The 57,671-nt window shown below is 41.9% G+C and carries 45 protein-coding genes and 2 pseudogenes (1 of these 47 running past the window's edge); 43 read left to right on the forward strand and 4 right to left on the reverse strand.

Annotated elements, in window-relative coordinates; genetic code table 11:
- The first annotated feature begins 546 nt into the window (after positions 1–546).
- The 18 genes and pseudogenes from AB5642_RS04370 (at position 547) to AB5642_RS04455 (ending at position 24,313) form a co-directional block, all read left to right on the forward strand.
- Positions 547–3,564 carry a leucine-rich repeat protein gene (locus AB5642_RS04370; protein ID WP_368371476.1) on the forward strand — a complete coding sequence of 1,006 codons (3,018 nt, stop codon included), beginning with the start codon at positions 547–549 and terminating at the stop codon, positions 3,562–3,564.
- 232 nt (positions 3,565–3,796) lie between these two features.
- Complete coding sequence (locus AB5642_RS04375; protein WP_173717809.1) at positions 3,797–4,390, forward strand: tyrosine-type recombinase/integrase; 594 nt, start codon at positions 3,797–3,799, stop codon at positions 4,388–4,390.
- A 473-nt stretch (positions 4,391–4,863) separates the two neighbouring features.
- Positions 4,864–5,814 (forward strand): PD-(D/E)XK nuclease family transposase, encoded by a 951-nt coding sequence (locus tag AB5642_RS04380; RefSeq protein WP_202017067.1) that lies wholly within the window; start codon positions 4,864–4,866, stop codon positions 5,812–5,814.
- 107 nt (positions 5,815–5,921) lie between these two features.
- Entirely contained in the window at positions 5,922–6,377 is a 456-nt protein-coding gene (locus tag AB5642_RS04385; RefSeq protein WP_118584190.1) for a hypothetical protein, read from the forward strand.
- 68 nt (positions 6,378–6,445) lie between these two features.
- Positions 6,446–6,631 carry a hypothetical protein gene (locus AB5642_RS04390; protein WP_173717810.1) on the forward strand — a complete coding sequence of 62 codons (186 nt, stop codon included), beginning with the start codon at positions 6,446–6,448 and terminating at the stop codon, positions 6,629–6,631.
- 289 nt (positions 6,632–6,920) lie between these two features.
- Positions 6,921–7,094, forward strand: coding sequence for a hypothetical protein (locus AB5642_RS04395; protein WP_173717811.1), 174 nt, complete (start codon positions 6,921–6,923; stop codon positions 7,092–7,094).
- 128 nt (positions 7,095–7,222) lie between these two features.
- Positions 7,223–7,429, forward strand: a complete 207-nt coding sequence (locus AB5642_RS04400; RefSeq protein WP_237925606.1) for a phosphatase PAP2 family protein — start codon at positions 7,223–7,225, stop codon at positions 7,427–7,429.
- Positions 7,430–7,717: 288 nt separating this feature from the next.
- Positions 7,718–16,096: an InlB B-repeat-containing protein gene (locus tag AB5642_RS04405; protein WP_195391649.1), complete on the forward strand. Its 8,379-nt coding sequence runs from the start codon at positions 7,718–7,720 to the stop codon at positions 16,094–16,096.
- Between the two features lie 50 nt (positions 16,097–16,146).
- On the forward strand, positions 16,147–16,941 hold the full coding sequence (locus tag AB5642_RS04410) for a S8 family serine peptidase (protein WP_195391650.1): 795 nt from the start codon (positions 16,147–16,149) through the stop codon (positions 16,939–16,941).
- 303 nt (positions 16,942–17,244) lie between these two features.
- Positions 17,245–17,895 (forward strand): TetR/AcrR family transcriptional regulator, encoded by a 651-nt coding sequence (locus AB5642_RS04415; RefSeq protein WP_118583846.1) that lies wholly within the window; start codon positions 17,245–17,247, stop codon positions 17,893–17,895.
- A 665-nt stretch (positions 17,896–18,560) separates the two neighbouring features.
- A pseudogene (locus tag AB5642_RS04420) lies at positions 18,561–18,809 on the forward strand (response regulator); the annotation flags it as partial.
- Positions 18,810–18,892: 83 nt separating this feature from the next.
- The gene (locus AB5642_RS04425; protein ID WP_173718905.1) at positions 18,893–20,716 is read left to right on the forward strand and encodes a hypothetical protein; all 1,824 of its coding nucleotides are present in this window, start codon (positions 18,893–18,895) and stop codon (positions 20,714–20,716) included.
- 108 nt (positions 20,717–20,824) lie between these two features.
- Entirely contained in the window at positions 20,825–21,004 is a 180-nt protein-coding gene (locus AB5642_RS04430; RefSeq protein WP_173718906.1) for a maltose acetyltransferase domain-containing protein, read from the forward strand.
- A 117-nt stretch (positions 21,005–21,121) separates the two neighbouring features.
- Positions 21,122–21,325, forward strand: coding sequence for a hypothetical protein (locus AB5642_RS04435; protein ID WP_173718907.1), 204 nt, complete (start codon positions 21,122–21,124; stop codon positions 21,323–21,325).
- Between the two features lie 44 nt (positions 21,326–21,369).
- Positions 21,370–22,302, forward strand: coding sequence for a DUF1848 domain-containing protein (locus AB5642_RS04440; protein WP_148462059.1), 933 nt, complete (start codon positions 21,370–21,372; stop codon positions 22,300–22,302).
- A gap of 62 nt (positions 22,303–22,364) precedes the next feature.
- Complete coding sequence (locus tag AB5642_RS04445) at positions 22,365–23,021, forward strand: thymidine kinase (RefSeq protein WP_173718908.1); 657 nt, start codon at positions 22,365–22,367, stop codon at positions 23,019–23,021.
- Positions 23,022–23,046: 25 nt separating this feature from the next.
- Complete coding sequence (locus AB5642_RS04450; protein ID WP_148462061.1) at positions 23,047–23,445, forward strand: arsenate reductase ArsC; 399 nt, start codon at positions 23,047–23,049, stop codon at positions 23,443–23,445.
- 304 nt (positions 23,446–23,749) lie between these two features.
- On the forward strand, positions 23,750–24,313 hold the full coding sequence (locus AB5642_RS04455) for a hypothetical protein (protein ID WP_306467748.1): 564 nt from the start codon (positions 23,750–23,752) through the stop codon (positions 24,311–24,313).
- Between the two features lie 157 nt (positions 24,314–24,470).
- On the opposite strand, the pseudogene AB5642_RS04460 reads toward AB5642_RS04455, so the two are convergent.
- Positions 24,471–25,360 (reverse strand): annotated as a pseudogene (locus AB5642_RS04460) (transposase).
- 691 nt (positions 25,361–26,051) lie between these two features.
- On the opposite strand from AB5642_RS04460, the gene AB5642_RS04465 reads away from it, so the two are divergent.
- Genes AB5642_RS04465 through AB5642_RS04495 form a run of 7 tightly spaced genes read left to right on the forward strand, consistent with a single transcriptional unit; the run spans position 26,052 to position 34,082 of the window.
- Positions 26,052–26,216, forward strand: coding sequence for a hypothetical protein (locus tag AB5642_RS04465; protein WP_173717341.1), 165 nt, complete (start codon positions 26,052–26,054; stop codon positions 26,214–26,216).
- A gap of 20 nt (positions 26,217–26,236) precedes the next feature.
- On the forward strand, positions 26,237–26,539 hold the full coding sequence (locus tag AB5642_RS04470) for an STAS domain-containing protein (protein WP_148462062.1): 303 nt from the start codon (positions 26,237–26,239) through the stop codon (positions 26,537–26,539).
- 27 nt (positions 26,540–26,566) lie between these two features.
- Positions 26,567–28,291 (forward strand): GH3 auxin-responsive promoter family protein, encoded by a 1,725-nt coding sequence (locus AB5642_RS04475; RefSeq protein ID WP_148462063.1) that lies wholly within the window; start codon positions 26,567–26,569, stop codon positions 28,289–28,291.
- 35 nt (positions 28,292–28,326) lie between these two features.
- Complete coding sequence (locus tag AB5642_RS04480; RefSeq protein WP_148462064.1) at positions 28,327–29,196, forward strand: RimK family alpha-L-glutamate ligase; 870 nt, start codon at positions 28,327–28,329, stop codon at positions 29,194–29,196.
- Positions 29,193–30,935, forward strand: coding sequence for an ABC transporter ATP-binding protein (locus AB5642_RS04485; protein WP_368371477.1), 1,743 nt, complete (start codon positions 29,193–29,195; stop codon positions 30,933–30,935). Before AB5642_RS04480 ends, AB5642_RS04485 begins: the two co-directional genes overlap by 4 nt.
- Complete coding sequence (locus tag AB5642_RS04490) at positions 30,932–32,716, forward strand: ABC transporter ATP-binding protein (RefSeq protein ID WP_195408944.1); 1,785 nt, start codon at positions 30,932–30,934, stop codon at positions 32,714–32,716. The genes AB5642_RS04485 and AB5642_RS04490 overlap by 4 nt, the downstream gene beginning before the upstream one ends.
- 22 nt (positions 32,717–32,738) lie before the next feature.
- Entirely contained in the window at positions 32,739–34,082 is a 1,344-nt protein-coding gene (locus AB5642_RS04495) for an ATP-grasp domain-containing protein (RefSeq protein ID WP_148462066.1), read from the forward strand.
- Between the two features lie 46 nt (positions 34,083–34,128).
- Here the strand turns inward: AB5642_RS04495 and AB5642_RS04500 are convergent, their stop codons facing one another.
- Both AB5642_RS04500 and AB5642_RS04505 read right to left on the reverse strand, forming a co-directional pair.
- On the reverse strand, positions 34,129–34,842 hold the full coding sequence (locus AB5642_RS04500; RefSeq protein ID WP_173718912.1) for a LytTR family DNA-binding domain-containing protein: 714 nt from the start codon (positions 34,840–34,842) through the stop codon (positions 34,129–34,131).
- A 15-nt stretch (positions 34,843–34,857) separates the two neighbouring features.
- A complete protein-coding gene (locus AB5642_RS04505) occupies positions 34,858–36,186 on the reverse strand; it encodes a GHKL domain-containing protein (protein WP_368371478.1) in 1,329 nt (442 codons plus the stop codon).
- Between the two features lie 279 nt (positions 36,187–36,465).
- On the opposite strand from AB5642_RS04505, the gene AB5642_RS04510 reads away from it, so the two are divergent.
- The 4 genes from AB5642_RS04510 (at position 36,466) to AB5642_RS04525 (ending at position 39,721) form a co-directional block, all read left to right on the forward strand.
- A complete protein-coding gene (locus tag AB5642_RS04510) occupies positions 36,466–37,404 on the forward strand; it encodes a hypothetical protein (protein ID WP_173718914.1) in 939 nt (312 codons plus the stop codon).
- Positions 37,394–37,897, forward strand: coding sequence for an RNA polymerase sigma factor (locus AB5642_RS04515; protein ID WP_237925603.1), 504 nt, complete (start codon positions 37,394–37,396; stop codon positions 37,895–37,897). Before AB5642_RS04510 ends, AB5642_RS04515 begins: the two co-directional genes overlap by 11 nt.
- A gap of 131 nt (positions 37,898–38,028) precedes the next feature.
- Positions 38,029–38,742 (forward strand): DUF975 family protein, encoded by a 714-nt coding sequence (locus AB5642_RS04520; RefSeq protein ID WP_117676027.1) that lies wholly within the window; start codon positions 38,029–38,031, stop codon positions 38,740–38,742.
- Positions 38,732–39,721: a phosphatase PAP2 family protein gene (locus AB5642_RS04525; RefSeq protein WP_173718916.1), complete on the forward strand. Its 990-nt coding sequence runs from the start codon at positions 38,732–38,734 to the stop codon at positions 39,719–39,721. Before AB5642_RS04520 ends, AB5642_RS04525 begins: the two co-directional genes overlap by 11 nt.
- 28 nt (positions 39,722–39,749) lie before the next feature.
- On the opposite strand, the gene AB5642_RS04530 is transcribed toward AB5642_RS04525, so the two are convergent.
- A complete protein-coding gene (locus tag AB5642_RS04530) occupies positions 39,750–39,935 on the reverse strand; it encodes a hypothetical protein (protein WP_148462071.1) in 186 nt (61 codons plus the stop codon).
- A gap of 289 nt (positions 39,936–40,224) precedes the next feature.
- On the opposite strand from AB5642_RS04530, the gene AB5642_RS04535 reads away from it, so the two are divergent.
- From AB5642_RS04535 to minD, 14 genes are all read left to right on the forward strand, one after another.
- Complete coding sequence (locus tag AB5642_RS04535) at positions 40,225–40,422, forward strand: helix-turn-helix domain-containing protein (protein WP_173718917.1); 198 nt, start codon at positions 40,225–40,227, stop codon at positions 40,420–40,422.
- A gap of 56 nt (positions 40,423–40,478) precedes the next feature.
- Positions 40,479–40,655 carry a tyrosine-type recombinase/integrase gene (locus AB5642_RS04540; RefSeq protein ID WP_148462081.1) on the forward strand — a complete coding sequence of 59 codons (177 nt, stop codon included), beginning with the start codon at positions 40,479–40,481 and terminating at the stop codon, positions 40,653–40,655.
- A gap of 101 nt (positions 40,656–40,756) precedes the next feature.
- Positions 40,757–43,381: a DNA mismatch repair protein MutS gene (gene mutS / locus AB5642_RS04545; RefSeq protein ID WP_334285830.1), complete on the forward strand. Its 2,625-nt coding sequence runs from the start codon at positions 40,757–40,759 to the stop codon at positions 43,379–43,381.
- Between the two features lie 98 nt (positions 43,382–43,479).
- Positions 43,480–45,693 (forward strand): DNA mismatch repair endonuclease MutL, encoded by a 2,214-nt coding sequence (gene mutL / locus AB5642_RS04550; RefSeq protein ID WP_173718918.1) that lies wholly within the window; start codon positions 43,480–43,482, stop codon positions 45,691–45,693.
- 117 nt (positions 45,694–45,810) lie between these two features.
- Positions 45,811–46,761: a tRNA (adenosine(37)-N6)-dimethylallyltransferase MiaA gene (gene miaA / locus AB5642_RS04555; RefSeq protein ID WP_173718919.1), complete on the forward strand. Its 951-nt coding sequence runs from the start codon at positions 45,811–45,813 to the stop codon at positions 46,759–46,761.
- 95 nt (positions 46,762–46,856) lie between these two features.
- A complete protein-coding gene (locus AB5642_RS04560) occupies positions 46,857–48,134 on the forward strand; it encodes a methionine gamma-lyase family protein (protein ID WP_173718920.1) in 1,278 nt (425 codons plus the stop codon).
- A 105-nt stretch (positions 48,135–48,239) separates the two neighbouring features.
- The gene (locus tag AB5642_RS04565) at positions 48,240–49,430 is read left to right on the forward strand and encodes an NAD(P)/FAD-dependent oxidoreductase (protein ID WP_173718921.1); all 1,191 of its coding nucleotides are present in this window, start codon (positions 48,240–48,242) and stop codon (positions 49,428–49,430) included.
- Positions 49,431–49,444: 14 nt separating this feature from the next.
- Positions 49,445–51,043, forward strand: a complete 1,599-nt coding sequence (locus AB5642_RS04570; protein WP_173718922.1) for an NAD(P)/FAD-dependent oxidoreductase — start codon at positions 49,445–49,447, stop codon at positions 51,041–51,043.
- Between the two features lie 220 nt (positions 51,044–51,263).
- Positions 51,264–51,977, forward strand: coding sequence for a DNA repair protein RadC (gene radC / locus AB5642_RS04575; RefSeq protein WP_330590270.1), 714 nt, complete (start codon positions 51,264–51,266; stop codon positions 51,975–51,977).
- Between the two features lie 84 nt (positions 51,978–52,061).
- A complete protein-coding gene (locus tag AB5642_RS04580; protein WP_148463010.1) occupies positions 52,062–53,075 on the forward strand; it encodes a rod shape-determining protein in 1,014 nt (337 codons plus the stop codon).
- A 55-nt stretch (positions 53,076–53,130) separates the two neighbouring features.
- Positions 53,131–54,129 (forward strand): rod shape-determining protein MreC, encoded by a 999-nt coding sequence (gene mreC / locus AB5642_RS04585; RefSeq protein WP_148463011.1) that lies wholly within the window; start codon positions 53,131–53,133, stop codon positions 54,127–54,129.
- Positions 54,119–54,646 carry a rod shape-determining protein MreD gene (gene mreD, locus AB5642_RS04590; protein WP_148463012.1) on the forward strand — a complete coding sequence of 176 codons (528 nt, stop codon included), beginning with the start codon at positions 54,119–54,121 and terminating at the stop codon, positions 54,644–54,646. The genes mreC and mreD overlap by 11 nt, the downstream gene beginning before the upstream one ends.
- 56 nt (positions 54,647–54,702) lie before the next feature.
- Complete coding sequence (locus AB5642_RS04595; RefSeq protein ID WP_308768469.1) at positions 54,703–57,528, forward strand: penicillin-binding transpeptidase domain-containing protein; 2,826 nt, start codon at positions 54,703–54,705, stop codon at positions 57,526–57,528.
- Positions 57,529–57,658: 130 nt separating this feature from the next.
- Positions 57,659–57,671, forward strand: the 5' end (the start) of a protein-coding gene (gene minD / locus AB5642_RS04600) for a septum site-determining protein MinD (protein ID WP_148463014.1). Its footprint extends 770 nt past the window's final position; the window shows 13 of its 783 coding nt (coding positions 1–13); its start codon is at positions 57,659–57,661; its stop codon lies beyond the right edge, outside the window.

The raw sequence follows: 57,671 nt of genomic DNA on the forward strand, positions 1-57,671 counted from the left end.
CTTTATAATCTTATTACACAGCCAAAGGTAAAACCAGTCTATCAGGAATTGGGAGAACGTATTCTCTCCAATACACCCATGCTGGTAATTTCTTCCCTCTGGAAAGGTGTCATAAAGCAAGAAGTATATGATGACCAGAAACTGGTATATGAAGCATTGCTGGCAGATTATCTGATGTATTCAGACTCCGTCGATTCCAAAGAATTCGATACTTCGCAATACGAACGGGCCAATTCCTATCTGATAGATATCTTTAAAGAAGTATCTTCCTATTATACCGAAAAGGGTATTTATAATTGGAAGCCGGAAGATATTATGGATCTGGATGTAAATGAAGCACAAGGACTGTTCAAATCTGTTGAATCAATGAGCGAAGCTGTTTCCATAGTAGGTGATACCTGTTCCAATACAAAAGAACTGATCAAACTGTTAATAAAAGTGAATGCCTTTAAAAATGCTTCTAATGAGAGAATCCTTCTAATCCGCAAAGCCCGGGAAGCCGGTTCTTCTAACACAAGCTTTACAAAGGCATGTGATGAAATTCTGGTGGAACTTGGTCAACAGACGATTGATCTGGATTATCTGATAAGCAAAGGTGCATCAATGGCCTGGAAGGAATCCACAAAGAAACTGATCGGTAAATTAAGTGAAAAGAATCCAATTCTGGAAGCTTTAAAATACGGCTCCGGTGCAATGGACATTTTATTTAATACTTCCGATATTAATTCAGATAATCTGAAATTGTCCCTGCTTTATACCATGGACTGTTATTTTAGAACAGCTCTATCTAATGCTTCGGCATCATATGCCACAGCAAAAGATTCAGAATGTGCAGTCACACTGGTTAGCTGCTTCCAGGGATATACCACATTTCAGATATATGCCAATAATGTTGCGAAATCATACATCTCCGGTGTTACCTCTGGTGGCGCTTTAAATAACCTTTATGCGGACATTTTTTACCGGGAAGGGGTACAAAACGCAAAAGAATGGCAGGCTCTCTGTGACCAGCAGAATAGAATGCGCCGGAGTGTGCTGGAGATGCTGGCTAAATTCTACCAGGTTTATCATAACCTTTTCATAAATGATGAATACGTGGACGCACTGGAAGATCAAGTTACAGTGACGCCAAGACCTACACCAGCGCCTCTGGTGCCGGAGAATTATAAGATTACGGTACCGGAGAGTAAAAATCCGGTGAAAGTTAACTACTTCAATGGAAATTCTTCTGTTTCTACAGCATTGTTTGAAGATGGAACTGTGGTGGCTTATGGGCAGGGTGTGTTATATAAAGATGGATCTGTAATTGAATATCATGGAACAGAAATTAAGAAACTTATAGTAAATGAAGGAGTTACAGGTATTGGTGGTTCACTTTGCTATAATCTGCCATATTTGAAGAGCGTATTCCTTCCCGAAAGTGTTACTAAAATCGGATACAGGTGTTTTAAGGAATGTACTTCATTGCAGGAAGTAACACTTCCATCTAATTTGCAAACAATTGAATCTTACACTTTTGAAAATTGCTATTCATTACAGAAAGTAACAATGCCATCTAATTTAAATCTAATTAGTGATGGCACTTTCGAAAATTGTAAGAATTTAAAAGAAATTCTTTTGCCAGATACATTAAGTTCTATTGGTGAGAATGCATTTAAAGGATGCAGCGTACTTAAAGCAATCAATATTCCTGGAAATGTAAAAGAAATTGGGGATTCAGCATTTGAGGAATGTGTCAGCTTAGATGAAATAACAATTCCCCATTCTATAGTCCTTGGGAAAGGTGTTTTTTGCAGTTGTACCGCTTTAAAAACAGTTATCTTTGAAGCTGATCCTGAATTAAGCAAAATTCCAAATTATGCATTTGAGAATTGTATCAGTCTGACATCAGTAACGTTTTCTGATAATACTTCAGATATTGGAAACAATGCATTTTCTGGATGTGTTAGTTTGTCAGAAATAACTTTACCCAAAGAGCTTATTGAGCTCGGAATGGAAGCATTTAAAGAATGCACAAGTTTAAAAAATGTTCACTTTACTAATACCCAACCCTGCAGAATAGGGGAAGCAGCATTCCAGTATTGTAGCAGCTTGGAAAGTATCAATATTGTAGGAGATATTGGAGCTGATGCATTTAATAGTTGCACAAATTTAAAAACTGCTCATATATCCGATGGATATATTTGGGGTAGAGCTTTTAAAGATTGTATTAACCTAACTGAGATAACTTTACCTGAGAATCTTGGTTGGATTGATGAAGAAGTGTTCAGTGGCTGCACCAGTCTAAAAAATATTAGCCTGGATGGTTATTTATTTGAAATACGAAAAAAAGCGTTTTATAACTGTTCGAGTTTGCGTGAAATTATACTTCCACACACCTTTTATGCATTGGAAAATGAAGCATTTGTCGGTTGTTCAAATCTGGAATCCATAACCTTTTTATATGATGAACAAAATGCAGCACGGGATGAATGGCCGTTTATTGATCCTTCCGCAGTTGAAGGATGTGTAAACTTAAAAACTATTTATGGTTACAATGGCTGGGGACTGGATTATGACGCAAAAAAAATAGGTGCTGAATTTATTGCACTTGACAAAACACCAGATGTTATCCCATCTTTTTCCATAGAACTAGGAAAATATTCTGAAACTGATGCTGTAAAAATTTTCTGGAAAAAATGCCCTGATGTATCTGGGTATGAGATGGAGATTAGTAGCTCATCATATTTTTCGCAGTGGGCAGGTACATCTGTATACCGAAAACTTGATAATACTCAAGATTTCACTTACTGGTTTGAGGCCGAACCAGACTGTACGTATTATGTACGCATGAGAGCATATAACCATTATGTAGAAACCAGCTACGGTGAATGGTCTCAGCCCCAATCATTTATCATTACACGCGACAAATTGACGCCGACCATTACGCCATCGCCCACAGCAACGCCAGCTCCAACTGATACACCAAAGCCAACTGCTGTGCCAAAACCGACCACTGCGCCAAAACCAACCACAATCCCAACGCCATCCAAGGCTCCATCACCACAAGCACCATCATCAAAGCCAACTATGAAGGTAAATATGTCCAGCCTTGTTTTAAAAACCAGACAACGTAGCAGTGCCCTGAAAGTAACTGGTTTGGCGCCTGGCGATTTCGTAAAATCCTGGAAATCGGGGAACACAAAAATCGTCACGGTAACCGGAAATCCAAATGGAACCTGTAAGTTAAAAGCAGGTACAAAAAGTGGAAAAACCACGCTCACAATTACACTAAACAGTGGCCTCACCAAAAAAATACCTGTCCGTGTCCAGAAAACGACCGTTCGGACGCAGAAAATTACAGGCATCCCGAAAAAGCTTGTTTTGAAGGTGAAAAAGAAAGCCACCTTAAAACCTGTGATTCTTCCGTTAACAAGTACCGAAAAAATCACCTACAAGAGCAGCAACAAAAAAGTAGCAACCGTATCCGCAAAGGGGGTAATTGCTGCAAAGAAGAAAGGAACTGCCACCATTACAGTGAAATCAGGAAAGAAATCCGTGAAGTGCAAGGTTACCGTGAAGTAACAGCTTTGAAACGTATTATTTAAAATTTATGGGAGGCAGTACAGTTTTGTACTGTCTCCCTACTATAATAGCAAACACAAAAAAATTGTACGCGCTATGAACAGCACTTTGCAAATCAAGTCTTACACATAGAAAAAAATTGAGCAGTGGCTGGAGGAACAGGAGACTTGAATATTTTTTTTGAACGTGTTAATATGCTGATGTACTTAAAATCTGGCCTGGAAAATATATTATGGGTTACAGCGATAAAGCAAAAAAATATAAAGTTTCGGAATGGTTTGATGAATGGATGAAACTTTATAAAATTGGACGCATTAAGACGAATACAGTCCGAGGATATGTAGACGGCTTTGAAAGAGCAACCGACTTTATTGGATCTGTAAGGCTGTGCATAGGAGAAATTTCAGCACTTTTGTGGTCTGATATTGATTTTGAAAAGCATCGTATTCGTGTCTGTAAAACTTTAAATGAGACGACGGTATTTTATGATGATAGTAAGAACCGCCTGGAGGAAACATACTCAAAGAAGCAGATTACTACGCCGAATCGGGAACCACATTTGTTTAGTGTACATCCACATAAGTTTCGGCATACTTTTGTCACGAGAATGAATCAATCTGGTATGTCACCATTTACCGTTCGCAAGATTGTAGGTCACGCACATGTTAACATGACGGAATATTATACACACTTGGAACAGGAGTATATTTCAGATGAATTTAATAAATTCTCCGAGAAATATGAAGAGGAAAAAGTTCCGGCTATACCAGAAAAAAATAACAAAGGAAAATTATGGAAAATAACACTGATAATAAAAAAATACTAAAAGGTGGTCAAAAAGTGGTCAAAACAGTTTGGAAGATGCCACAAACCCGCATAAAACAAGGGCTTCCGCAGATACTATTAAGATGTCACCCATATGGGAATGGTGATTTGTTTCGCTATTAAAATGTCCGTTAAATGCGATCTTTTAAGGCTTTTCGAAGGTGCTAGGAGATTTTTATGAGTAGCATTAAATGGCGGTTCATGGCATGGGATTATTGCAAAAACCGTGCAGTAAGCTGTGCAGTAAAACAACCAGAAAAAATTTTTTAATAGATCATATCTCAAGTACAATATGCTTTATTATAAAGTAAGACCGAACCAAGTATAATTGATTATGCAGGGTTCGGTCTGTTTCATTTGGGCTGTGATAATACAAGATCACGTATATAAATTAGCAGTTGTTACAAATGCCGAATTAGAGTATAATATAACTATATTCGGAAAAGGATTTTTGAATATACCCGAAAAGGAGTAATGCCAGTGAATACAGAAACGAAGAATGCAATTCTCATAACTGATAAAGATGCACAGTATGATGAGAGAGCGAAAAGACTGCTTGGTCAGAAAAGCATTCTGGCACATATACTGGTAAAAACAGTAGATGAATTCATGGGAATGAATCCAAAAGATGTAATATCTTACATTGAAGGAGAGCCATTTATTAATACTGTTCCGGTTGAACCTGGGCTTACGAATACTGTTGTTGAAAAAGATAGTCAGCGAGTCGTAGGTTTTAATTCTGAAAACCAGGAGATTCATGAAGGAACTATAAGGTTTGATATTATCTTTTATGTACGGATGAGAGATGGATTATCACAGATTATTGTGAACGTGGAAGCACAAAAGGATGAGCCTGAGAAATATGAGATTTTAAACCGAGCTATCTTTTATGTGAGTCGCATGATTTCTTCACAGAAAGAAAAAGATTTTTCAAATTCAAATTATAATGATATCAAACGTGTTTATTCCATCTGGGTGTGTATGAACATGCCGGAAAATAGTTTGGAGCATATTCATCTGGTAAAGGATAGTCTTGTCAATTCGCATGCCTGGAAGGGAAAGTTGGATCTGATTAATATTGTCATGATCGGACTGGCAGAAGAGCTTCCTGAACATGAAGAAAAATACGAGTTACATAGATTACTTGGAGCATTGTTATCCCAGAATCTGTCTGTAAATGAAAAATTGAATATCATCGGAAACGAATATGATATTCCAATGGAAGAAGACTTCAGAGAGGATGTGAGTGTTATGTGTAATTTAAGTCAGAAAATTAAAGAAACTGGAATTGAGATTGGTAAAAAAGAAATGATTGTAAAAATGCACAGCAAGGGTTATACAATCGCTCAGATCGCCGATGTAGCGGGAATGGAAGAAAAACGGATTGAAGAAATTATTAAAAATGAGGAATTGCTACCAGCATAATGTTGTGTGAAGGAAAAGTCATTCAAATGGATGTTCATTTGAATGGCTTTTTATCAATTCCCAGATAAAAGGAGAACAGCTTTTCCTTGAACAAAAGGAGATTATAAATGCGTGAATTAGTAGCGACTCTGGCAGGCGTAATTGTTGGCTGGATTTTCAATGAGATTACGATGTTTTTTCGTGAAAGACCAAAGCTTACTTTTAAAATGGTTTCTACACCAGAAACGGAACTGATAGATAAAGAATACCGTACTAAAACAAGTTTATCAGAACATGGAATTGAAATTTATAATACAGGTAAAAATCCATTTATACTAGAGAGCTTTGAATTGTGCTATAAAAACAAATTGCTTGTAGATTGTCACATAGTAGAAAATGCCAAGGTTCTTATGCCCTCTGAAAGTTTCACATATACACTTATGGAACAAGAGGCAGATGCTCTACAACACCATTGCAATCAAGAAAAATTTGAAACTTGTGATGTGACAGCCTATAGTGTGGAAGGTAAGAAAATAAAAACAAAATTATGGGTTCCATTGTTTTATATTAGGGCTGGCAGATAAAATGCAATATCATCGGAAACGAATATGATATTCCAATGGAATAAGACTTTAGAGAGGATGTGAGTGTTATGTGTAATTTAAGTCAGAAAATTAAAGAAACTGGAATTGAGACAGGAATTGAGATTGGTAAAAAAGAAATGATTGTAAAAATGCACAGCAAGGGTTATACAATCGCTCAGATCGCTGATGTAGCGGGAATGGAAGAAAAACAGATTGAAGAAATTATTAAAAATGCGGACTTGCTGCCAGCATAAATGAAGAAGTTGTCGCCATCTGGTTGGATAAATATCTGATCGGATGGCAATTTTATTATAGAAATTCAACTATTTCCCTATATCGATACAGAAATCATTTTATATCATCAAACCCTGCAAATCTAAAGTGGTAATCACATTTCAATTCCATTTCTTTTATAAATCGAGAAAATCTTAAAAAAATCGCAATTTATTTTCAAATTTTTACACTTTTCGTCGAAAATTTTTATTATTTATAAGTAGGAGAGTAAAGAACCACTCCATATTATGAAAACGGAGGGATAAAAGAATGTGGGTATTTTGGCTTGTGTTCTTCGTTCTGATGGCAGTGGTGATTACGCTTATGTATTGCTGCCTTATCAGAGCTAGTGTGGTGGACGACGAAATGGAGAAGGCGTTTCAACAAAAGATGAAATTACGAAAGGATGAGGCAGAAAAATGTCAAGAGGACGAGCAGGAGTAATATCGAAAGAATACAAAGGGGAAGAGAATACAGAATTTCATGACATCATAAAACTTTTTAAGATTTACCGAGTAGTAAACTGGCAAATGCAGATTAAGATCAATCAGGTAAGTGTCATGCTTTCGCTTATGTATCAGGCAAATCATAGGAGTTCGAATTACTGGTTACGAAAAGAAACTAATATTTTTTCTGTTCTTTTTTCCTTGTTTATGATATGTGGAAGATTATTATATGGTGTACACTGGTGTACAGATATCATCGGAGGTGTTCTATTGAGCTTCGGATTGTTTGGAATATATCGGGGAGCCACTTTACTTTGCTGTAGGAATCAGTGACAGATTGGAGAAAAAACGGGTAGAGAAACATATGCAATAGCAGTAGGGGTGCTGTTTCTGATAATAAAAAGAATCATCCTTTGTATCGTGTGAAAAACGAATAAAGTTTTATAAAAAGGGATTGTTCAGAGTGAACATTCCTTTTTCTATTGGAAATTTGCCATAAATTGTCAAATAACAGTTGCTTAAAGGTGCCAAATAATATATAATTGACTATAATCAATAGTTGAAATATCATTGTAATTACAAGAAAAGGCAAAAGCATTGCCAAAAGGGAGGAGGAAATGTATGAAGCATTTCAGAAAAACAATTGCACTCTTTCTGGTGGTAGTTATGCTGACAATCACAATGGGAAGTACTGTGCTTGCAGGAAATGAAAATCAGGGATTTTCGGATCAGGCAGAAACGACCGTGGATAGCAGGTTTCTGGATGGAATTGATACAGCTGGTTACGATTACGTGATCACATCCCAGGAACAGGCCGATGAACTAAGGGTGTCGGATGATTCCAAATCCATTTTGGTTGCATGTGGGTCGGTTTATCTTTCCGGCATCACAGCAGGAACCATCACAATCCGCAATACAACAAAGATCCAGCTATCTAATGTTACTGCGAAAGCACTGGACATCAGCCAGGGTACTGCGATCAGCTTCACTGGTGTGAAAGCAGACCAGCTGTTGATAGCCGGGGAAAAGACAGAAGAGTCTTCCCTGCAGATTGATTCTGAAACGAATATTTCCAAACTGGAATTAAACGGCGGCCAGGCAGTAACACTGGAAGGAAGCGGAACCATCGGAGGTGTGGAAGTAAAAGAACCGGTAAGTTCCCTGGCGGTTTACGCCACCTGTAAAGTAACAAACCAGTCCGGAAAAGCACTGGAACTGGAAAAACCAGACGGAAGCAGTGAAACCCTTCCAAGTGGTGCAGCAAGCTCTCTGAAACTGGAAACTTACACCGTTACATTTGTAGCTGATGGCAGCGAAGTGGCTGTCCGTCAGACAGTTCCCGGAACTCCGGTGGATGTTACCGGGATCACGCCGGAAAAAGAAGGATACATATTTACTACCTGGTATCAGGATGCAGCCTGCACAGAAGCATATTCCCAGTTTGACTGTGTGAACGGACCTCTGACCTTATATGCAGGATTTACAGATGCTGCTGAAGCTGTGACTGTTACCTTTGAAACGTTTGGTGGTACACCGGCAGCACCTCTTACCTTTGCAAAAGGGGAAACACTTCTTTCCAAACCAGTATCCAGAATTTCTACAAATAAGGAGGGCTATACCTTCGGCGGATGGTGCCGTGATGAAGCGTGTACCGAATTATTTGCATATACAGAGCCGATTCAGGAAGATATGACTCTGTATGCGCTTTTTACTTCCAATGAAGCCATAAGCCAGGAAAAGGATGGAAGCTGTGCGGAGTTAAATGATTTCGACTGGCAGGGAGAGATCCCGCTGATTACAGATACCAAAATGACAGAAGACGAGGTTCTGTCCGCTGTCTCCTTAGAGCCGGGAGCCGGTGATCTGGATCCGATCCTGTCTGTAAAAAAGACACCGAACGGTTTCTCCATTTTCGGTGAATATTACGAAAAAGATGGAAAAAAAGGATTTGAGCCGGGAGCCACATTTACAGTAAGGCTTCCTAAAGAAATTAATTTTGCAGATTATTCCAAAGATGTTCGCTCAGTTACAGTTTCTGTTTATAAAGAGAAGGTGGAGATTGTTGGTTTTTCAGAAGATATCGATTATATTCTCTGGGACCAGGTAATATCCTACACCCCTGCTGTTGAGAAAGAAAATTCAGAAGAAACAGCAGGACAAACAGAAAAAGAAACAACTGAACTCCTTCAGGAGGAAGAAAAGGAAATTCTTTCCCGGCAGGAAGCGGATGAGCCTTCCACAACAACAGAAGAAAATGAAGAACTTCCTTCCGAAGAAAAACCGGAAATTGAAACAGAAGAGGATGTACCGGAAACCGAAACTCCGGCATATGAGCCTGGGGAACTTCTTGTAAATGGGACGCTTAACTATGAGCCCGGGGAAATCGTAGCCTTTTATGACGGCGAAATCGGCCGGGATGAAAAGAGCATGGATTCCTATACCGAAGGCTCTTTTGACGGATATGTGCTTTTTGCTCAGGTTGTGGATGTCCAGAGCGAAGGGGATCAGACAAGGATCTGGTTCGGATATGCCAATCCACAGGATTACCTGGCAGATTTTGATGTAAACACTACAGATGATGTAGATCTGGAGAGCCAGCTGTCCGAAGAAGAACTCCAGGTAGTGGAATCCAAAATCGTCAGCCAGGTAGAGGAAAACGAGGAATTAAAAGCCCAGATGCTGATGGCGGTTATGACTTCTGAGGAAACCCAGAAGATGATCAATGAAAAATACGGGGAAGGAGTTTATTCCCTGGCAGGAATGAATGCCACCCTGAAGCCGGGCAAACCATCCGTAAAGATCTCTGCATCCGGCAGCAATGTAACTGCGACGATCAGCATCTCGGCAAGTGCAGCCATTAAGAACGGTTCGAAGACGATTCTTACCATTTCACCTAAGCTGTCCTTTACCCAGAGCCTGTCCGTACAGACTAATGTAAAAGGTGGAAAATTCTGGATCGATATGTCCGTAACTTTGCGTTCCACATCCAAGATTTCCCTTACGGTTACCGCATCCTCCGGCGGCTCTGTAAAGCTGTTCAATGATGCGAAGAAAACACTTTCCGAGATCGTAAAACCAGAAGGGTTAAAGGATTCCAACGACTACAGCCAGTATGACAAAAATGTTTCCGAACTAATGAAGACAGTTGGTTCCATTGTAAATTCCTCCCTGGTCTACAATGATATTTTCAACGTCGTTCTTTTGAAGCTGCGGTTCTCTTTCTACGGAATCATTACCTTGGGTGTGGATATTGACCTTGTGGGCCAGGTCGGTGTGCTGGCAACCTTTGGCGTGGAAATTGAGGTAAAAAGCGGAGAACGCATTGGATTTGAGTATAAGTTCCTGAAGTTTGAAGGAAGCTCCTATACACAGAAGCTGGAAAGCAGCGTGACCAGCAGTGTTTACCTGATTGGTAAAGTAGGGGCAAGGGTGGGAATCCGTGTTACGATTTCCATTACCTTCTGCGGCTTCATCTCCACCAGCATAGAAGGCAGCGTCTACGCTTACGCAGAATTGTCTGGCTTCTATTATAACACCGCGAATCTGGTAAGCGGTGCAAGCACAGAGCTGGGCGCATTGAAATTTGAGGTCGGTATTGATGTGGTTGTCAAGCTTCAGCTGAAAGTCAAGCTTATCTTTAAGACCAAGAAAAAGAGCTGGACCGTATACAGCGGCAGATGGCCGTTGTGGTCGAAAAGCTATTCCAGCGGTTTTTCCTATATGAACCAGACCACGTTGGCTGACATGTGGAAGGTTGTGTCCAAAAATGCAGACCAAAAAGATTCCTTCGGTTTTTCTTCCATTCCGATGAAAAACTGGGATATGGCGAAAGGCACATGCAAAGAAAGCTTCGTTCTGGCGACCCAGAAGGATGCAGGTATTTCCCTTCAGATCCAGAATCTGAAAGTTGATGGGAAAGCAGTATCGGACAAAGATCCCCTGGCAAAACTCTTTTATGTAGGAAACGGAAAGAACAACACCAGCCCCGGATTTATTTATCTGGATCAGGGCCTAGCGGCAAAATATAACTGTAAAAAGGCAGAACTGGACCTTGTTGTAACTTATACCAACAACAGCAAATCTGCTATCGTGAAAAAGCAGGTCAGCAGGTTCCATCTTAGTAAAAAAATTTATGTTGCAACCACAAACCACACGATAAAAGTCGTGCTCAGGGACTGGTGCGCAGACGAATGGGGACTGGATCCTGCCGGCTGGGACAATGCCCTGGTTTATCAGAACACTTTTACCAGTTATCTAAGTACAGGCCAGAAAACAGCAGAGTGGAAAACCGTCAGCCTGAATTTAAACCAGATCATCCAGAAAGCAAAAGATGCTTATCCGGAACTGGCAGGTATGGAATGTAAGTGGATAAATGGAAGCGGTTCCCTACAATCCGGAATTGGTTCCGTGAAGGACTGTTCACTGGATGCGCAAAATGGAACCTTAAGATATAAAGTTTTTGCGGATGACCAAAATTATGAAACAACTTATTATCTTTATGTGCACAGATTCCCGGGTGAAAGCAGCCAGGTAAATTATCACATAAGCCTGAACGGGAAAGAAGCAGATACCACTTATAAGCTGTGGGTAACTGCTGCGGACGGTACCGTGAAGGAATTTAAGAAGCAGAAGAACGGCAGCTATGACCTCACCATAAACAAACGGGATTTTAACGGGGAACAGCAGGCGGTGATGATGTCCGTAAATAACGAACCGGATCAGAAGACCAGCCTGTCCATAACCGGCAGGGAGAGCCAGAAAGACGTCTACCTGAAACTTGATCTCCGTCAGGTACAGCTTGTCATACAGGCTGGAGACGGAATCAGGACTTTTAAGGCATATCGGAAATCATTTTTTAGAAATGTGCTGATCCGTTCTGAGGAGATCCGTTCCGGAACGAAAGTGGAAATAAGGACTGTGCTGGACCCGGATTACAGTGACCTGGAAGTCGTCAGTACATATGATAACTTTAAATACAGCGTTACTGGTGAGAATAAAATCACCTTTACCATGCCACAGAGAAATATCACGCTGGTTCTTCGGGCCTATAAACGCCATAAGATCACATTTGATTATAATTTAGACGATTACGGGGTTTATAAGACCATTTACTCCACAGAAAAGCAGGATGTAACAGCACCAAAGGATCCGTCTGTGCCTGGTTACGTATTTAAAGGCTGGTATCTGACAGCAGATGGAAGCGGGGAACCGTATGAATTTGACCGTAAGTTAAAAGAAGACAGTACACTTTATGCACAGTGGGAACCATTAGTTTCACCGGAGCAGATACTGGAATCTATAACAGGAGTTTTATCCAATCATTATACGGACTCCCTGGAAAAGTATCTTCCACTGGAAAATACCCCCAAAAAGCTTCAGGCAGAAATCACTGGAAGACTGACAGAAATCCTGGAAAAGGAAAATGTGTATCAGCTGTATGGGAACCGGATTTCTTTCCATGTGGTGCTCTCTGACAAAGTAGAAGAGACAGAAAACCAGTATATCTATACTTACCGGGCAGATATCCTTTATAAAGGTCTGGCTGGAAAAGAATGGGAAGGTACTGCCAAGGGCAGTTTCGTACTGGAAAAAATGAAACCTGAGGTTTCGGTACTGCCACTGGCTGGAAACCTGAAATATCAGGAAAAACTGGCGCTCAGTCCGTTTACGGGAGGCGAAGTGACCTACAAAGAACACAAGGTGACCGGAAGCTTCCGCTGGAATGAACCGGAGCTTGTGCCTGCAGGAGAAGATAACGGAACCGCAAAATACAAAGCGACATTTATACCGGATGGTGACAGCGCAAAGCTTTATACCCCTGTAGAATTTGAATTACCAGTGAAAACACAGATCGGTGTCCGCGTAAGCTGTAAAGCTGACAGCCGAGATTATGAAAAAGGTAATGTTACCACCACCGGAACCTATGAACTGACACGTGCCGGTGACGGTATGAAACTAACGGATCTGGAACTGACAGACGGTATCTTTAAGTTTGAACAGGAAACACCTGGTGAAAACCTAAAAGTTACCTTCAGCGGTTATAAAATCCGGGACGACCAGAACACGGATAACCTGTATGTGCTTCTGGATGAAACAGCTGAGACAACAGCCTCTATTGGAATGGTCACTCCAAAAATCGAGGAAGTTCCGACGACAGCACTGCTGGGTTATGGCAAGACTTTAAGTGACTGTACAATTACAGGCGGAAAGGCAATCTGGAAGGGAGAAATAATAGAAGGTACGTTCAGCTGGAAAACTCCAGAAGCAAAACCAGCCGGAGAAGATAACGGAACTGAAAAGGCAAACTATACAGTTGTATTTACACCTTCTGAAGCCAACATTTATCTTCCGGTAGAATTTGACCTTCCAGTAAGAACACAGATTGGTGTCCGCGTAAGCTGTAAAGCAGACAGCCGTGATTATGAAAAAGGTAATGTTACCACCACCGGAACCTATGAACTGACACGTGCAGGCGATGGTATGAAACTGGAAAATCTGGAACTGACAGACGGTATCTTTAAGTTTGAACAGGAAACACCTGGTGAAAACCTTAAAGTTACCTTCAGCGGTTATAAGATCCGGGAAGACCAAAATGCAGATAACCTGTATGTGCTTCTGGATACTACAGCTGAAACAACAGCAAGTATCCGTGAGCCAGTTCCGGCTGATCAGATTTTGTCCCAGCTGATAGAAATAATTAACGGAGGTTATGAGGATTCCATTGAAAATTATCTGCCAATAGAAAAAATGGAAGAAAAGGTAGAAAACTCCACAGTTTCTGTTATTAACGAAGCATTGGGACAAAATGAATTCCTGAAAGAATACCAGAACCTGATCTCCATTACGGCAAAGATTCAGGAAAAAGGAGAACCTCTGGCGGATGCTTACACATATACCCTGGCCATTGAAGCAGTAGTTACAACCTCGACTGGGAATACCTATACAGAAACCGGAACCTATCAGGCTATAATAAGAAAGCTTACACCGGAGTTAGGAACGAAACCTGAAACAAACATTCTGGAATATCAGAAACCGTTATCTGACTGCGTCCTGAAAGGCGGAAAAGTAACATGGAATGGGCTGGAAGTAACAGGGGAATTCAGCTGGAAGACTCCGGAAGTAAAACCATCTGGAGAAAATAACGGAACCGATAATGCAAATTATACGGTTGTATTTACGCCTTCTGAAGCCAACATTTATCTTCCTGTAGAATTTGACCTTCCAGTAAGAACGCAGATTGGTGTCCGCGTAAGCTGTAAAGCCGACAGCCGTGATTACGAAAAAGGCAATGTTACCACCACCGGAACCTATGAACTGACACGTGCTGGTGACGGTACGAAACTGGAAAATCTGGAACTGACAGACGGTATATTTAAGTTTGAACAGGAAACACCTGGTGAAAACCTGAAAGTTACCTTCAGCGGTTATAAGATCCGGGACGACCAAAACGCAGATAATCTGTATGTGCTTCTGGATACTACAGCCGAAACAACAGCCTCTATCTACTGGATCACGCCAGTGATCGAAACTGTGCCAACCGTAGCACAGGAATTTGAAATCGGTACCAGATTAAAGGATATCCAAAATTCACCAGAAAAGGATCCGGTCTTAACCGATGGAAAAGCTACATACAATCAGAAAGAAATTCCAGGAACCTGGCAATGGCAAAATCCTGAGACAATACTTGACCAGGTGGGTGAAATCCGATACACAATGCTGTTTATTCCAGAAAATACAGCTGGATTTAAAACAATTCAGGCAGAAGTAACCGTATCCACAATAAAAGCAGTGGTGACGCCTCCTGAGATCCCGGAAATGGTCTATAATGGGCAGGAACAGGCTCCGGTTATTCCAGAAACGGAATTCTATAAAACAGTTCAAAATGAAAAGCATTTAGATGCTGGAGAGTACAATGTAACGATGGAACTTAAGAATCCTGCACTGTACAGATGGCCGGAAAGTGAAGAAAAAATTACGATCCTGCCCTATAAGATTCAAAAAGCCAAAGCAGACATTACAGGAACTCCGGACCCGGAAAAACTGACCCTGATTTATGGGCAGATGCTTTCAGATGGATTGACGTCAGAAACAGAACCGGACAGAGCGAAAAAGAAAACTCTGATTGCAAAAGATATGATATCCGGAATCAAGGTGAAGGTCGCAGAGATGGAAACAGCCGGAGAATGGCAGTGGAAGCTTGAAGAATCCGAGAAAAAGCAGCTGACAGTTACTGAAAACGCTTATAAGCTTCAAGCAGTTTTTCAACCTGCTGATGAAAGCGTGGCAAAAAATGTAGAACCGATTGAAGAGATATTTACCGTAAAAGTAAAGAAGGCGGTACCTGCATTGACGTGTAAAGATTTCAGCGGAAAACTATTTAATTCAATAGATAATGAAGGAAATGTGGTTGGAAGTTATCTTTCAAATGCAGAGATTAATGGCTGGGTTGAAGCGAAAAATCCAATTACTGGCGAAACTATTGTGGGAACCTGGAAGGCAACACCTGTTGAGGACAAAGTCATCACTAAAGAGGGTGAAGAATTTGCATATAAGCTTACCTTTACTCCGGAAGATACAGTAAACTATTCAGAAGCTGTTGTTGAAAACTTGATGATTTATATTCATGTCGACTATAAGCCTGTAGTTCCAACGGACGCCCCTGCTCCAACAGAAACTCCAGCTCCGACAGACGCACCTGCTCCAACAGAAGCTCCAGCTCCAACAGAAGCTCTAGCTCCAACAGAAGCTCCAGCTCCGACAGACGCACCAGCTCCAACGGACGCACCAGCTCCGACAGACGCACCAGCTCCGACGGAATCCACAGCTCCAACGGACGCACCAGCTCCGACAGACGCACCAGCTCCGACGGAAGCTCTGGCTCCAACGGACGCACCAGCTCCGACAGACGCACCAGCTCCGACAGACGCACCAGCTCCGACGGAAGCTCTGGCTTCAACGGACGCCCCGGCGCCAACAGAACCTCTGGCTCCGAAAGAATAAATTAGCCACAAAAAACTGACTGATCAATTGAATTTGACAAAAAAGATGCTATGAAACACAAACTAAAAATTTTTTCAAAACTTCCATTAATTGCTTTGTGCCTTATGTCTGCAATCGGAGCATATACTCCGGTTCTTGCAGACAGTGAATCCCAGGTAACTGTGTGTATTCTGGATTCAGGCTGCAACATGGAAAACATTACAGGGTGGAATTATCTGGAAGGCAGCGATAACCTTTCTGACAACAGCGGACATGGAACAGGCGTCTGTGAAATCCTGCTGGAAAAGGCACTGGATGCAAATCTGGTCATGCTAAAGTGTTTTGATGGGGAATCTGAAAATCAGACAGACGATAATACCATCATCCAGGCCATCTATGACAGCGTAGATAAATACCATGCAGATATCCTTAATATGAGTTGGACACTGAATAGAGATTCGAACCTCCTCCATGAAGCAATTCAGTATGCCAGCGAAAACGGAGTCCTGATACTGGCTGCAGCCGGAAACCTGAGCTTCCAGACACCTTCTGGAAGCCAGGTATATCCGGCTGCCTGGGAAGAAGTAATCGGCGTGGCAGGAGCTGATCTTGATGAAAACGGGAATCCCATAAGTTCGCTGTGGTATCTTGGCGGTGAAGCAGTATATGTAAGCGCAAACGGAAGTTATGAAGATCAGAAAGGATCCTCCTATGCGGTCCCCAGAGTAAGTGCAGCTGTAGCAGGGTACCTGCTGGAGAATCCAGGTGTAACGCAGGAAAAAGTACTGGACTATCTGAAAAATAAAGCTGTTGATGCCGGAGACAAGGGATATGACCTTCAGTTTGGGTGGGGGTATATCGAATGAAAATTGATAAGTAGTTAGAATAATGCGGAATGTAGATACAAAACAAAAGAATGCAGCTCATGTGTTGCATTCTTTTTGTTTTATAAAGCCTGCAAAAAAGAGCGATCATTTTTCATAGGTCTTTTTTCATAAATATAATGTGGAAATTTTGTACAAATTATCCAAATAATAGTTGCGAAAAACTTTAAAGCAATATATAATTGATTATAATCAAAAGTATATGCAAAATTATAATTACAAGGATGGATTGATGTAAAAATGCCAAAAGGATTACAACATAAAGGAATCGTCAGAAGAAACAAAATGATCTATGCAGCAGTAAAATTATTTCTGGAAAATGGATACGAGAAGACAACAACAGCCTCTATTGCAAAGGCTGCCGGGATGTCCCCCTCTTCCTTTTTTGCAGCATTTGATAATAAAGAAGCCTTGCTGCTTACCCTGGTCAAAACAATGTTTGGAAGCCAGTTTGATAAGGCGGAGAAATTATTAGGGGAAACTCCGGATCCGTTGCTTGTCTATGGAGTAGAAGTTTCGATACAGATGTACATAGCCGAATTGTCAGAACCGTTGAGGGAATTATATGTGGTAGGATATTCTCTTCCTACTACTTCAGAATATATTTATATGAGCACGGCGCAGAAGATTCAGCATATTTTTTCACAATATATAAAAGAAGCAGAATTGAAAGATTTTTATGAAATGGACATTGCCTCTGCCGGAATCACCAGAGGATTTATGGCAAAAAAATGCGACCTCTATTTTACCATGGAGAATAAATTAAGAAGATTACTGAAATGCTGCTTTACCTTATATAAAGTACCGGAAGCCAAACAAGAGGAAGTAATAGGTCAGATCTTAAAAATGGATCTGAAACCAATTGCAGAGAAAATCATAGAAGACACAGTAAGAAAAGCAGAAGAAGGATTTGAAGCAGTTTTGGCAGAAAAGTAAATATTTTGAAAATTATATAAGTATAAAAGGACTGACAAAAACCTGTCAGAAGTAGCAGCGACCTGCACAGAAGATGGATTAACGGAAGTAAGATACTGTGAAATCTGCGGTGCAGTATTTGCAGCACAGAAAGCAGTGAAGGCAACAGGCCATAAAGAAGTAATAGACAAAGAAATAAATGCCACGTATTTTACTCTTTAAGGATCCTGAACCTGAGGAAATTAATGGATTTAAAGACATTACAGAAGCTGTAAACTTTTTAGATATAATTATCCAGTGTGACGGACAATCAATAAATAATAAAGAGCATTTCTGCTTCACTCATAGAACAATTGAACCACATGAGGAGCGAAGTATTGAATATAGCGATGGAAGAACCGAAATGGGATGCTTTAAGTGCGAGGCATGCGCCTGGAGAAGAACTATTCGGTATATAAATGAACCACCGTGGTATGCAGATTAAAGATATCCGGGGCACAAATTGTCATGTTGTTCATATCTGTAAGGAAATTTACAGGAAGTAAGGGGCTGGAAACAGTCCCTTTTCAAATATTTTTGGAAAGTTACAGAGAAAACATATGGATAAAGTTTTGAAAAAATAAAACAGACCCTGTTTTATGGCGAGTTAGAAAAAGAACAGTATCAGATGATCTCAGCAAGTATCGAGGAAGCAATATGATCTGATATTAATGGATATCCAGATGCCAAATATGGATGGATACGAAGCCACAAGAAAGATCCGCTCCTTAAAGAATCCTAAAAAGGCAAAGGTTCCCATCCTTGCCATGACTGCAAATGCGTTTGAGGAATACAAAAAGAAGGCGATTGCTGCAGGAATGAACGGTCACATTTCAAAGCCTGTAGAGGTTTCGGTGCTTCTGGAGACAATAAAAAAAGTATTAAAAGAATTATAATTATTCATGTTGGCATAGGAAGATGATTATTTCGACAGTATTTCTGACTCTCAAATTTTATAGGTAAGAAAGAGGAATGCGGTATGAATGATAAACAGAACGACAGTGGAAGTATAAAAAGATCGGACTTTAAACTACGTCTGGAATATTACGGTCTTAAGACCCACATCTATTTATTAAAAACTGGACAATATGCGATACAGCTTTTAAACTATCCTGAACTTTATGATGAAATAAAAGAAAATTTTGAGCATACGATTCGCCAGGTTGGAGACGATGTGGAACTGATAATTGAGAAACCTGATAATATAAGAGAAGAAATTACGCCGATCAAGAACACAGCAGATAATCAGGGGCTATTTCTTAACAATGAAATGCTGCAGAGTCTTCTTGTAAGCCGCTTTACAGACATTGATTTTCGGAAAATAGAAGTAGATTTCCAAAATGGCGTATGTTTAAAATTAATCCTGGGACATACGGTATCAAAAGAAAAAGAAAAGGAAGTTAAGACATTTCTTTTAGATATGAAAAACGGTTTTACCGATGTAGAAATACAGATAGATGAACACCTATCAGATCCTATACTGATAAAAACAGTAGATTTGGCATGTACAGACTCAAGATACAAATTTTCCATAGAAGATTCTGAGTTCTGGTTTTCCAATGCTCAAAAGATCTATTCCGGAAATCTGACAAGGGAATCCTTGCGCTTTTTTGATCCCGAAAAAACCAAGTGCTACATGGATTTTAGTATATGGCAAAATAGAAACGTAAATATCCGAAGTGCAGTACTTCTGTATGATACAGTTTATATTGCGTTTCCCCTGCAAATGAATTTTGAAAAATTTTTAGAACAGCAACATTTGACAGTAAAGGATTTATATACACTTATAGAAAATCAAAAACTGGTTATTCTCCTGCCAAACACCGAAAGTAGATACGATAAAAATATTCTGGATGAAATGTATGGGATGAATCCAAATTGCATTGTTTCTAAGAGGGGGATTAATGCATTGATGGCCATGTATTATTGTGAGCTGGAAAAGCAGTACATGAAGATCTGGAAAGGAAAAGAAGAAGTCTTAAAAGAGTTTTGCATGGACTGTGCAAAAAAGAAAGATCCGTTAGCAAAAATGTTTGCAGATATGCTTTTATGGCCGATAAGAGCGAAAAATGAAAGTTATGAATTGCTGACAAGTTATAGTCCGCTGTCTGTTTCAAGTATAGGGGTAAACAATTATTTATTACTTCCACAGCACAACAAAAGTAACATTGAATTTGAAATGACAGTAAATGCTCCTGCTATTCACATTGCAACGGCTCTTCACGCTACGTATTTTCCATTTTGCATCGAGCAGGAAAATGGAAGTTATTCCGACCTGGGTGTTGCGACACTACTGGGGGATATATTAAATATGTATAATTATCTTGGAAAAAATCAGCTGGAGCATATGAAAGAATATAGTGAACGTGTGAATAAAAAGAACCATAGTATTTGTTTGCTGAGATCTGAAAACACTGTAGATCTGAAACATATTCTGGATTACGAAAAGAAATACCATACTCCCCATACTTTGAAAAAAATACTGGAGGATCTGGCATTTCTGGATGACAAAAAATGTGAAGAAAAAATCAAAGAATATAATAATGCAATTGCTGAAGCAGGAATGGAAAAAGCAGGAATCGGAACTATTTTAAATTATATGCTTTCCGTAGGAGGATTTCTTCCGGGAGCTGGTACCGCTTTTTCAATTGCAGGCTTGTTTACGCAGATTTTAAATGATTTGGGAATAAAAGAAAAAAAGACAATTGCAAGAATCGAAAATGGTACGGCATCAGAAAAAGATAAGATATTTTTATTAGATAAAGTAAACCGTGTCGCGCACCTTGAAAGAAGTTCATTTTAAATTCAGTAAACAGTTTAAACATACAAAGACTTGACATGAAAAAATACAGCAGACGAAAATTTAATCCGTATTTTGATATAAAAAATTTGAATAGGAGAATCCCAAAATATGACAGAACTTGAAAAATTAGAAGCTGGATTGGAATACTGCTATGATGATCCAGAGGTCGAGGCAGGAAAAGAAAATGCAATCATTCAATGTAGAAAGTACAATGCTATTGATGATTTAGATTATGAGGGACAGTATGAACAACTCAAAGAGATGTTTGGCAGTGTCGGAGAAAAGTAAAGAAATCCTTTAACTTGAATATTTTTTATGTGTAATATAGTCTGATGGGGCTGGAAACAGTCCCTTTTCACTTGCATAAATATTGGAAAACTTTTTTATTTGTGAAAAGAATACTACTTGCACTATTTTCCTGGGATTGTTATCCTTATAGAAATCACAGATACCAAGATTATAGAAGACCGTCTTCAAAAACTGGCAGAAAAATATTACCCTACAGTAGAAGAAGTAGAAAAAGAAATGAATGGTTCTGCAAGAAGCCGTGTCCAGCTATTTGCAATCAGAATTGAGCATATGACAGGGAAGCTTGTAAATGAGAAATAATATGTAAGAGAGTTTGCTGACATAAAAAAGAAGGGAACACATTTATGATTATTCAGACCGGTATGCGGACGGATATCCCGGCGTTTTATTCGGAATGGCTGTGTAACCGGATAAAAGAGGGCTACGTGATGGTTCGGAATCCATATCAGCCGCAGCAGGTAACAAGATATACCTTTTCGCCTTCTGTGGTAGATCTGATTGCGTTCTGCTCGAAAAATCCGGCGCCTATGCTTTCACACATGGATTTACTGAAAACATATGGAATGTACTGGTTCGTTACCATTACCCCTTATGGAAAAGAAATAGAGCCTCTGGTTCCAGATGTAGAAACGGTAATAGATACATTTCGGCAACTGGCTGAGATTACAGGACCGGATTCCATGGGATGGCGTTATGACCCTATATTCCTGAATGAGACTTATACGCCAGAGGTCCATATCCAAAAGTTTACACAGATCGCACAGGCCCTTGAGGGCTATACCCATACCTGCGTGATCAGTTTCATCGACCTGTACCAGAAAGTGAGAAGAAATTTTCCGGAAGCCCAAGCTGTACCAAAAGAAAAACGTCTGTCACTTGGGAAAACCATGATACAGATAGCCGCGGCACATGGAATGAAAGTATATCCCTGTGGAGAAGGAACAGAATTAGCCTGTTATGGGGCAGATTGCAATGGCTGTATGACACAGGAAACATACGAAAAAGCCCTCCATACCACGCTGGATATACCGAAAAAGCAGCCACTACGGAAAGAATGTGCCTGTTTTATGGGAAATGATATTGGAGCATATAATACCTGTCTTCATGGATGTAAATATTGTTATGCTAATTACGATACCAAAACGGTTCGTCAGAATTATGCTTTGCATGATCCGAAATCCCCGTTTTTGATTGGAAATTTAAAAGCGGATGATAAAATACATCAGGCGGATCAGAAAAGCTGGATCGACGGACAACTGGTTCTGAAATTTGATTGATAGAAGGAAAAGCTATATGGAAAAGCTTTTGAAAGAACACTGAGCATAAGGAGAGTCTGAAAATGGCAAAATTATATTTCCGCTACGGAGCAATGGGAAGCTCGAAATCAGCAAACATACTAATGGTCCGTTATAACTACGAAGAGCGCGGTCAGTATGCCGTTTTGTTAAAACCAAGAACAGACAGCCGGGATGGAGAACGCAAGATCCAGTCTCGTATGGGATTATCTGCTTCAGCAGAATACGTGGATGAATTTTTAAAAGAGATCTCTACGATCTGGAAAAAAGAAAATACAGAATACCGGTATCAGGGAAAGAAAGTGGATGCAGTTCTGGTGGATGAAGCGCAGTTCCTTTCGGAAGCGGAAATAGACACTTTGTCCGACCTTGTGGATTTTTATAATATTCCAGTGATCTGCTATGGACTGCGCACCGATTTCCGCAACCGCTTATTTCCTGGCTCCAGACGTCTGATGGAGATTGCAGATGTCATTGAGGAAGTACCGACTGTCTGTTGGTGTGGAAAACGTGCACAGTGTAATACCCGGTATGCAAATGGAGAAATTGTACGGGAGGGTGCGCAGATCATGCTTGGCTCCAATGAAAGCTATGTGGCGCTTTGCCGGAAGCACTACAAAGAAGGAAAATTATGGAAAGAAGCTGGAGCAGAAAATGAAACGAGCACCAGGAGGAACTGTAAAATTATGGAAAAGGAGTAAGATATAAGAGAAAGGGGACTCTTCTATGAGTAAGAAAAAGGTAGCTTTTATCTGTGTCCATAATTCATGCCGCAGCCAGATAGCAGAAGCATTTGGAAAGCATCTGGCATCTGATATATTTGAAAGCTATTCTGCCGGCACAGAGACAAAACCGCAGATCAATCAGGATGCAGTCCGGATTATGAAAACGTCATATGGAATAGATATGGAAGCAGATGGTCAGTACAGCAAACTGATTCGCGATATTCCAACTCCTGATATCGTGATTTCCATGGGATGCAATGTAGGGTGTCCGTTTATTGACAGGCCTTTTGACGATAACTGGGGACTGGAAGATCCAACGGGAAAAAACGATGAGGCGTTTAAATTAGTTATAGAAGAAATCAGGAAGAAAATCCTTGAATTAAAGAAGAATGCGTCTTGATAACTTGCAAAACGATATTTTGATAGGAACAGATAGATGAAGCATGCTTGATAATCTGGATACCAAGACGTCTGCCAATAATCATGGAAAGGTGTGGAATACCAGAAGAAATCATATCACATGGAGGCTGTATGTGGGTCTGCACATTACCAGATCGCTGCGTACTGGTCCAGAGTTTTGAACAAGCCTGCGATTAAAGCGTATCAGGCATCCAGACGTGGGATTGTTCTGACAGCAAATTATACTGCTACGCAAAAGGGGGTAAAGAAGTGCCTGTCCGGATCTGGTTGTTGTTCCGCCCAGAATGGAGCTTTATCTACAGTTTTCTTCCATGCTGCAGGAGATTTATGGAGAGTATACCGATCTGGTGGAGCCTTATGGATGTGATGAAGCGTGGCTGGATGTGACTGGAAGTACCGCCTTAAAAGGGGATGAAAAAAAGATTGCAGATGAGATTAGAAGCCGTGTAAAAAAGGAATTGGGGATCACAGTCAGTATCGGGATTTCGTGGAATAAGATTTTTGCTAAGCTTGGAAGCGATTATAAAAAACCAGATGCGATCACCCAATTTCATAAAGAAAATTACCAGAGTATCGTCTGGAATCTTCCTGCAGCTAACCTTTTGTATGTCGGAAGATCTACCAGAACGATGTTAAACCGTTATGGGATCAAAACCATTGGGAAAATTGCAACGTCAGATCCAGATTTCCTGGAACGACTGTTCGGGAAGATGGGACTGGTCTTATATTCCTTTGCAAATGGCTGGGATGATTCTCCTGTTGAACCAGAAGGCTATGCGGCTCCCATTAAGTCCATTGGTAACAGTACCACCACACCAAGAGACTTAGCAACTAACCTGAATCCGTGAAGTTCATTCTTTAAGAGAACCAATCTTCCAAAGGTAAGTTTGTTTCATGATGTGAGCATACTTCTGTGGCTTTTTCTGTATCAGCACCGGGAACAAAAGCAGTCACTGGGCAAAAAAGGGTACACGAAATAAGCCTGCTATAAAATTGCTTTGTTACTTATGAGTTTGTGACAGCATATTTCTGACAGATATCAGAAAATATATGTCGCCAGATGTTGCTTCTTCCGAGGCCGGTTATCAACTGGCGTGCATGCATGGTTATATGTCCTGCCATCATAATCAGGTTGCTGATAACTGTGCGTAAACGACGGCGTTTAACATCCCTCTTCTGACGGGGTGCCCGTCCTCCAATTGTGCCCTGACCGATCATACGGAGAATGTTATATGCGATCATCCCTAATTCGAGTATCAGTGCATTGGTCGCGAACTTTCCGGATGGAAGCCGCTCCAGATCCATGTCTGTTTTTACCTCACTATGAAACTGCTCACATTCCCCATGGGCATGATACAGACTGATGATTTCCTCATCCGGGTCACCAAGGTTTGTCCACCAGGCTTCAACTTCAATATCGGGAACAAGGTTGAACTGACCATACTTATCAATGGTTCGCTCTGTAATCTCGTATCCGGCACGGAGTGTATACTCTGTATTGAACTGCTTACTGGTAACGGTTTTCCAGTCACTGCCTATATAGACGGTTTTTCCGTCTCTGGGACTGGTTACATTCCGGCAATACTGCTTTGCCATTTCAAACCAGTCATCCGTGCTTTCTCGGCGAAGTTTTCGCTTGATAATGAAAAAGCTTCAAAGTAAGGTTTGCCCATGCAAAGCATTCCAAGGTAAGTGAGTACAATATCACCATTTTTAATCTGATGCTGAGACCGATTGGATGTCACGTCCATGCGATTGAGTTTTTTGATGAAATCGCTTTTCCCAAGGAGGGCGCCAACAACAGCCAGACCGCTGGCTGGGATAATACGTTCATTTGTAAACTCAACAATAATGTTCTTATTGGTGTTCAGTGTGATTCGGTGGTTGTTATTCATGGTAAAAGACTCCAATCCATAGATTTTGTTATGTCTATTTTACCACAGACTGCTTTCACCTGGTGGGTGAATAACAATATTGGAAAAAAATATTGCAAAAGCATGAAACTATAGGGTTTAAGGAGTATGTGAGGAAATCAACTTCACGGATTCAGGAAAAACCAATAAAGCAGACAATAGATAATATTCTCAGTAACGCAGCCAAAAGTAGAATGTCTCCATGACAGCAGAATATAATAAATTAATTCTAAAAATAAAGGGAGCTCTTTAATGAAGCAAAAACCCTTATTGATCAGCCTGTTAATTTCTCTGGGAACCGGAGTGATTGCAGGCTTTCTTACTTTTAAAAGTATGGAACAATACTAGAATGAGCCGCCTAATAATTGTGAAAATCAAAATTCAGTAATACGGAATATAGAAAATCAGGAAGTTAATCTTTTATCAAAAGAAGAACTTTGCAAACGGCAAAATCAAATCAGATGAATGTCTTTTTACACTATATTTTGACTATTCACGCAAAAATATAGACAGAGAAACTAGATTTAAATAATATATATAATATAGATATAAAAACAGTTAAAAGAAGAAAGGAGAAAAAATAGAGAAAGCATGTTTGCTATCTTTTGTATTGCTGTTCAGTACTTTAAGTCAAAGTATTGTAGCAACAACCGTGTATGCAGGCAATATTCTTATGATGGAACAAGATTCAGAATTGCCTGTAAAAGAAGATCAAGCAGATATTACGGATCAGGATCATCAAGAGAAAAATACTGATACAGAAAACACAAATTCAGATAAAGAACAGGGAACTGAAGAAAGCACGGATTCAGATAAAATAGTTACCGCATATGTATAAAATACAAGGGGGTTAAATCAATGAAATTTGATGTTAAAACACAGGGAAAGAAAATGGAGGTTGCTTTGGAAGGAAGAATGGACTCTGCAACAGCACCGGGATTTGAGAAGGAGATTTTCCAAAAGCTTGATGGAGTTACTGAGCTTGTTCTGGACTTTACCGATCTTGCGTATCTTTCCAGTGCCGGATTAAGAGTTCTTTTATCCTGTCAGAAGAAAATGAATGCAGCAAAGGGAAGTATGGTTGTAAAGCATGTCAATGAAATTATTATGGAAGTATTTGAAGCAACCGGATTTGACAGTATTTTGACAGTCGAACAATAAAAGACAGATGAAAATGGGGAAAAGAATATGACAATTGAAGAGAGAAAATTAACACCTGCCGGACAGGGGAATCTGCAACAGATCAAATTGGGAATACCGGTAGTGGAAGCATTGAATCGGATGGCAGAGGATCCCATGGGGGAAAATGAAAAGCTGCTTTTAAGGATTCTGGAACAAAATAAGGATACGGAATATGGAAGGAAATATGGCTTTGCGAATATTCATTCCATAGAAGAATACCAGAAGAAGGTTCCGGTCAGTGTATACGATGATTATGCAGGCTATATTTTAAGAATGAGTGAGGATGGGGAGGAGAATCTGATTACCTCCGGTAAGGTTGTACATTATAACAAGTCTTCAGGAACGGTTGGAAATCCCAAGCGTATACCGTTGACGGAAGAGGCTTTTCAGGTTTTTCAGAAGTATAATGGTCCCTACCGTATGGGTCTGGTCGCAAAAGAACTCGGAGAAGACTGGATCAACGGACGGAATATGTCCATTGCGGAATCCATTGCAGAGATCCAGCACGTGAAAAGCGGTGTTACTTATGGGGCTTTGTCAGTAAAAATGATCGGTGAATTCCGCCCTTACCTCGGAATGAGTTTTACATCTCCCGATGAAGCAATTTATCCGGAATCGGAAACCAACACCAGATATCTGCATGCACGTTTCGGACTGATGGACCAGGATCTTACGAATATGGCAGCGAACTTTCTTGGATTTTTACTGGAAGTATTGCGTTATATGGAACAGCATTGGGAGCTTCTGGTTAATGATATTGAACAGGGAACGATTGATCTGGGTATTAAAATGTCAGAGGAAGTCCGTTCCAGTCTCTTAAAGAAAATTCAGCCCATGCCGGAGAGAGCGCAGGAACTGAGGGGAATTTTCATGCAGGGGTTTGAGGAACCGATTGTACCGAAGCTGTGGCCTCATGCACAGTTCCTTACCGGTGTCGGTTCCGGTGGATTTAAGGTTTATGCTGATAAGATCAAAGAGAAATATATGGGAGAAAAAATAGCCCGTTATTTTACCGGAATTAATGCATCTGAAGGCATGATCAGTGTCCCGTACCGGTTAAATGATGAGAAGAGCGTGCCGGTTCCGGACAGTATGTTCTATGAATTTCTGCCGACAGACGCAGATGATGATTTCTCCAAAATAGTAACGATAGATCAGCTTGAGACAGGTAAAGAATATGAAGTGATTGTTACGAATCTTTCCGGTTTTTACCGGTATCGTATGCGTGATGCGGTAAAGATTGCAGGAAAATATAAGAATCTGCCGATTCTGGAATTCATCGGACGTATTGATCAGACAGTCAGTATTATGGGGGAGAAGACAACAGAAGTGGCACTCAGGACTGCCGCAGAGGATACAGCAAAGCAGCTTGGCTTTGACATGATTGATTTTACAGTATATCCGGATGTTGAACATGTTCCTCCACGTTATACTTATTTTATGGAAATCGAAAGCCTTCCGGAGGGGATGAAAGCAAAGGAAATCCGTTTTTTTCTGGAGAGGAATCTTGCTAAGGCCAATCCGTCCATGGGAGATAAGGTGGCAAAAGGAATCTGTGCGCCAACTAAGTTAAATATCTTAGAGCCGGAGACATATAGCTTATACCGTGATCTGATGATAATGAAGGGAATTGCGCCGGCACAGCTGAAGCCTGTGCACATCATCCGGAATGAACTGCAGCGGAAATTCTTTTTCAGTCAGACAGAATACGGGGTGGAGCTTGTAAAATAAATGGAAGGACTTTGTGAAAATAAAAGGAGAAGCCTATGAAAATTTTAGCTTTAGTAGCAAGCCAGGACAGTACTGTGGAAGATGTTAAGACAAATGGAAGAAGGCAGATGCAGGCACTGATAGGTAAAGATAAGGAAGTGCTTTTCTGCGAATATTCCACGATTGAAATTTGCAGGAACGGGGAACTTGTGATCACCTGTCTGGGCGAAAAAATGGAAAAGCCGGATTATTTCTGGCCACTACTTGGATCCACGGATGGATTTATTCTGGAGAATATGCTTCAGGATGCGGGAATTCCATCTATTTTAAATCTGCGTGAGCTTCAGGTCGCAAGAAGTAAGATTGCAACTTATCAGAGATTTGCACAGAATGGAATACGGGTGCCTGATACGATGGTGTTTTTCAAAGATTCTGATCCCGAAACACTGTCTGGTCGTTTTGGTTATCCATTTGTTGTGAAGCCGGACAGTGGATTTGGCGGGATTGGTGTAGAACTGATCCATAACGGCCAGGAGCTTAAGGATTACTTTGCAACTCTTTCCTATGGACAGGCTTATGTGGCACAGGAATATATTGCTACTTCCAAAGGAAGAGACATCCGTGTTGTTGTTCTCCATGGCAGATATTATTTTTCGATGGAGCGCCATGCATCGAATCCTGATGAATTCCGTTCGAATGTACATGTGGGTGGAACTACACAGGAGAAGACTCTTACCGAAGAAGAAAAGGTATTCTGTGAAAAGGTGGCGTCCATATTTGATCTTCCGATTATCGGACTGGATCTTATGATTGGTGATGGAGAGTATGTGCTGGCAGAGGTAAATGCATTTCCGGGTATGCCGGGGCGTAAGATGATGGATGCATATGCTTCCGTTATTGATGATTTTATGGAGGGACAGGCATGACCGGATTTTTGCGAAGAGTATTAAGCCCATACAGGGGACTTTTGATACTGGTCATTTTACTGCAGCTTGGTCAGTCCTTTTTAACCATGTATCTGCCAACAATCAATTCCAGAGTGATCGATTATGGTGTGGCGAATGCGGATGCTGCATATATCATGCATCAGGGAATTCTCATGCTGGGAATAGCTCTTATCCAGTTACTGCTATCAACCTTGGCTGGTATTTTCGGAGCAAAGGTGGCACTGATGACCGGACGGGATTTGAGGGAGCAGGTTTATGAGAAGCTGATACATTTTTCACGCAGGATGATCGGAAGCATGGGAGCTCCTACGCTGATTACAAGGGCAACAAACGATGTACAGCAGGTAATCCAGTTTATTACGTTCTTATTTACCGCGATTATCGCAGCACCGATGATGTTTATCGGAGGTCTTGTGCTTGCCTTGTCCCAAAGCGTGAAGCTTTCGGTGGTATTGCTTGTGACGATACCTCTGCTGCTTGGGGTTTCTGTGGTATTTTTAAAGCTGATCCTTCCTTATTATAGAGAACAGCAGACGAAAATAGATGAGATGAATACCGTACTCAGGGATCAGATTTCCGGTATCCGTGTGGTAAAGGCCTTTACGAAGGAACAAGGCGAGAAGGAACGCTTTGAACGGATTAACGGAGATCTTTCAAGGATTAATACCAGCATCGGTAAGATTACAGGGCTGATGCAGCCAATCTTTACCCTGACAATGAGCTTTGCCAATATTTCGCTGATCTGGCTTGGCGGCCGTATGGCGGGGAACGGTCAGGTACAGATTGGACAGGTGATCGGCTTCGTAACCTACATATCCTTTATTCTGACAGCAACCCTGATGGCTTCCATGATTTTTATTATGCTGCCAAGAGCCGAGGTATCGGTTACACGTATTGAAGAGATTTTAAACAGTGAAAGTGAAATTCAGGACAGAGAGGATGCTTTTTTGCCAGAGCAGTTCCGGGGAGAAATATGTTTTGAACATGTGACGTATTCCTATGCACCGGATAATGAGCAGGTGGAGCCTGTATTGAAGGACATTTCCTTCTGCGCACAGCCGGGTAAAACGACGGCGATTATCGGATCTACCGGATGTGGTAAGACTACCTTGCTTGATATGATTCCACGTCTTGCAGATGTGACAGAGGGGACGGTCTTCGTAGATGGCATGGATGTCCGGAAGCTGTTAAGGCATGAGCTTGATCAGGCAATCGGCATGGTTCCGCAGAAGGCTTTCCTGTTTTCGGGGACGCTGGAGGACAATCTGCGGGATGGAAAACCGGATGCAACACAGGAAGAACTCTGGGAGGCTCTTTCGATTGCGCAGGCAAAGGAATTCGTGGAGAAAAACGAACGTGGTCTTAAGATGAAGATTTCCGAAGGGGGAATAAACTTTTCGGGCGGGCAGCGGCAGCGGCTTGCAATCGCAAGAGCAATTGTCCGCAGACCCTCCATCTATTTGTTTGATGATTCGTTCTCTGCACTGGATTACCGGACAGACCAGGAGCTGCGAAGAGCACTGAAGCCGGTTACACAGAATGCGGCTGTGATTATTGTTGCACAGAGAATCAGTACCATTAAGGATGCTGACCAGATCCTTGTGATGAATCAGGGACGTATTGAAGCGGTTGGAACACATGAAGAACTCATGCAAAGCAGCCGGACTTATCAGGAAATTGTGGCTTCCCAGCCCACAGATAAGGAGGTGGCATCATGAGTACAAAGCAGAAAAAGACCATACAAAAGGGGTCTTTCAAGCGGCTGTTAAAGCTCTTCTTCTTTAAAAATAAGATGCTGACCGCTCTTATGCTGTTCAGTATTGTTATTTCAGCGGTTGCTACAGCGCTGGGACCGCAGTATCTGGGGTATGCAACGGATTCCATTGTACAGGATATGTCAAACCCGGTAAGCAGTAACATTCACTGGGACCGGTTTTTCTTCTGGGCAGGGATATCGAGTGTGATTTTTCTGATCCAGTTCGTATCGAAATGGCTGTCCGCATGGTTTTCCACACGGATCATCTCTGATACGGCGAAAGAATTGCGCAGTCAGGTAGAGACAAAGCTATGGTCGCTGCCATTAAATTATTTTGATACAAACAGTCACGGAGATATCATGAGCCGGACCACAAATGATATTGATAATGTGGTCACGACTCTGAATTCTTCCGGTGCAGATACGATTTACAGTATTTTCCAGCTGGTCGGGATGATTGTCATGATGACTGCAATTAACTGGAGGCTGGCATTGATCACTGTGATCATTATTCCGGTCTCGGGCTGGATTGTGACCCTGATTTCCAGGTTTGTGCGTAAGGAATATCAGAAGCAGTGGTATTATACCGGAATGATTAACAGTAATGTGGAAGAGAGTGTGAACGGACACAATATTGTGAAGCTTTATGGTCAGGAAGAGAAGTTCGTGGAAGCTTTCAGGAAGCAGAATCGTCTGCTGTATGAATCTTCCTTCAAAGCTATGGCCGTATCGAACCTGATTCAACCATTGTCCCGGTTCTTTACGAATCTGAATTATGTGATTGTGGCATTGGGAGGTGCTTTACGGGTAATATCCGGACAGATGACGGTCGGAGATGTGCAGGCATTTATTCAGTATACCAGACAGTTTCAGACACCCTTTTCCAAGCTGTCCCAGGCGTATTCTTCACTGCAGTCCGGAATAGCGTCTCTTGACCGGATCTATGAGCTGTTAGATAGTGAAGATCAGGCTGAAGAAAAACCGGAAGCCAGAGAGAGCTACCGGTTGCAGGGAAAGATCGATTTCCGGGATGTGAGCTTTTCTTATGTACCTGAGAGGAAGCTGATTGAACATATGAACCTTGTTGTAGAACCGGGCCAGATGGTCGCTATTGTTGGAGGAACTGGTGCCGGCAAGACAACACTTGTAAATCTGATCGAACGATTTTATGAAGTAAACATTGGAGAAATTATTTTTGATGACAAAGTAGAAATTCACGACCTTACAAGAGCATGCCTGCGGGAGAACATTGCAATGGTTCTGCAGGACACCTGGGTGTATAAAGGAACGATCGGAGACAATCTGAAATATGGTTTGAAACGGGAAATCACGGAAGAAGAATTCCGGAATGCATGCCGGGAGACCTTCGTGGATCAGTTTGTAAGTACACTGCCTGATGGTTATCAGACTGTAATTTCCAATGAAATGTCAAGCCTTTCTGCCGGAGAAAAGCAGTTGTTGACGATCTGCAGGGCATTTCTTGTGAAACCGAATATTCTCATTTTGGATGAGGCAACAAGTTCTGTAGATACCAGAACCGAAGCCATGATTGATCAGGCACTTGATAAGCTGCGGGAGGGACGGACAAGCTTTGTCATTGCCCACCGTCTGTCCACAATTCGCAATGCAGACGTAATCCTGGTTATGGAGAACGGGCATATCGTGGAGCAGGGCAGCCACAAAGAGCTATTAGCACAAAACGGAGCCTATGCCAGATTATATCAGGCACAGTTTGAATCATAGAAAATAGGCGGAGGAAGAGATTATGCGTATTGTATTTTATAGTGCGTCAACATCAGCACATTCCAATTCATCAACAAAAACAACCTACCAGCCGTTCCGGGCAGATACCTGGGATGAAATGGACCGGCTTTATCCGGACTGCGAATTTGTTGTAGCAGGACCCCTGAATGGTTCTTACATTTTTGACGTGGCAGATGGGGAAATCTGCAAAAAACCTGAGAAGGTGAAATACGTGCTTTTGGAGAGTGGAATGAGTGCGGAGGATACGGCAGAGCTGATTGCACAGCAGAGACCGGATATTGCTGTAGCAATTGCATCGGGAGCCGTTCCCTTTGACTGGGTACCGATCAAGACCGCTCTCATTGCTGAGGAATTACAGAAAAGAGGAATTGCAACCATTGCCAATAATACGCTGGTGTCAGTGGCAGCATTTGATAAGTGGCGTAGTAATATCATGTTCCGCAGCTTTGTCAAAGCGGCAAAGGGAATCTATATTCACCATGAGCTGTTTCTTGCGGAGAAGAAGAATCCGGGTGTCAGTGTAAATGTATATAAGGAATATGTTTTTTATCGGATTAAGGAAATAAACTTTCCGGTCATTGTGAAGGATACATTAGGTGCAGGGTCAATCGGAGTGGAAATCATGAACTCCTATGAGGAAGTAGAGAGCTTTCTTAATTCCGATCGGAACAATTCAGATATAATGGTGGAAGAACTGATTCAGGGAGAACAGTTCGGAACGGAAATTCATGGTGTAGAGGGACGTTACAGTGTCCTTCCGCCGATCGCCTTTTCTGTAACAAAAGAGGGCATTACAGATCCGTTAAGCTCTGTAAAATTTGGTCCGGTGACGGATCCTTCCTATCATTTTGAAAAGGTACAGGAAGAACTGCTTAATATGGCACAGAGTTTGAAATTTGAAGGAACGGTGCAGGTCGATCTGGTTTACCGGGCAGGAGAATGGTATATTATCGAAATTAATCCAAGATGGTCCGGAATGACAACAACAACGGCTGCCATGGAGGGAAGAAATCCACTATCTATTTTTGTGGACAGCATACTCGGAACTGACAAAAATTACAGTATGAAACGGAACCTGAAATATGCATTGAACTTTAAGATGAAAGCAAGGTCGCAGGAGGATCTGATCCGATTATATGGGAATCCGCATGTGGATTATATTATGCAGCTGGAAACCTCAGTGGCAGGTATGGAGAAGATCAACTATTGCGAGGTTGTTATCAGCACCGATCAGGAAAAAGAAGATATTATGAATATCCTGAATGAACTGGAAGAGGAATTCCCGGGGCTTGTTTCCGATGATGTGAAAGCAAATGCCGGAGAGCTTGTTGCAAAATATCAATGAGAATTCTGCGGTCGATAAGACCGCCGTTTTCTGCTGTTTGCAGAAATTAAAACCATTTTGCAGCGTATTGCTGTAATTGTTCCTGGACATCCCGGTAGCTGTATTTGCTGACCGGGATTATTTCCTGATTATTCAGTGTGATTTCAAAGCGTCTGATTGAACGGACAGCATACAGAGAAACAATGTAGCATCTGTGACATTGCACGAAGATATCTTTCGGCAGAATTTCACGGACTGCAGAAAGGGATTTATATATCTTCGTGACAGTACCATCCTGAAGATGAATCTGCAATTCTTTATTGATTATTTCAATATAGGTAATATCCTTGATATGAAAGGATACAGTTCTGGACGGAGTGTCGATTATAATGGATTTCGGAATCAGATGTCGGATTGCACGGGTTAGTGCTTCTGCAAGTTTTTGACGGCTGACCGGCTTGAGGATATAACCTACAGGTTCAGCAGAATATGCATCGAATACAAATTCCTTACTGCTGGAAATGAAGATAACGGGAATTTGTTTTCCAGTGTCATGGAGACATTCTGCAAAGCTGATCCCATTGTTTTCACCCAGCATAATATCAAGAATCAGAATGTCACAGCTTTTAGGAGTATTCTGCAATGTATTTTTTAATTCTGAAATAGAAGTATATTTTCGAATCTCGCAGGATTCTCCCATGGATGCTAAAATATCGATGATCATTTCAGATATCTGTGTTAAAAAAATCGGTTCATCATCACAGATGACAATATGGTACATAGTGAAAGCCTCCTATTATTCGTTATTTTCGTCAAGACAAAGCGTTGTTGTTACAGCAAAAAAGCCACCACGTACCTGTACGTTCAGTATACCATTGTATTTTTCGGCGATTCCATTGATGATCTTAAGACCGTAACCGTGTCTGTCACTGTTCTTTTTACTGGATTTATATTTTCCATTCGTGATTCTCAAGTTATCCTCATTGCAGGAGTTTTCACATTTAATAAACAGAAAATTTCCCTTTGAATGGAGATTCAGCTGGATGATCCGCTGTCCTTCAGAAACCTTCTGACACCCTTCTACTGCATTTTCCAATATATTTGTCAACATCCGGCACAAATCAATGTCTTCCATGTTGAGTTTTCTGCCAATGATAATACTGTACTCCACTATGGCTTTATAACGGCTGGCACGTTCTGCAAATTCTAAAAGGATGGAATTGACCAGAACATTGGCTGTGTAGGTGACAAAAGGAAGCTGTTCGGCTTCTTCAGTAAATTTCTGCGTATATTGTCTGGCACCTGCATAGTCCTCCTGTTTAAGATAGGCGGACAGGGCATTCATATGATGCCGGATCTCATGGTGCATTTCCAGAATATGTTCATTGTTTTCTGCCTGATTCCGGTAGCTTTCCAGTATCCGCTCGGAAATTCTCTGTTCTTCCTGTTTGCTGCGGATGTATTCCATGACACTAAAGAATACGGCATATACTATGAAAGCAAATACTGCAAACAATACAAACATAGCATGGACAACCATATTGGTGGAAAGATTTATTATGCTTGAGAATTGTGCAATGCTGGCAATTAGAATAAACAAAGCAGGGAGGGAGCAGAGAATCTTCCAGATACGTGATTCCAGATCAGCGTTGATCATAGTACGGATTCGCTCCATCAGCATGAGAAATGGTTTCGCAAGAAGCAGATTTATGATAAGTGTGAGAATCAGTGCAAGGGGCGGATACATAAAATGATCGGACGGAAACCGGAAAGTACGGTGCAAAAAAGTAACAGTACTTGTGACAAAGAATCCGTAGCTCATTACAACAAAAAATACAAACAGTTTTTCTACTGTTTTTGCCTGGATGATAAAGCAGTACAACATTCCGAACAGTAACAAGGCAATATAAAAAATAGCATTCGAGATCAGCTCTTTGTAATCACCGCCGATGTTGAACTGTGCGATAAGAGAAAACGGAATGACCATTACAAAAAAAATGGACAGTGCCATGCGCATTGCCTTTTTTGTGCTTAGGCGGAAACGATCCCGGAATGTATACAAACAGAAAAATGCATAAGGAAAAATCTGAAGAGAAAATCCGCAGAAATAACGCAATGCTATCATAAAAACCTCCTGTCATAAAAATAGATAATGGTCAGGTTACCTATTAAAAACAAGTATACCATTGGCAGAAGGCAAAATCAAATCATATGAAGGTCTTTTCACACCATATTTTGACTATTCACGCAAAAATATAGACAGGAAAGTCAAATTCAAATAACATAAATAATACAGATACAGAAAACTGTCAAAATGAGGAGAGCTTTTGATACGGTATAATGCCCGAAAGCTCGCTCTTACTGGCATCGTAAAGGAAAAAATATAAGAAAAGGAGACTAAAAAATGAAGAAAAGAATGATTATTGTGACGGCAATGATTATGGGAACTCTGGGAGCAGAATGTGTGAGTGTTCAGGCATCGGATACGTTACCTGAACTGACAAAAGACAATGCACTGGAACAGATGATGAAAGCAGGAGAAACAGACAGTCTTGTAAGCAATCATAAAAGCTATGAAGCTACCTGTGAATATATACTGCAGAATACAAAGGTATATGACTATGAAGATTCTGAAGTGATGTATGTAGAGATGTATGGTACTACCCAGATGCTCTATAAAGATGGCGAATTAAAATACGGAAAAGAAGGAGATGAGTATCTCTCCTGTCTGTATATTGATGAAGCAGATGGAAATGCAGATGATCTTATAAGCTTTTACACAGATGAAACCATAGAGGAAGAAGTGACGGATCTGAAGGAAGATGGTGATACGATCATTATACAGACAAAGGTACCTGAAGAACTTACGCAGAGCACATTGAATTCTCAGGGAGATGGAGAATCCTACACAGAGGGAGACTGGATTTCTATGGAATATGTGGTTGCTTCGGATGATTACAGACCACTGAAACATACTCAGATTCTGAATCATAAGGACGGCACTTCGGAAGAAGCTTCGAAGATGGAATTCTCCTACGGCGTGGACAGGCCTGAGGATGTAGCAGATCTCTGTGAAAAGTACGAAGAAGCAGAAAAAGCAGAAGGTGATGTACGTAATGTGACAGTTACTGCAGCTCCTGGTACAGAGCAGGAAAAGGATTATACAATCACGGTTCCAGCAGATAATCATGTATGGATCATGCTTCATGACGATAATTCTTATTACATTATGTATACAGATAAGGAGTGTAAAGAACTGTACGAGCCAGAGGAAGATGTGAAAGAAGACACACATCTCTATGCAGAGATTGAGTCTTATGAAGAGGCGGAGGATGAAGTATGAGGAGTTTGAGCGTATTTATCAGGAATATTATCTGAAAATTTTGACATTTATACATAAAAGAGTTCCTGATCTGTATGAAGCGGAAGAACTGACTGGAGATGTATTTCTGTCTTTTTACAGAAATATGGACAGTTATGATGAAGAAAAAGGTAGTATAGCTACCTGGTTGTATGCAATCACAGCAAACCGCCTGAAAAACTATTATAGGGATAAAAAGACTCATTATTCTCTGGAAATCCTGAAGCAGCAGACAATTCCCCGGGAAAAAATGCCGGAAGAGATTGTGGCAAAGATTATGAGAGAAGAGACATTAAGAAAAAGTCTGGAGCAGCTTTCTGACAGAGAACGGGAAATTCTTCTGGGAAGATTTTATTATCAGAAAAGTTCCACAGAGCTTGGCGGGCAGATGAATTTATCACCGGGAAATGTAAGGATGATACAGAAACGTGCTCTGGAGAAGTTGCGAATGATTATGGAAAAACAGGGGGAATAGGCGTTCAGGCTACAGAGACTCTGCCTGAACTGACTGGGGATAATGCATTGTAATAGATTATGAAAGCCGGATGACATATTTCAGATATGAGATATTTGCATATGGGTAGTTTGAAGAGGAGGGAATTGTATATGTGGACAAGGAGAGAATTGAAAGAGTGTGCCAAACAGCTTTTAAAGATAAATTATTGGAAAGCAGTTCTGGCAGGAGTTATATTATCCCTGATTGGAGGTTCAGGAGTGGTCTCGGTAGTAGAAAGGTCTTCTTCCGGAAGTTTTGATGAAGTGATAGGCGCAGTAGAAACTGATGATTTTGGCCTTGTTTTAGGAATTGCACTTGGAATTGTGGCAGTTGCGTTGCTTGTTAACTTTATTATGACGATTTTGATTTGGAATCCTCTGGAGGTGGGATGTAAAAAGCTGTTTATTCAATGTGAATACGGAACAGCGGAGACGAGATGTATCTGGTCGGTGATCAACAGGAGAGATGGAAAGAATGTTGGCTGGATTATGTTTTTGCGGACATTGTTTGTAAGCTTATGGAGTCTTTTGTTTATAATTCCGGGAATTATAAAACAGTATGAGTATATGATGATTCCGTTTTTGTTGGCAGAGAATCCACAGATGAATCGAAAAGAAGCTTTTGAAAAGAGCCGTCAGATGATGAAGGGAAATAAGTGGGCTGCATTTGTATTAGATCTGTCTTTTATAGGATGGAGCCTTCTGGGAATTATAACATTCGGGTTGGTTAATATATTCTTTGCCGGACCATATCAGTATTTAACACAGTCACAGCTTTATTTTCGCCTGAAAGAACAGCAGAAAGAGGAAAGCTATGGATATTGAGTATTTATTGTACCTGCAACAATTTCGCGAAACGGTTGGCAGTATTCTGACACCGCTTATGAATGCAGTAACAAAGCTGTCCGCAGGATTTTTACCTATTGCAATGATGTGTATGATTTACTGGGCATTTGACCGGAAGGCGGGACGAAAAATCCTGGCAGGACTTGGGGGCGGTCTGTTTATCAACGGATTTTTAAAGCTTACTTTCTGTGTCTATCGCCCATGGATACGGGATACACGGATTTTACCCTATGGTGATTCTAAAACAGCAGCTACCGGATATTCATTTCCAAGTGGGCATACAACGCGGGCAACGGCTATGTTCGGTGGAAGTGGACTTTGGTTCATGGAAAAAAAGCACAGTGTCGTTGCAGGTCTGTTGTTTGTGCTGGTATTTCTGACTATGTTTTCACGAAATTATCTGGGAGTGCATACTCCGCAGGATGTTCTGGTGGGATTTATATCAACAGCAGTTATGATGTATCTGACCGGGTGGTTGGAATTGTGGAGTGAAAAAGACAAAAAAAGAGACCTCATGATTCTTGTGGCAGGGCTTTTGATCTGTATTGCTGCTGTGCTGTACTATGAATACAAACCATATCCACTTGATTATCTGCCGGATGGATCACTTCTGGTTGATCCTGCTAAAATGCGGGGAGATGCATATGAAGGAGTCGGATTTATTGCATCCTTTGTCATCTGCAGGATACTGGAAAAAAGACAATTAGATTTTGACAGAATTTCGCAAAAGCTAAGGTTGTTTATCAGTATTTTTGCATTAATTCCTTTGTACTGGTGGATAAATACAGGGTGCCCATATATAATAGAAGAAATAAGCCGAAGCCTTGGCAAGTTCCTCAGATTTGGGCTTGGAATCATATATATCATGGTGCTGGTGCCAGGAACGGTGGTACTGGCAGGAACTCTGACTAATCGTGGAAGTGATAAGGTGACCAGAGAAAAACAGGGGCAGCCCTAAGGCTGCCCGGAAGGATTGATATAGTTATTTACGAATAGGACTTCAACGCTTTTTGAATTTCCTCCATATTCATGCCTCGTTTTAACATATTGTTTATCCTCATCTGCTCCCTATATCTGGGATCATCCATAGTAGGACGGCCAAAACCACCGGCAACATTTTCTAATTCTTCTTCAGATAATTCGTTTGTAATGTTCTGTTTGATTTCGCTCATAATAGTTCTCCTTTCCTGTAAGAATTCGAATGCTTCCTATCTGTTTATAAACATCAGAAGAGGATTTGTCACATTATATGAAGAAAAAATTATTTTTATCTAGAGATCTTTGATGCAAAGCGTCAGAGACCAGATACAATAAACAAATGATAAAAATACAGCATCAGTCAGATGATATGATAAACAAATTGCATACTGGAGGATGGAAAAGTGGATAAACAGAGTATATTTAGAAGGGAAAGTCTTGATCGTGTTGAAAACAGAACACAATTTCGAAAGGAGAACAGTTATGTTGAAAAGTAGAGGCGGACGAGAAGAAAATGAGAAACTTCTTCTTTCAGTAAAAGAAACTTGCGGACTTACCGGATTGTCTGAAAGGACAGTGCGAACTTTAATGGCAGAAAATGATTTTACCGTTCGGATTGGGCGAAGAACCCTTGTTCATAAGAAAAAATTTGAGAAATGGCTGGAAAAACAGGAGACTTGAATATTTTTCTGGAACGTGTTAATATTCTGATGTACTTGTGATCTGGTCGGGAAAGGATGAAAACCAGATATTATGAGGTGTTTTATATTATTTTAAACACTGGGATGCGTATTGGAGAACTGGCAGCTCTTATGTGGGAAGACATTGATTTTCATGCACACCGAATCCGCATTTACAAAACACTTAATAAAACTACGATATTTTATGATGATAGTAAGAGAAGAATAAGATGAATACAAATGAAACAAAAAATGAAAATACCGTGCAGAAACCGTGCAGTAACACTTCCAAAAGCGGCGCAAATGTAGATAAATCAAGGGGTTCTGGCAAAAGAATGAACATGTCGCCCATGATGCAGGAATACTGCAAAACAAAAGAAGAATACAAAGACTGCATCTTATTTTATCGTCTCGGGGATTTCTACGAGATGTTTTTTGATGATGCACTTCTGGTATCCAAGGAGCTGGAACTGACGCTCACCGGTAAAGACTGCGGTCTGGAAGAACGTGCTCCTATGTGTGGAATTCCCTTTCATGCAGCTGATACCTATATTAACCGTCTTATTGAACGGGGACATAAAGTTGCAATCTGCGAACAGGTAGAGGATCCGAAAAAAGCAAAAGGACTTGTAAAGCGTGCTGTTATCCGTGTGGTTACTCCCGGAACTACTTTAGATGCAACTTCTTTGGATGAGTCAAAGAACAATTATCTGATGTCAATTGTCTCCATAGCAGACCGCTTTGGTTGTGCAATAGCGGATATTACCACAGGTGACTGTTTCCTTACAGAAGTACCAAATAGCCAGAAACTGGTTGATGAGATCAACAAATTCAGTCCGGCTGAAATCATATGTAATGATTCCTTTTTTATGAGTGGGGTTGACACAGACGATTTGAAAGAACGTCTTGGAATTTGTATTTTTTCCCTGGATGCCTGGTATTTCGATGATGATACCTGCAGAAAAGAATTAAGGGAACATTTTCACGTAACCAATCTGGAAGGCCTTGGAATCAGCGATTATGACAGTGGAATCATAGCTGCCGGAGCGCTGTTTTTGTATCTTAAGGAAACGCAGAAGACTGCACTTTCTCAGATGACTACCATCCGTCCTTATACGGCAGAGCGTTATATGCTGATTGACAGCTCCAGCCGACGAAATCTGGAGTTGGTGGAGACCCTCCGTGAAAAGCAGAAAAGAGGTTCTCTTCTCTGGGTACTGGATAAGACTAAAACAGCCATGGGTGCCCGTACTCTTCGCTCCTTTGTGGAACAGCCACTGATCGATGCAGAAGAGATCAATCGCAGACTGGAAGCTCTTGAAGAGCTGAATGAGAAACCGATGCTCCGCGATGAGATCCGGGAATATCTCAATCCAGTGTATGACCTGGAGCGTCTGGTCAGCCGCATCAGCTTTAAGTCTGCAAATCCAAGAGATATGGTAGCATTTGCGTCCTCTCTGGAAATGATTCCTTATATTAAACAGGTTCTCAAGGACTTTCAGGCACCGATTCTGAAAGAAATCTACGAGGACATGGACAGTCTTGAAGATATTACAGATCTGATCAAGCACGCCATTGTAGATGAACCGCCCCTTGCCCAGAAGGATGGAGGCATTATTCGTGAAGGCTTTAACGAAGATGTGGATAAATTCCGCAGTGCCCGCACAGATGGAAAAAAATGGCTTACAGAGCTGGAAACAAAGGAACGTGAGCGTACCGGAATCAAATCCCTGAAGATCAAATATAACCGTGTATTCGGCTATGCCCTTGAGGTAACCAATACGTTTAAAGAACTGGTGCCGGAGAACTACATCCGTAAACAGACTCTTGCAAATGCAGAACGTTATATTACCGAGGAGTTGAAAAACCTTGAAAATATGATCCTTGGCGCTGAAGATAAACTTTATGCCCTGGAATACGAGCTGTTTTCCAATGTCCGTGATAAAGTTGGCCAGGAAGTGATAAGAATCCAGCGTACAGCCAAGGCAATTGCAGGTCTGGATGTGTTTGCATCCCTGGCGCTTGTTGCTGAGCGCAATCATTATGTACGTCCGAAGGTAAATGAAGGCGGAATTATAGATATCAAAGGTGGTCGTCATCCGGTTGTAGAGCAGATGATCGATAATGATATGTTCATTGCCAACGATACATACCTTGACAATACTAAAAAAAGAGTTTCCATTATTACAGGTCCAAATATGGCAGGTAAATCCACATACATGCGCCAGACTGCGTTGATCGTACTTATGGCACAGATTGGAAGCTTTGTTCCGGCAGATAAGGCTGTAATTGGAATTGTGGACAGAATCTTTACTCGTGTAGGTGCATCAGATGACCTTGCCAGCGGACAGAGTACTTTCATGGTGGAAATGACTGAGGTTGCCAATATCCTTCGAAATGCCACTGCCAAGAGCCTTCTGATCCTGGATGAGATTGGCCGTGGAACCAGTACCTTTGATGGTCTTGCCATTGCCTGGGCAGTGATTGAACATATCAGCAATACAAAGCTCTGTGGAGCCAAGACACTATTTGCCACACATTATCATGAACTGACAGAACTGGAAGGGAAGCTTTCCGGCGTTACCAACTACTGCATTGCAGTTAAGGAAAAAGGTGATGATATTGTTTTTCTCCGTAAGATCGTGAAAGGCGGCGCAGACAAGAGCTATGGAATTCAGGTCGCCAAGCTGGCAGGTGTTCCGGATTCTGTTATTAACCGTGCAAAAGAGCTGGTCGAGGAATTAAGCGATGCAGACATTACTGCTGCTGTAAAAGATCTGGCTTCACCGAAGAAGAAGCCGAAGGTAGAAATGGATATGGCGCAGATGTCATTATTTGACACTGTACAAGACAATGACATTATTGAAGAATTAAAAGGCATTGACATTGGAAATCTGACTCCCATGGAAGCCTTAAATACGTTATACAATCTTCAGAATAAGATAAAGAACAGATGGTAACTGACAGCTGACTTTCATATATGGTGCTGTCACCGGCAGGCGACATGTCCGTATTGTGAACCGAAGCGGTCAACCTGCTTTTATATGGAGAGAAAAACTTGAGAAAAATAGCAGTTTTAGATAAACATACCATTGATAAAATTGCAGCAGGTGAGGTGGTAGAGCGCCCTTCTTCTGTTGTAAAGGAGCTTGTAGAAAATTCCATTGATGCTGGTGCTACTGCTGTAACAGTAGAGATTACAGATGGAGGAAAGAAGCTGATCCGTATTACAGACAACGGAGGGGGAATCGAGGCTGCTCAGGTACCTACGGCATTCTTAAGTCATGCTACCAGCAAAATTGAAAAAGTAGAAGATCTGGAAAACATAGCCTCACTGGGATTTCGTGGTGAGGCTTTATCCAGTATTGCCGCAGTTTCCCAGGTGGAGCTGATCACAAAAACTCCTTCTGCTATCAGCGGCGTGCGTTACGTGATCGAAGGCGGCGTAGAACAAAGCCTTGAGGAAATGGGAGCTCCAGATGGAACTACTTTCCTGGTTCGGAATCTCTTTTACAACACACCGGCCCGGAGCAAGTTCCTGAAATCTGATTCTTCAGAAGCAAATTATATTGGAACTATGATGGAACAGCTTGCTCTTTCCCATCCGGAGATTTCTTTTAAATATATTCAGAACAAACAGGTGAAACTGCATACTTCCGGCAATTATAATGTGAAGGATGTTATTTATAATGTATATGGCCGGGATATGGCGAAAGCACTTCTGGAAGTCTCCTACGAAAATGATTTTATGAAAATTGAGGGATACGCCGGCAAACCGGAGGTTTCCAGAGGAAACCGAAGCTTTGAGAACTACTATGTAAATGGCAGATTTGTGAAAAACAATATTATTACGAAGGCCATTGAGGATGCATATAAGGGCTTTGTCATGCAGCATAAATTTCCTTTTGTGTCATTGCAGATCCAGATGACAGGAAATGATCTGGATGTAAATGTTCATCCCCGGAAACTGGAGGTTCGTTTTGCAAGAGGGGCGGAGGTGTATGATGCCATTTACGAGGCTGTTCACAATGCGCTTCTTCACAGAGAACTGATACCGGTTGTTCCAGTGGGAAAAGAGGAGCGGGAATCAAAGGTGGCAGCAGTAAGCCGCGGAGCAGTTCCGGAGCCATTTGAGAAAAGTCGCAGGACGGAACTTCATTGTGAAGGTGCTGCTGAAAAAGCTGGTCGAAGCAGCGCAGGGAATAATGAAAGCTGCTATTCACAGGCTGCTGAAAAAACAGTTCTAACTGGAAAAACAGCTCTAACTGAAAAAACAGCTCCAACTGGAAAAATAAATTCATCTGGAAGCCTTGTAAACAGCTCTGGCTGTCAGGCCAGCAGTGTGCTTCGTGAGCAGGCAATTTATCAGGCGAAGCCATTTAGCAAGGAAGAGGAAGCTCTTTTTGCAGGAACTTTAAAAGAGGCTGCGGAGGCAGATAAAAGAGCGGATGAAAAAGCAGAAGAAAAAGCAGAAGAAAAAGCGGATAAAAGTGCAGATGAAAAAGCGGCAGAAGATAACATATCGGTTGAGAGAATGAATGAAGCCGATAATCAGGCAGAGACTGCTGTATCCGTAAACTATGAGATACCAGATAAATCTGAGCCTGGACAGAGTGATCCAGGTACAGAATATCCATCCGTTGGGGGAAAGCAGCTTGAGCTTTTTCAGGAGAAACTTCTGGCACCAGAATCCCGAAACCGCCATAAGCTGATTGGCCAGTTGTTTGACACCTACTGGCTGGTGGAATTTGAAAACCAGTTTTACATTATCGACCAGCATGCAGCTCACGAAAAGGTAAATTATGAGCGCTTTGTAAAACGTTTTAAAGAACAGTCCATTGAATCGCAATATCTGAATCCTCCGCTTGTGGTGACCTTGAACATGGATGAACAGGCGAAATTAAAAGCCAACGAAGAATATTTCAGGAAATACGGTTTTGAGATTGAACCCTTTGGTGGAAGGGAATACTGTATCAGTGCAGTTCCGACAAATTTGTACGGATTCCATGAAGAAGAACTCTTTCTGGAAATGCTTGACAATCTGGGAGGAGAAGGTGCAAAGGATGCTTTTGACCTTTTCACAGCAAGACTTGCCACAATGGCATGCAAATCTGCTGTCAAAGGAAATCATCAGATGTCTGCTCTGGAGGCAGATAAGCTGATCGACGAGCTTCTTACTCTGGACAATCCATATAATTGTCCTCATGGCCGTCCCACTATCATTGCGATGACGAAGACTGAAATTGAAAAGAAATTTAAGCGAATTGTGTAATTCAGAAACAGATTGCTGACTTTCTGCAAGAAAGCAGTATAAAAGAAAGCAGGCAAAAAGCTTTTTTCAAGCACGTTTCATGAATGACAGCGCAATATCGTATAAACAGGAGAGATTATGAAAAAACCTCTTATTGTCCTTACCGGTCCCACTGCAGTTGGAAAAACCAGGCTGTCTATTTCCCTGGCAAAAGCCATTGGCGGCGAGATCATATCTGCAGACTCCATGCAGGTTTATAAATATATGGATATTGGCTCCGCGAAGATCATGCCAGAAGAAATGCAGGGAGTTCCCCATTACCTGGTGGATGAGCTGATGCCAGAGGAAGAATTTCACATTGTACGTTTCCAACAGATGGCAAAGGATGCCATGGAAAAGATTTATACCAGGGGACATATTCCCATTCTGGTGGGGGGAACCGGCTTTTATATTCAGGCGGTGACCAGAGACATTGATTTTACCCAGGCCGAGCAGGATGATGGATATCGGGCCGGTCTGGAGGCGCTTGTCCAGGAAAAAGGTGCTGCATATCTTCATCAGATGCTGGCAGAGGTGGATCCCAAAAGCGCCGAAGTGATCCACGAAAACAACACGAAGCGTGTAATCCGCGCACTGGAATTTTATCATCAGAACCATAGCCCTATTTCCGCACACAATGAGGAGCAGCAGGAACGGACCAGCCCCTATAATCTGGCATACTTTGTGCTGAATGCACCACGGGAGCTTTTATATAAACGCATTGATAAGCGGGTGGATGAAATGATGACCAGCGGTCTTGTGGCAGAAGTCCAGAAGCTGAAGGACATGGGCTGTCATAGAGGTATGGTTTCCATGCAAGGCCTTGGATACAAAGAAATCCTGGCCTATCTGGATGGAGAAATGTCGCTGGAAGAGGCTGTGCGGATCTTGAAGCGCGACACCCGGCACTTTGCCAAACGCCAGCTCACCTGGTTCCGCAGAGAGCCGGAAACAGTGTGGGTGAATAAAGATGAGTTCGGGTATAACGAGGATAAAATGCTGGAGTATATGCTGAATGTTTGCCATGAAAAAGGAATAACTGGAGAGTAGTTATTTCAATAATCAGATTTTCCCCAGGGGAATCGCCCGCCTTTGAAAATAACAAAAAATGGAGGAATACCGTCAGACAGACGGAAAGAATTATTATGAAAGAATTATACGAGCAGCTGGGAATTTCTTCCCAGGTTTACGATTTTTGCCATGAAATAGAGGAATCCTTAAAGGAGCGTTTTGAAAAGTTTGACAAAACAGCAGAATATAACCAGATGAAGGTGCTTCTGGCTATGCAGAAAAACCGTGTCAGCGAGGAGTGTTTCGGTTCTTCTTCCGGTTACGGCTACAACGATTACGGTCGTGATACTCTGGAAAAAGTTTATGCGGATACATTCCACACAGAAGCATGTCTGGTGCGTCCGCAGATTGCGTGTGGAACGCATGCCCTGGCCATTGCTCTTTTTGGAAACCTGCGTCCAGGCGACGAAATGCTGGCACCAGCCGGAAAGCCATATGATACTCTTGAAGAGGTGATCGGTATCCGTCCATCCAAGGGCTCCCTGGCAGAATACGGAGTAACTTATCGTCAAGTGGATCTTCTTGAGGATGGAACTTTCGATTATGAAAATATCCGCAAAGCAATCAATGAGAAAACAAAACTGGTTGAGATTCAGCGTTCCAAAGGCTATATGACACGCCCCTCTTTCTCAGTAAAGCAGATTGGCGAGCTGATCGCATTTGTAAAGAGCATTAAGCCTGATGTGATCTGTATGGTAGACAATTGCTACGGCGAATTTGTTGACACGATTGAGCCCAGTGATGTTGGTGCAGATATGGTGGTTGGTTCTTTGATCAAAAACCCGGGCGGCGGACTTGCTCCAATTGGCGGTTACATTGCGGGAACCAAAGAGTGCGTGGAAAATGCTTCTTACCGTATGACCTGTCCGGGACTTGGTGCTGAGGTGGGAGCTTCACTTGGCGTAAACCGCTCCTTCTATCAGGGATTTTTCCTTGCACCGATGGTGACCAAGGGTGCGTTAAAGGGCGCTGTTTTTGCAGCCAATATTTATGAAAAGCTTGGATTTGACGTGGTTCCAAATTCCACAGAGCCAAGGCAGGATATTATTCAGGCAGTGACTTTAAAAAGTCCGGAGCGTCTGATCGCGTTCTGTAAGGGGATTCAGGCTGCTGCCCCGGTTGACAGTTATGTTGATCCGGAGCCATGGGATATGCCAGGTTATGACAGCCAGGTCATTATGGCGGCTGGCGCATTTGTACAGGGCTCTTCTATTGAGCTTTCCGCAGATGGACCTGTGAAAGAGCCATATGCCGTATATTTCCAGGGAGGACTCACCTGGGAGCATGCAAAACTTGGTGTTATGATGTCCTTGCAGAAACTTGTGGAGCAGGATTTGGTAAAATTACCGTGAAATCATGAAAAACATGAATTTTCGTGCAACGCCAGGCGTATAACTGTGAAGCGCTGAACCGTTACCATAAGTTCTTTCAAACAGATGTAAAAAACGGGAGTTTATATGGAGAAAAAACGTGTTATCGTTACAGGCGGCGGGGCGTCCGGGTTGATGGCTGCCATTGCAGCTGCAGAAAACGGGGCCGCTGTAACCATATTGGAACAAAATGAAAAACCAGGCAAAAAGATCTGCGCTACAGGAAACGGCAAATGTAATTTTACCAATATCCAGGTGCCGTCTGATGCATATCGAAGCGAAAATCCAGGCTTTGAACAGGCAGTTCTGAACCAGTTTCCGGTAGAAGACACGGTGAAATTTTTTACCCGGCTTGGAATTTATCCTGTAAATAAAAACGGCGGCTATCTCTATCCTCACAGCGGACAGGCAGCAAGCGTTGCCGAGGTATTGTGTATGGAAGCACGGAATCTTGGGGTAAAGATCAAGACCAACCAAAAAGTACAACGTGTTTTTAAGGAACAGGATATCTGGAAGGTTCAGGTAGAAGGCTGGATATACGAGGGTGAGGCTGTTATTCTTGCCAATGGTTCCAAAGCTTCTGCAATTTCCGGTTCAGATGGCAGCGGTTATGAGCTTGCCGCAGCACTGGGGCACAGGCTTATAGAGCCTCTCCCAGCTTTAACTGCCCTGAAATGCAGGAATACAGGCTTTTCCGGCTGGGCAGGTGTTCGAACAGAAGGCAGAATTACGCTGCTTGTGGATGGGGAAAAAGTCACAGAGGAAACAGGAGAACTACAGCTTACTGATTATGGCGTATCTGGAATTCCGGTGTTTCAGGTCAGCCGATACGGAATCCGTGCACTGAAACAGGGAAAAAATGTGACTCTGATTTTAAATTTTCTGCCAGAATTTTCCCGGGAACAGTTAAAAGCTTTTCTGAAAATACGAAAGGAAAACTGCCCCTATAAAGGAAAAAAAGACTTTTTGACCGGACTTTTCCCGGATAAGCTTGCAAAAGTGCTTTTGTCAGCAAATGATCTGGAAGAAGCAATCAGCAGCTATCCGCTTAAAGTGACTGGTTATCAGTCTTTTGAACAGGCACAGGTGTGCTCAGGCGGCGTTGATACTACGCAGGTTAACGCCCGGACCTTGGAATCCACACGAAATTCAGGCCTATATTTCGCAGGAGAACTATTGGACATTGATGGGAAATGTGGCGGTTACAATCTGCAGTGGGCCTGGTCCAGCGGTTATGTTGCAGGAGTGAATGCCAGCAAAATGTCAGAGCGTGTTTGAAAAAGGAGAATAACATGATTCGAATTACCCAGCTGAAACTTTCAATCAATCATACCCCGGAAGAGTTAAGCCAAAAGATCCGTAAGGAGCTTCGTCTGAAAAATGAAGGCTTCACTTACGAAATAGTGAAGCAGTCACTGGATTGCCGGCATAAAGAGGATAAGAAATTTGTTTATACAGTAGACGTGTCTTTGCAGGATATAAATCAGGAAAACAAGATCTTACGAAAGGTTCATGATAATAACATTATGTCAACCAAGAAAAAGGAATACATATTTCCATCTCCTGGTGAAGAGGAACTGAAATATCCGCCAGTCATTGTAGGAAGCGGACCTGCCGGAATTTTTTGTGCCTGGTATCTGGCAAGGGCAGGTTATCGGCCTCTTGTTCTGGAACGGGGAGAGGAAGCGCATATCCGTCAGAAGACTGTCGAGAATTTCTGGAAAAATGGCATACTGGATCCGGATTCCAATGTGCAGTTTGGTGAAGGTGGGGCTGGTACTTTTTCCGACGGAAAACTAAATACTCTGGTAAAGGACCCTTCAGGAAGAAATCATGAAGTACTGAAGCGTTTCGTGCAGGCGGGTGCACCGTCAGAAATTATCTATCAGCAGAAACCACATCTTGGTACAGACGTGCTGGTTGGTGTGGTGGAGACTCTTCGCCATGAAATTGAGGAAATGGGCGGGGAATTCCAGTTCCGTTCCAAAGTGACAGATCTTTTTTTTGAAAACAGTCAGTTAAAAGAAATTGAGATAAATGGGGAAAAAAGGATTCCTGCCCAGGTATGTGTGCTGGCAGTTGGACACAGCGCAAGAGATTCTTTTTCCATGTTTGAGAAAAAAGGAATCTATATGGAACCAAAATCTTTTGCAGTAGGTGTACGTATGGAACATCCACAGTCCATGATCAATCTGGCTCTTTATGGGGAAGAGGAAAACGAGAAACTTGGAGCAGCTGCTTATAAAGTCACTCACACATGTGAAAATGGCCGTGGTGTTTATTCCTTTTGCATGTGTCCGGGAGGTTATGTGGTGAACGCTTCTTCGGAACCGGAGATGCTTGCTGTAAATGGTATGAGCTATCAGGCCAGGGACAGCCGCAATGCAAACAGTGCGCTGATCGTATCGGTGACTCCGGCTGATTTTCCAGAAGAGGGTCCACTGGGCGGTGTAGCATTCCAGCGCAGTCTGGAACGCGCAGCGTGGAAAGCTGGAAATGGTAAGGTTCCGGCACAGTTGTTTGAAGATTATCAGAATCATAAGCCAAGTACAAGACTTAAAGATGTAGAACCTTGTATTAAGGGTGACTGTGTTCCAGGTGATGTGCGCAGTATTTTTCCAAAAGAGATCGGTGATTCCATAGAAGAGGGTGTTCTTGCCTTTGGAAAAAAAATCAAAGGCTTTGACCGTCCTGATGCAGTGTTGTCCGGCGTGGAAAGCAGAACATCATCTCCGGTGCGTATTGTCCGTGATAAGGATTCCCTGGAAGCAAACTATGAGGGGATTTACCCATGTGGGGAAGGCGCTGGATATGCAGGCGGGATTACTTCTGCTGCTATGGATGGCATAAAAGTAGCGGAAGCTGTTTCTAAAAAGTTTAGAAATTTTTAGGAGAGAGTGTACATCTCTCCTTTTTTATGCTAAAATGAGTCTGCATTGTGAAACACAATGCGGGGAAAACTGTCTTTGTGTCTCGGGGAATAAGAAGAATCTGCTTATTATGGCATGAAGAACAGTCCCATTACTGTTCATTGGCAAAGCTGCGCGAAGTATGCTTTGGGTATGGTGTGAGCAGTATCCTGTCAGTCCTGGAGAACTGCAGGTGAAAGATATGAATGAAATGAAACAGACCATCAGAGAACTGCCGGAGTCGTCACGTCCTTATGAGAAATGTCTGCAGTGGGGACCATCCGTGCTCAGCGACAGCGAGCTTCTGGCAGTGATCCTGAGAAGCGGTGTACAAGGCTGCAATTCTCTTGTACTCGCCAATCAAATCTTAAGTCTTACGAAAGATACCTCCTATCCGGGACTTCTGGGACTTTTACATATGTCCATTCCGGATCTGATGAAGGTGAACGGAATCGGGAAAGTCAAGGCCGTCCAGCTGAAATGTATCGGGGAGCTTTCCAAGCGGATGGCGTCTGCTGTTGCCAGACCAAGACTTTCTTTTAACGAACCCATCACGATAGCAAAATACTATATGGAACGTCTCCGGCACGAAGAGCAGGAAGTATTGATCGTTATGTTGCTGGATGGAAAAAACCATTTTCTTGGTGAGCAGATGCTTTCCCGGGGAACCGTGAATTCAACTCTGATCACTCCAAGGGAGGTTTTTATGGAAGCATTGAAGTTTCACGCTGTAAGTGTGATCCTGGTTCATAACCATCCAAGCGGAGATCCTACGCCCAGTGAATGTGATAAGAAAATTACAGAGCGTATTTACCGGTCTGGGGAGATTCTTGGGGTGAAGCTTCTGGATCACGTTGTGATCGGTGACCAGAGATACATTAGCTTTAAAGAACAGGGAATGATGCCGGAGGAATGATCCGCCGGAAGTGCTGACGCCGTCTGTAAACCAGTGGCGGGTATTTGTTTTTGCAGGGCATAGTAAGGATGAAGGGACAGATATATGCTGTTTGAAAAAACATATGGAATAGACCTTGGAAGCAGTTCCGTCAAGGTCTATTCCATGATTCGAAATAAAAGCTACATTGAGAAGAACATGATTGCGGCCAAGGGCCGCAAAATCATAGCCGTGGGCAACGAAGCGTATGAAATGTTTGAGAAAGCACCCTCTGATATTTCCGTAAGTTCGCCGATGGCTTTTGGTATGATAGCCAATCTGGAACTGCAGGAAATTGTACTTTACAGTATGATGAAAAAAATTGATAAAATTCTGGGAATAGGCTCTGTCATGTACTTTGCAGTTCCTCTGGACATGACTGCTATTGAAAAAAGAGCTTATTATCAGGTGGCGAATGGACATTGGCTGCGGAAGAACAGGGTTTACATGGTAGAGGCTCCTATTGCAGATGCCATAGCTATGGGTGTGGATCTGGAGAACAATGCAGGAAGCATGATCGTAAATATTGGTGCCCAGAGTACGAATTTTTCCATTATTACGGGAGGCCGTATTATCATAAACAAGAAGATTCCAATTGGCGGACGTCAGATGAATGAGGCCGTGTGCAGCGAAGTACGCAAGCGTTATAATCTTCAGATCGGTACCCGTACCGGGAAGCGGCTGAAGCTGGTAATGGGACGGCTTGCAGACCAGCATAAGCAGGCACGTAAGGTTGTAGGAATTGACAGTGTTTCCGGTCTTCCAAGGGAAGAGGTTATTTCTGCCTATGTAGTCAATGCGGGAATCATGAACTGTGTCAATGAGATCGGTGCCCAGATGAAGGTTTTTCTGGAACGTATCCCGCCGCAGATATCCTACCACATTGCGAAAGAAGGCATTTTCCTTACCGGAGGGAGCACCAGAATCCCTCATATAGATACATATCTGGCAAGTTACACAGGCTATTCTTTTAACCTGTCAGATCTTTACGAAACTTCAGCTGTAAAAGGTCTGGAGAAGATCATCCACGACAGAGAACTTCGTAAATGGGCTCAGCCCATCACACAAAGAAAATTATAGTAACTGTGAAGGTACTGAACAGTTATAAATCATAAATTTTTAGGGGTGCCATTTTATGAAAAACCTTAAGAAAAAATTTCGATTTCGCATAAATCTGAAAAGTAAACATTTGCTGGCGATTATGACACTTTTCTGTCTGAGCTGTATTGTGGCTACATTTGCTTCAGGTATTTCCACAGCTCCTTTGCAGGAAACAGCGGGAATTGTCATAGTCCCTTTTGAAAAAAGCATTGAAAAGATCGGCAGTATGGTCCGTTCTATTAGGGACAGTTTCAAGGACAAACAGGATCTGCTTTTTGAAAATGAAGAGCTGAAGGCAGAACTGGACAGTCTGACTACACAGAATAACAAACTGATCCAGGATCAGGGGGAATATCAGAGACTGAAAGAACTTTACAATCTGGATCAGACCTATGAGGACTATCCGAAGGTGGCTGCGACTATCATTTCCAAAGATCCTGGAAACTGGTACGATACCTTTATGATCAACAAAGGTTCTGATGATGGGATAAGGGTCGATAATAATGTGATCGCAGGCAAGGGGCTTGTTGGAATTGTCACAGAAGTTGGTTCCTCCTGGGCTACTGTCCGCTCCATTATTGATGACAGCAGCAGCGTAAGTGCAATGACTGTAAGCACTTCTGATAACTGTATTGTAAACGGAGACCTGGAACTGATTGATGAAGGAAAGCTTCGCTTTGAGCAGCTTTATGATCAGGAGAACAAGGTGACTGTCGGGGAACGTATTGTTACTTCCAATATCAGTGAGAAATTTGTAGAAGGATTGTTTATCGGATATGTAAGCGAAGTGCAGGTAGACAGCAATAATCTGACTAAGACAGGAACCATTGTAACACCTGTGGATTTCCTTCATTTGAAAGATGTATTTGTTATTACTGTGAATAAGCAGGATCTGGTAGACGGAACTGCGCAGGTGGAAGGCAATTCTGACAGCGGCAGTTCTGACAGTACTTCTGGCGACAGCAGTCAGGAGAGTAGCGGCAGTACTGACAGCAGTGCGGCAGACGGACAGGAGGGCGCAGATGAAGGGTAAGATTGTCTATTTTCTTACGATCGTAATATGTTTTCTTCTGCAGTGTACGGTTATGGATCTGATTTCTATTGGCTCTGTAACTCCTAATCTGATGCTGGTTTTCTGTGTATCCATGGGGCTTATGCGCGGGCGCAAAAGCGGCCTTTGGGCAGGATTTTTTTCAGGGCTTTTTGTGGATCTGTTCTTTGGATCAGTATTTGGATTTTATGCTTTGATCTATATGTATATTGGTTATTTAAGTGGATATGCGCACAGGATTTATTACGATGATGATGTGAAGGTTCCTATGTTTCTGACTGCAGTTGCAGATCTTTTATATAATCTGTCTGTTTATGGGCTGCAGTTCCTTTTAAGAGGCAGACTGGGACTTGGGACTTATCTGTACAGGATCATTATCCCGGAAATGTTTTACACGGTATTTATTACCTTGATTGTATACCGGATTTTCCGTTACATAAACTATCACTACATGAACATAACCAGGAAAGAAAGTGAGTCAATTTGGGTACTAAAATAAAACGAATTTTCAAGAAAATCAGTTTAAAACGAACAACAGTCCTGATCTTGGTATTTGTGATAATGTCAGTTGTTCTGGTGCGTAGATTATTTGATCTGCAGATTATTCAGGGAGAGGATTACATCAGCAAATTCCAGGCCAGGACAACCAAAGAGCGTGTGCTCAAGAGCACCCGCGGAAATATTCTGGACAGAAACGGAGATATTCTTGCATCTAATGTGCTATCCTATTCTCTGACGCTGGAAGATAATGGAACTTACACTTCTACAAGGGAGAAGAATCTTACATTAAATGGTGTAGCCTATCAGGTACTTCAGATCCTTCACAGCAACGGAGATGATATTACCCATTCCTTCCATATTGTGGTAGATAAGAATGGAGAGTATGCTTTTGATGTTGTTGAGGGCTTTACCCTGAATCGCTTCCGTGCCGATATTTATGGACAGGCATTGATCGATGATCTGAAAGATGAACAGAAGACGGCGACTGCGGATCAGATGATGGAGTTTCTCACTGGTTCCGAGAAATTTTCTATTGTTCTTAGCGGTGATCGTGCTTATACAGAGGACGAGCTGATCTCCCATGGTCTGCCTCTTACTTTGACCAAGCAGGAAATGCTTGATATTGCAACTATCCGCTACGAACTGAATACCAACAGTTTTAAGAAATACATGCAGGTTACCATTGCTACCAATGTCAGTGAAAAGTCGGTAGCTGCGATCATGGAGAATAAGACCGGACTGCAGGGAATTGATGTGGTTGAGGATTCCATCCGCCAGTATATTGATGATGAAAGCATGGCACCAATCCTTGGCTATACTGGTAAGGCTTCCTCCGAGGAGCTGACAGAGCTTCGGAAACAGAATCCGGATTATTCCAATGATGCGATCGTAGGTAAAGCAGGAATTGAGCAGTATATGGAACTTACCCTTCAGGGAACAGACGGTAAGGAGACGGTTTCTGTTGATAACCTTGGAAAGGTTCTAAAAATTGACGAGGACACCAAAGTAGAGCCGGTTGCAGGAGATGATGTGCAGCTTACTATTGAAACTGACTGGCAATCGGCAATCTATCAGATCCTCAAACAGCGTGTGGCTGGTGTTCTTCTGACGAAAATTGATGCGGCAAAGACTTTTGATTACACGTATGTCACAGATGCCAGTCAGATCCGTATTCCTATTTATGATGTATACAATGCCCTGATTTCCAACAGTGTGATTGATATCACCAAATTCAGCAATGAGGATGCCTCTGACATAGAAAAAAATTTATATGCCAAATTTCAACAAAAGCAGCAGAGAGTTTTTGATACAATAAGCACGAAGCTGAATGGCTCAAACCCGCCAGCCTATAAGGATGAAGATGAAGAAACACAGGAATATTTGTCTTACATCTGTAATGACCTTCTTAGAGACACGCTTGGAATTATTTCCAAAGATGCCATCGATACATCAGATGCTACTTACAAAGCATGGACAACAGATGAAACCATCAGCCTGAAGGATTACCTGACTTATGCCACAAGCCAGGGCTGGATCGACATCAGCAGCTTTTCACCGGAAGGAGAGTATCTGGATTCTGAGGAAATTTATCAGGCACTGACAGAATATATTATTGACTATCTCAGTACGGATACTGGATTTTCCAAGCTCCTTTACAAATATATGCTGCAGGAAGATACAATTTCCGGACAGGAAATCTGCCTGGTGCTTTATGAGCAGGGAGTCCTTGACAAAAATGATGATGATTATGAGAATCTGGCTTCCGGAGCAATGGGAGCTTATGATTTTATGATCAATAAGATATACACTCTGGAGATAGAGCCTGCACAGCTGGCATTAATGCCATGCTCAGCGTCCGCTGTAGTTGTAGATGTAAAGACTGGAGATGTGGTTGCACTTGTTTCCTATCCCGGATATGACAATAATCGTCTGACCAATGATATGGATACAGATTATTACGCAAAGCTGGCACTTGACCAGTCCAGTCCGTTCTTCAATAAAGCGACCCAGCAAACCACTGCACCAGGTTCCACACTGAAGCTTCTTTCAACAATTGCAGGAATGGAAGAAGGAATTATTGACGAAGGTACATATATTGAATGTACCGGAACTTTTGACTATGTAGATCCGCCTATTAATTGCTGGTATAAGAATGGTCATGGAAGTCTGGATATCCGTACTGCAATCGAGCAGTCCTGTAACTATTTCTTTAACATGATCGGTTTTCAGCTAGGAAAAGTTGGGGATAATGAGTTCTCCGAGGTGCAGAGTCTGAATAAGCTTCAGGAATATGCCTCTTTGATCGGTCTGGACCGGAAGACTGGAATCGAGCTTTCAGAGGCAACTCCGAAGGTTTCCGATGCCAAAGCAGTTCCATCTTATATGGGACAGGGAAATAACCTGTTTACCACATCAGAACTGGCTCGTTATGCTACTGTTATGGCTACTTCCGGAAATGTATTTAAACTGACCCTTCTGGACAAAGTAATGAACCCGAAGGGAGAAGTGATCCAGGAGTATGAGCCGGAAATTGAGGATGTGGTAAATATATCTTCAAATATCTGGGATGTGATCCATGATGGTATGCGTCGTGTGATCCAGACTCATTCCCAGTTTGATGGTCTTGGAGTAGAAGTGGCAGGTAAAACCGGTACAGCAGAGCTGGATCTTCGTCATCCAAACCATGGTCTGTTTATCGGTTATGCGCCGGCCTCTGATCCGGAGTATGCAGTGGCAATCCGTATTGCCAATGGTTACAGCTCCGGTAATGCATGTCTGATTGCTAATGATATTTTTAAATATATGTACAATCTTGCAGATAAAGATTCTATTCTCACAGGTATTGCTTCTACAGATACCAGTGATACATCGAATGACTAAAAACGATTTTGCTGCTGTTCATAGTCTGATCAGCAGTACTGGATATGCCTGCCGGGAGTGTTCCGGCAGGCATATCCATAAGAGAAATACCAGGATTTTGGAACATTTTGTTTAGGAGGAATCAGAAGAAATGGGTGAAGTCA

Source organism: Ruminococcus sp. 1001136sp1_2201st1_G3_2201SCRN_220225, from assembly GCF_040924365.1.
GTDB lineage: Bacteria > Bacillota > Clostridia > Lachnospirales > Lachnospiraceae > Blautia_A > Blautia_A faecis.

Coding starts and splice junctions, on each gene's coding strand:
- AB5642_RS04540 (WP_148462081.1), top strand. CDS start 40,479: ATGAAAACCAGATATTATGAGGTGTTTTATATTATTTTAAACACTGGG.
- AB5642_RS04410 (WP_195391650.1), top strand. CDS start 16,147: ATGAAACACAAACTAAAAATTTTTTCAAAACTTCCATTAATTGCTTTG.
- miaA (WP_173718919.1), top strand. CDS start 45,811: ATGAAAAAACCTCTTATTGTCCTTACCGGTCCCACTGCAGTTGGAAAA.
- radC (WP_330590270.1), top strand. CDS start 51,264: ATGAATGAAATGAAACAGACCATCAGAGAACTGCCGGAGTCGTCACGT.
- AB5642_RS04450 (WP_148462061.1), top strand. CDS start 23,047: ATGAGTAAGAAAAAGGTAGCTTTTATCTGTGTCCATAATTCATGCCGC.
- mutS (WP_334285830.1), top strand. CDS start 40,757: ATGAACATGTCGCCCATGATGCAGGAATACTGCAAAACAAAAGAAGAA.
- mreC (WP_148463011.1), top strand. CDS start 53,131: ATGAAAAACCTTAAGAAAAAATTTCGATTTCGCATAAATCTGAAAAGT.
- AB5642_RS04580 (WP_148463010.1), top strand. CDS start 52,062: ATGCTGTTTGAAAAAACATATGGAATAGACCTTGGAAGCAGTTCCGTC.
- AB5642_RS04535 (WP_173718917.1), top strand. CDS start 40,225: ATGTTGAAAAGTAGAGGCGGACGAGAAGAAAATGAGAAACTTCTTCTT.
- AB5642_RS04530 (WP_148462071.1), bottom strand. CDS start 39,935: ATGAGCGAAATCAAACAGAACATTACAAACGAATTATCTGAAGAAGAA.
- AB5642_RS04500 (WP_173718912.1), bottom strand. CDS start 34,842: ATGTACCATATTGTCATCTGTGATGATGAACCGATTTTTTTAACACAG.
- AB5642_RS04455 (WP_306467748.1), top strand. CDS start 23,750: ATGGAGCTTTATCTACAGTTTTCTTCCATGCTGCAGGAGATTTATGGA.
- AB5642_RS04415 (WP_118583846.1), top strand. CDS start 17,245: ATGATCTATGCAGCAGTAAAATTATTTCTGGAAAATGGATACGAGAAG.
- AB5642_RS04485 (WP_368371477.1), top strand. CDS start 29,193: ATGACCGGATTTTTGCGAAGAGTATTAAGCCCATACAGGGGACTTTTG.
- AB5642_RS04520 (WP_117676027.1), top strand. CDS start 38,029: ATGTGGACAAGGAGAGAATTGAAAGAGTGTGCCAAACAGCTTTTAAAG.
- AB5642_RS04385 (WP_118584190.1), top strand. CDS start 5,922: ATGCGTGAATTAGTAGCGACTCTGGCAGGCGTAATTGTTGGCTGGATT.
- AB5642_RS04515 (WP_237925603.1), top strand. CDS start 37,394: ATGAAGTATGAGGAGTTTGAGCGTATTTATCAGGAATATTATCTGAAA.
- AB5642_RS04470 (WP_148462062.1), top strand. CDS start 26,237: ATGAAATTTGATGTTAAAACACAGGGAAAGAAAATGGAGGTTGCTTTG.
- AB5642_RS04560 (WP_173718920.1), top strand. CDS start 46,857: ATGAAAGAATTATACGAGCAGCTGGGAATTTCTTCCCAGGTTTACGAT.
- AB5642_RS04400 (WP_237925606.1), top strand. CDS start 7,223: ATGTATCAGGCAAATCATAGGAGTTCGAATTACTGGTTACGAAAAGAA.
- AB5642_RS04380 (WP_202017067.1), top strand. CDS start 4,864: ATGCCAGTGAATACAGAAACGAAGAATGCAATTCTCATAACTGATAAA.
- AB5642_RS04525 (WP_173718916.1), top strand. CDS start 38,732: ATGGATATTGAGTATTTATTGTACCTGCAACAATTTCGCGAAACGGTT.
- AB5642_RS04395 (WP_173717811.1), top strand. CDS start 6,921: ATGTGGGTATTTTGGCTTGTGTTCTTCGTTCTGATGGCAGTGGTGATT.
- AB5642_RS04475 (WP_148462063.1), top strand. CDS start 26,567: ATGACAATTGAAGAGAGAAAATTAACACCTGCCGGACAGGGGAATCTG.
- AB5642_RS04430 (WP_173718906.1), top strand. CDS start 20,825: ATGACAGAACTTGAAAAATTAGAAGCTGGATTGGAATACTGCTATGAT.
- AB5642_RS04440 (WP_148462059.1), top strand. CDS start 21,370: ATGATTATTCAGACCGGTATGCGGACGGATATCCCGGCGTTTTATTCG.
- AB5642_RS04425 (WP_173718905.1), top strand. CDS start 18,893: ATGAATGATAAACAGAACGACAGTGGAAGTATAAAAAGATCGGACTTT.
- mreD (WP_148463012.1), top strand. CDS start 54,119: ATGAAGGGTAAGATTGTCTATTTTCTTACGATCGTAATATGTTTTCTT.
- AB5642_RS04505 (WP_368371478.1), bottom strand. CDS start 36,186: ATGATAGCATTGCGTTATTTCTGCGGATTTTCTCTTCAGATTTTTCCT.
- AB5642_RS04510 (WP_173718914.1), top strand. CDS start 36,466: ATGAAGAAAAGAATGATTATTGTGACGGCAATGATTATGGGAACTCTG.
- AB5642_RS04405 (WP_195391649.1), top strand. CDS start 7,718: ATGAAGCATTTCAGAAAAACAATTGCACTCTTTCTGGTGGTAGTTATG.
- AB5642_RS04480 (WP_148462064.1), top strand. CDS start 28,327: ATGAAAATTTTAGCTTTAGTAGCAAGCCAGGACAGTACTGTGGAAGAT.
- AB5642_RS04390 (WP_173717810.1), top strand. CDS start 6,446: ATGTGTAATTTAAGTCAGAAAATTAAAGAAACTGGAATTGAGACAGGA.
- AB5642_RS04465 (WP_173717341.1), top strand. CDS start 26,052: ATGATGGAACAAGATTCAGAATTGCCTGTAAAAGAAGATCAAGCAGAT.
- AB5642_RS04445 (WP_173718908.1), top strand. CDS start 22,365: ATGGCAAAATTATATTTCCGCTACGGAGCAATGGGAAGCTCGAAATCA.
- AB5642_RS04495 (WP_148462066.1), top strand. CDS start 32,739: ATGCGTATTGTATTTTATAGTGCGTCAACATCAGCACATTCCAATTCA.
- AB5642_RS04565 (WP_173718921.1), top strand. CDS start 48,240: ATGGAGAAAAAACGTGTTATCGTTACAGGCGGCGGGGCGTCCGGGTTG.
- AB5642_RS04570 (WP_173718922.1), top strand. CDS start 49,445: ATGATTCGAATTACCCAGCTGAAACTTTCAATCAATCATACCCCGGAA.
- AB5642_RS04490 (WP_195408944.1), top strand. CDS start 30,932: ATGAGTACAAAGCAGAAAAAGACCATACAAAAGGGGTCTTTCAAGCGG.
- AB5642_RS04375 (WP_173717809.1), top strand. CDS start 3,797: ATGGGTTACAGCGATAAAGCAAAAAAATATAAAGTTTCGGAATGGTTT.